Below are 50,845 nucleotides of genomic sequence, written 5' to 3'. Positions count from 1 at the left end.
GCGTCAGTTGTTTATAAGAGAAGGGTGTCGGTGACCTGGAGGGGGTCTGTGCTGTCGTCCATGCCGCACCCGGCGAGGAGGGTGAAGGTGAGGCAGGTGATGACCAGACGACGCAACGAGGTCCTCCTGTGGTGCTGCCCTGCGGTGTTGCCGCTTCCGCTGGCTGGTTGGTGCTTCCTCCAGCATCCCTGATCGGGGGATGGGGGTTGCAGGGTGCCCCCATGTGGGTGGTGACCCATCAGCTTGGCACGTCGTGGGTGTGGCGGGAAGTGCTACTGGGTTTCGGGGTAGGTGTGCCGGGGTGCGCTGATGTCGTCGAGGGCGGCGCGGATGGCTGGGGGGAGGGTGAGGTCTTCGGTGGTGAGGGCGGTCTTGAGTTGGGGTGTGGTGCGGGCGCCGAGGATGGGTGCGGTGATGCCGGGGCGGTCGCGGACCCAGGCGAGGGCGACGTGGGCGGGTGTGGTGTTGAGTCCTTCGGCTGCGGTGAGCAGTGCTTGGACGATGCGGGCTGCGCGTTCGGTGCGGTGGTGTTCGACGTAGCCGGCGAGGTGGGTGGTGGCGCCGCGGGAGTCGGGTGGGGTGGCGTTGCGGTACTTGCCGGTGAGGACGCCGCGGCCGAGGGGTGCCCAGGCGAGGATGCCGAGTCCGTGGTGTGCGGTGGCGGGGACGACTTCGCGTTCGATGCCGCGTTCGAGCAGGGAGTATTCGACTTGGGTGGAGATGAGGGGTGTGCGGGTGGGGTGGTGGTGCTGGTGTGCGGCGGCGGTGGCGGTTTGCCAGCCGGTGTAGTTGGCGATACCGGTGTAGCGGACGCGGCCCGTGGTGACGGCGGTGTCGAGGGCGGCGAGGGTTTCGTCGAGGGGGACGGCGGGGTCCCAGGCTTGGAGTTGCCAGAGGTCGATGTGGTCGGTGCCCAGGCGGCGGAGTGATTCGTCGAGGGCGTTGAGGAGTGCGCCGCGGGAGGCGCCGCCGCCGAAGGGGCCGGGTTTGCGGCGGGCGGCGGCTTTGGTCGCGAGGATGATCTCGTCGCGGGGGATGTGGTGGGTGAGCAGGTCGCCGAGGAGCTCTTCGGCGTGGCCGTCTTGGTAGACGTCGGCGGTGTCGATGAGGGTGCCGCCTGCTTCGTGGAAGGTGGTCAGCTGGTCTGCTGCGTCTTCGGCGGTGACGTCCAGGCCCCAGGTCATGGTGCCGAGGGCGAGCCGGGAGACGCGGAGGCCGCTGTGGCCGAGTTGTCGCTGTTCCACGGTGTTGCAGGGTATTCGGTGCGGGTGGTGTGGCTGGTGAGGTCGGCTCGGCGGGTCCGGGTGTGTGTGTTGTGGATCACATCGGGGTGGGTGTGTTGCGGGGTTGGCTGCGGTGGGTGACGGATTGGTTGGCTGACCTGCCCTGATGGGGTGAACAAGGGTGGGGGAGGTCGGTACGGGGTGATGCTGGAAGATCTGGGGACCGGGCCGGAAGTTTCGGATGCGGCCCGGGGTTCCCTTTTCGATCGTGTGGAGTGGGTTTCGTGTCGTGGTTGCAGGCCATGGTGCTGGCCGTGGTCCAGGGGCTCACCGAGTTCCTGCCGATTTCCTCGTCCGGGCATCTGTCGATCGTGTCGAAGTTGTTCTTCGGCGATGACGCAGGTGCTTCGTTCACCGCGGTGACGCAGATCGGCACCGAACTGGCGGTGGTCATCTACTTCATCGGTGACATCGTCCGGCTGGTCGCCGTGTGGTTCCGCGGGCTGTTCAGCGCCCAGGTGCGCGCCACTCAGGACTACAAGCTGGCCTGGTACGTGATCGTGGGCAGCTTGCCGATCGGTGTCCTGGGCTTCTTCTTCCAGGACTACATCCGCTCGACGCTCCGCAGCCTGTGGATCACCGCGGCGACGCTGGTGATCTTCGGCGTGCTGATGGGGTTGGCTGAGCGGTACGGCAAGCAGTTGCGCGTTCAGGCGCGGTTGCGGCTCAGCGATGGTGTGCTGATGGGTTTCGCTCAGGCGATGGCGTTGATCCCCGGTGTGTCGCGTTCCGGCGGGACGATCACCGCGGGTCTGGCGCTGGGCCTCACGCGGGCCACAGCGGTGCGGTTCTCGTTCCTGCTGGCGATTCCGGCGGTGTTCGCCGCGGGGTTGTCGGAGGTCTCGCACGTGTTCGAGCCCAGCCCGTACGGGTTGCAGCCGTCGGCTGCGCAGATGATCGTGGCCACGGTGGTGGCCGGGGTGATCGGGTACGCGGTGATCGCGTGGTTGCTGCGCTTCGTGGAGAAGCACAGCGTCTACCTGTTCGTCTGGTACCGGATCGCACTGGGTGCGGCGGTGTTCGCGCTGCTGGGCTTCGGTGTGATCCAGCCGTGAGGCGGTGACGTCGCACAACGGGTGTCGGGGCGGTCCGGTCGGACCGCCCCGACTTTTTTGCTCCGTGCGGGCCCTGGGGGTGGTGGGACGTGCGGTGAGGCCTACCCTCGGCGGACGTGGCGACTCTCATCCTGCTTCGGCATGCCCGTTCGGCGGCCAACGGTTCCGGTGTTCTGGCCGGGCGCACGCCCGGTGTCGGTCTTGACGAGACCGGTGGCTGTCAGGCCGCGGGCCTGCCCGCGCGGCTGGAGGGCGTGCCGTTGAGCCGGGTGGTGGTGTCTCCGCTGCAGCGCTGCCAGGAGACGGTGGCCGGGCTGGCGCGGCAGCGCGAGATCGAGCCGGTGGTCGAGGAGCGGCTGGCCGAGGTCGACTACGGCGACTGGACCGGCCGCAAGATCAAGGAGCTGACCGGGCAGGAGCTGTGGAAGGTGGTGCAGCAGCACCCGTCCGCGGCGGTGTTCCCCGGCGGCGAGGGGCTGGCGCAGGTGCAGTCGCGGGCGGTTGCGGCGGTGCGCGAGCACGACCGGCAGGTCGGTTCCCACGAGGTGTGGTTGCTGTGCAGCCACGGTGATGTGATCAAGTCGGTGCTGGCCGACGCTCTGGGGCTGCACCTGGACTCCTTCCAGCGGATCGTGGTCGACCCGTGCTCGGTGAGCGTGGTGCGCTACACCGAGACCCGCCCGTTCGTCCTCAAGATCAACGACACCGGTGGCGACGTTTCCGGGCTGCTGCCGCCGGAGGAGTCGTCGTCCTCGGACGCCGTGGTCGGCGGCAGCACCGGTGAGACCGCCTAGCTCTCGCGCGGAACTGGGAGCGCGGGTTCGGGCAGGACGAGGAACACCAGCCAGCTCACCAGCGGCATGAGGATCAGCGGGGTCGAGGCCGTCTGCAGAGAGCTGGTGTCGGCCAGCCGTCCCAGCAGGGGGCTGATCAGGCCGCCGACGGTCACGGTGAGGCCGAGGGTGACTCCGCTGGCGGTGCCGACGCGGGAGGGCAGGTAGTCCTGCCCGAGGGTGACCTGCAGGGAGAAGGGCACGTAGAGCCTGGCCGAGGTGAGGGTGAGCGCTGGGCCAGGCGACCGCCCAGCACCGATCCGACGGCACCGCCGAGGAACAGCAGGAACGCGATGGTTCCGGCGGCGGGCACACCGTGCGTGCGCTGCCGGGCGTGCAGGCCGATGAAGGTGCTCAGGCCGATGAAGACGATGGAGCGGGCGACGACGGCCAGCGACAGCTTCACGAACGAGCCGACGTCGTCGACGCCCCGAGCCGGTGAGGCGGTGGTGGAGGTGCGGTTCTCGCCGATCATGCGCAGCACCGGCACGCACAAGGCGGCTCCGGCCAGCGCGGGCAGCACCAGCAGCGGTGTCGCGCGCAGCGAACCGTGCCCGATCGCGACCAAGATCGGGGCGAGGGCGAAGCCGATGTTGCCGCGAGGGCGCTCGGCCTGACCTTCCACCCAGTGGCGCAGCCAGATCCGGTTGCACCACGCGCTGATGATGCTGGCCGAGGACGTCGCCGTGACCGCGCTCGCGCACCGCTGCGGCTGGTCGTCGGCCAGCACCTTCATCGACGTGTTCCGCCGCGCCTTCGGCCACACACCCGGCGCCTGCCCCGGCGTTCCAGGGGCGCTGTGGCGGCTAGCTTCCGTGCGCGGATCGCGGAAACCGCTGTTCAGTCGATGTTTTCGACCAGGTGGTGGAGGGCGCGTGCCGACAGTGTGCGCTGGTGGCCGATGCGGTCTGGTTCGCCCTTCGCGCCACCTCCAGGTGCCGTCGTCGTGGTCGCCACACGTACCGGTCACCGTTCTCAGGCCAATGCGGGCACCAGGTGCACCACCAGCGGGCTCTTCCACCACAGGCGGCGCAGAAACTCGGGGTACGCACCTCCTTGCGGATCCCGGGCACCTTGCGCGACCCCCGTGTGAACGGCGCCTCGAAGGTCGAGGCGAAAAGCGTTGGGGTGGACGGACAACGCGCACGCCGACGCGCAACGTGAAGCCGTCTGCTGTGGCGGGAGCTGTCGGTGCCGGGGTGCATCATCGGTGCATGGTGATCGAACTGCGCAGTCGGGGCGAGATCGACGCGCTGGCCGAAACCGGGGCGGTGGTGGCCGCGATGCTGGCCGCGGTGAACTCCCACGTCGCGGCGGGAGTGTCGCTGGGGCAGCTCGACGAGATCGCCCGCGACGTCGCTGCCGAGGCCGGTGCGCGGCCGGTCGGTGGGCGGGTGATCTCCACGTCGGTCAACGACGAGATCATCGGAGGCGCACCGGCCGGGCGCGTGCTGGCCGAAGGCGATCTGCTCAGCGTGGCCGCAACGCTGGACCTGCGCGGGTGGTACGCCCGCGCCGCCACGAGCAGCACCGTCGGCGCCGGGAGTGCGGTTGACCGGTCGCTGATCGATGCCACCGGCCAGGCGCTGGCCGACGGCATCGCAGCCGCACGCCCAGGCGCCCGGCTGGGTGAGGTGTGCAGGGCGATCGGGCTGGTGGGGCGCAGCGCCGGCTACGGCATCCCTCCCGTGGGCGGGCACGGCGTGGGCAGGCAGGCCCGCCAGGACCCGGCCGTGCCCAACGACGGTCACCCGGCCCGAGGTTTGCCGCTGCGCCCTGGGCTGGTGTTCAGCGTCGAACCGATCTTCACCGCAGGCGGCCACGACCACCTCGATACCGACGGAGGAGTGATGCGCACCGGTGACGACACCCGCGCAGCCCACAGCGGCCACACCATCGCCATCACCGAGAGGGGTGCCCGAGTGCTCACCACTTGGCTCCGGTGAGGTTGCGCGGGCCCGGGTGCTCGCAGCGCCTGCCCCAACAGGGCCGAGCCGTCGTCGCCGCCGTCGCCTCGGCCGCGCTGACCGAGAACGGCCACGTCGGCCGGGTCTACGAGCTCACCGGTCCCCGACTGCTGACCTTCTCCGCAGCCGCCGCCGAGATCGCCTACCGGGCGGTCACGGCGGCGGCGAGGTCTTAAGAGGATCTCCCCCTCAAGGCAAGTTGCTGCTGCGCCGTACCGACGACCCGGTCGCCGTCCTGCCCGAGGACACGGTGCTGAGCACCCACGAGAGGGCGAGACTCGGCGAAGGCTCGACCGCATCGCACACCCCCACTGCCCCTGGGCAGGCGGCGCACGACCCCGCACCTCAGGTCCGCATCCTCCTCGAAAACCAGGAGTCACCGTTGTCCACCACACTGCCCGAAGGTCTGCTGGCGCTGCTGCGCCGCCCCAGCCCGTGCTTCATCGCCACCGTGATGCCCGACGGCTCGCCCCAGCTGACCCAGACCTGGGTGCACACAGACGGCGAGCACATCCAGATCAACATCGTCGAGGGCATGCGCAAGGCCAAGAACATCGCGCGCGACCCGAGGGTCGCGGTCAACATCGCCGACCCCGACAACGTCGCCCGCTACTACGCCGTGCGCGGCCGCGTCATCGACTCCACCACCGAGGGCGCGGCCGACAACATCGACGAGATCTCCCAGAAGTACCTCGGAATCGACTACCCCGGCTTCGGAGGCACGCCCGCGACCCGCCGTTTGCTGACCATCGCCGTGGACTCCATCGCCCACGCACCGCAGGACTGACCTAGTCCACCACCAGCACCACCTTGCCGAGGTTGGCGCGGGACTCGATGACCTCGTGCGCCCGCGCCGCCTGGGCTAGCGGGATCTCGGCGTGCACGCGGGTGCGCAGCCAGCCCTCCCGGTGCCAGTCCCACAACTCGTCCCGCCAGCAGGCGTGCAACGACGGTGTGGCAGGCGATCCCATGCGGAACCCCGTCGCCGAGGCACCCCGCGTCATCAGCTCGCCCGAGCAGATCGCACCGGGCTGCGCGCCGAAGGTCACCAGGCGCCCACCGCGGCCCAGAGCGCGCACCGCCTTGTCCAGCACCTCACCGCCCACGCACTCCAGCACGACGTCGACCGGCTCACCCCAGCTGGGATCGTCGTAGCCCACCACCGCATCAGCGCCCAACGTGCGCACGAACCCGTGCTTGTCCTGCTTGTCGCCGACCGCGGCGACCACGCGAGCCCCGTGAGCGCGCGCCAGCTGGATCGCCATCGTGCCCACCGCGCCCGCGGCCGCGGTGATCAGCACCGACTCACCCCGGCCGATCAAACCAGCCGCGCACGCCCTGCGCGCCACCAGTCCGCTGCGCACCAGCGCCACCGCGGTCACCGCGTCGGCGTGCTCGGGCACCCGCGAGACCACGTGATCGGCCAGCAGCGCGTGTTCGGCGTAGGCGTGCTCGAAGCACAGGCCCGTGACCCGGTCGCCGAGCCGGAAACCACGCACCCCCGGGCCCAGCGCCTCCACCACGCCCGCGACCTCCCCGCCCAGCGGTATCGGCTCGGGCCCTTCGCGCACGCGGCGCACCGCGGGCCAGGTGACCCCGACCGCCTCGCAGCGCACCAGCAGCTGACCAGGCCCGGGCACCGGGGTGGGGACGTCTTCGACGAACAGGACCTCCGGTCCACCGTTGATGACGTACTGGACGCGTCGCATCACGCACACTCCTCGATTCGATGGGTTCACCAACGAAATCGAGAGTAGGGTGAAAGCGTTGGGGAGTCCAACGAATTCTCGGATAGGGTGACCGCGTGGTCGAACAGGACAACCCCCGCGCTCTGGCGCACATCCAGTCCCTGCCCAGCTGGCTGACCGGGCGCGTGGCCGCGCGAGGACGCGACCTGGTGGCCCGCGCACTCGCGGACGAAGGGCTGCGGCTGAGCCAGCATGCCGTGCTGGCCGCCGTCGCCGAACACGGCCCGCTCGCCCAGGCCGAACTGGTGCGACGCCTGGAGATCGACCCCAAGGACGTCGTCGGACTGCTCAACGAGCTGGGGGACAAGGGCCTCGTGCAACGCCGGCCCGACCCGCGCGACCGCCGCAAGAACGCCGTGTCGGCCACCACCGAGGGACTGGCGACACTCCGGCGCTGCGCGGCAATGGCAGATCAGGCCAACCGGGAACTGCTCACCCCGCTCAGCGCCGCCGAACGCGATCTGCTGATCACCCTGCTGCAGCGCCTCCACCACGCCGATCAGGCCCAGTAGCGGCGCACCTCGGCGGGAGCGAACGCGCCCTTGTCGGTGACCACCGTGGTCACCAGGTGCGGATCGGTCACGTCGAACGCCGGGTACAGGCCCCGCACCCGCGCGCTGGCGCTGCGGTGACCGAGGGTGTGCAGGACCTCGTCACCGTCGCGGAACTCGATCGGCACCTGCTCACCCGACTCGGTGTCGGGATCCGGGGCGTGGCACAACGCGTGGAAGGGCACCCCGTAGGCCTTCGCCGCCGTGGCCAAGTGCAACGTGCCCACCTTGTTGATCACCGAGCCGTCCATGGTGATCCGGTCGCTGGCGGTCACCAGCGCATCCACCCGGCCCTCCCGCATCAGCGACGCCGGCATCCCGTCGGTCACCAGCGTCGTGGGCACCCCCATCTCCGCCAGCGACTCCGCGGTCAACCGCGCACCCTGCAGGTACGGGCGGGTCTCGGTGCAGACGAACTCCGGGCGCTTGCCCCCGGCCACCAGCGCCTCCACCAGCCCCAGCAGGTAGAGATCACCCCAGCAGTGCGTCAGCACCCGCGCGCCCTCGCCCAGCAGCGCCGCGCCCGCCTGCCCCATCTCGCGGCATCGCCGCCGGTAGTCGGCATCGCCGGCCCGCGCGCCGTCCCACGCCGCCGCGGCGACGTCCTCGCGCCCGGCGATCTCCTCGAGCACGAACGCCGCGGCCTTGCGCGGCTGGTCGTTGGTCGGGCGCGTGGCGATCAACCGCCGCGCCGCCTCACCCACCCGGCGACGCGCCACCTGCGGGTCCTGGCCCTCGGCCTCCCGGGCGGCCAGCACCAAACCCCACAACACCGCGAAATACGGCCCGGAGGACTGGGTCACCATCTCCTCGATGGCCCGCGCGACCTCCTCCACCGTGCCCGCGCGCACCCACCGGCGCTCGAACGGGAACACCCGCCGGTCCAAGATGTGCACGCCGTCGTCATCGAGCCGGACGCTGTCGGCGAGAACCGGCACGGGCACAGCGGAAGAAGACATCAAATCCTCGCGGTCACAAGTCCGAAAAGGGGGGCTGACGAACGAAAGCCTAACCAGCCGCGCGCACCACCCGGCCACCGCCGACTGGTTCGTTGGGCTCACGACATCGCGCTGATCGCCGCACCCACAGGCTTGATCACCCGAGGCCCCGCGCCACTCCACCCCCCGCACCACCCGTCGCCGGGAGGAACCTTCGTGACCCGGCTGGCACGCCCGCGCCCGGTGACGCCGCCTGCCCGGTCGACCGACCGCGCAGGGCCACGTGGGGCGCCAGCGAGAGCAGGATCACGATCAGGGCGGCCAGGGGCCAGTTGTGGGTGCCGTGCGCGAGATGGCCAGGCCGCCCAGGCGTTCCACCTGCTCCGGGGGCCGAAGCGGCGTGTTCATCGCGGACCCAGCAAGTCCCGCCACCTGAAGGAACTCGGGGCGTGAGAAGCGGTGGTCCTGGCACGGGCGCAGGATGCAGGTCTGCGCCCGTGCCAGGACCACCGGCGAGGCGAAAGCAGGCTCTAGCCGCGCTTTTTCGGCGGATCCTTGCGCAGCAGGTCCGGTCCGATGATCCGGCGCACCGCCCGGCGCATCAAGCCGCGCTTCCGGGGCGGGGCGGTCGCGGAACGCTCGGTGACCGCCGGCTGCGGACCGGTCAACGCCGTCGGAGACGCGGTGGCCTGCGGGTTGAGGTGCTTGGCGAACTCCGGCTGCTCGTCACGGATCGCGGGGATGTAGGGCTGAGTGACCTCGACGTGCTCGGGGATCGGCGGCGGCGCCATCGGCGGGCCGGCCGGCGGGATCGAGGGCATCGAAGCCGGTTCATCGCTGTAGAACGCCTGGAACGCCGTGTCACCGGCGATCTCCTCCGGCGCGGCGAGGCCCGGGCTGGAGGAGAAGTGCTGCTGCGAGCCGGGATCGAGCGCCTCGGCGAAAGTCGTGCCTTCCGACATCGCCGTGCTCGGCCGCGGCGGCAGCGAGTTCTGCGGGCTGTCGTACATCGGGGGCTGCGGGGCGGGGGCCGGGAGAACCGCCCGCTGCGGTGCAGCGTTCGGGGTGGGCATCGGACCGGGTGCCGACGGGGCGGGATCGATCGCCTCGTCCACGGGCAGCTGGCCCATCATGCGTGTCGTCGGCGGTCCCGGATCCGGCTGCTGCTGTTGCGCTTCCGAGGGGACCACGGGCTGGAACCACGGTCGAGCAAGATCGTCTTGAATAGTCATCCGTATCGACTCTGCGTCAGCAAACGGCCAATGTCACCGGATCGGGGACTTCCGTTCCGGCGGAGCAGACCCTACCGGTCACGGACCGGTAAAGCACACCCCCGTGTTCCCCAGCCCACCGGGCCCGTCGATCATTCACCCGCAGCGGCACTCATCGCCGGCCATGACCGCCTGCCTGAGCTGGCCGAACTCCGCGGCGAGGGTTCCCGCGTTCCAATGCGCGTTCAGGCCACTGGGATTGGGCAACACCCACACCCCGGCGTCACCGATCGTCCGGTCCTGCTCACCGAAGGTGGCGCGCTTGGCGCCGAACGCCGCCCGATATGCCGTGATCCCCACGACCGCCACCCAGCGAGGCCGGTAGCGCCGCACCTTCGCGGTCAACGCCTGAGCCCCGGCCTGCAACTCCTCCTCGGAGAGCTCCGCGGCCTTCGCGCTGGCACGCGCCACCAGGTTGGTGATGCCCAGACCCAGCCCCAGCAGCTCCGACTGCTCTTGCGGAGCCAGCTCGCGCGGCGTGAAACCGCTGGCGTGCAGCACCGGCCAGAACCGGTTGCCCGGACGCGCGAAGTGACACCCCGTGGCACCCGACCACAGCCCCGGGTTGATCCCGCAGAACAGCACCTTGAGATCCGGCGCCAGCACATCGTCGATCGTGGCGCCGCTCGCGGCCTCCAGCTCCTGCGTACTCGGCCGGTCACCCGACAATTCGCACCTCCGCAACGCGACCCCGGTCCATCATCGGACCCTAACCACATCGCCCGGAGCCACCGAACCCAGCGCCCCCCGCCACGCCCGCTGGCGGGCGAATGCGATCATGGCCGCCCGCGCAGCTGCGCGGGCGGCCACGGTGTTGTCAGTCGGTGCCCGACTCCATCGCCGCGCGGTCCAGCGCCTGCGACTCGGACTCCTCAGCGCCCACCGAGGCGATCGCCTCCGCGCCACCGGCCTGCAACGATCCCACCAGCTCGGTCTGGGCCTTGCCGACCAGACCCAGCTGCGCGTAGCCCTCCAGCTTGGCCCGCGAGTCGGCGATGTCGAGGTTGCGCATGGTCAACTGGCCGATGCGGTCGGTCGGACCGAACGCGGCGTCCTCGGTGCGCTCCATCGACAGCTTGTCCGGGTGGTAGGAGAAGGACGGACCACGCGTGTCGAGGATCGAGTAGTCCTCGCCCCGGCGCAGCCGCAACGTCACCTCACCGGTGATCGCCGACCCCACCCAGCGCTGCAACGACTCCCGCAGCATCAGCGCCTGCGGATCGAACCAGCGGCCCTCGTACATCAACCGGCCCAGCTTGCGGCCCTCGTTGTGGTAGCTGGCCACCGTGTCCTCGTTGTGGATGGCGTTGACCAGCCGCTCGTAGGCGGTGAACAGCAGCGCCATGCCCGGCGCCTCGTAGATGCCGCGGCTCTTGGCCTCGATGATGCGGTTCTCGATCTGGTCGCTCATGCCCAGCCCGTGCCGGCCACCGATCGTGTTGGCCTCGTGCACCAGGTCGACCGGCGAGGAGAACTCCTTGCCGTTGATGGCCACCGGCCGGCCCTGCACGAAGGAGATCGTCACGTCCTCGGGCGCGATGACCACCGATTCGTCCCAGAACCGCACACCCATGATCGGATCCACGATCTCGATGCCGGTGTCCAGGTGCTCCAACGACTTGGCCTCGTGGGTGGCGCCCCAGATGTTGGCGTCGGTGGAGTAGGCCTTCTCCGCCGAGTCGCGGTAGGGCAGACCGTGCTCGACCAGCCACTCCGACATCTCCTGCCGGCCACCCAGCTGCTGCACGAAGTCCTCGTCCAGCCACGGCTTGTAGATGCGCAACCGCGGGTTGGCCATCAGCCCGTAGCGGTAGAACCGCTCGATGTCGTTGCCCTTGAACGTCGACCCGTCACCCCAGATCTGCACGTCGTCGGCGAGCATCGCGCGCACCAGCAGAGTCGCGGTCACCGCACGGCCCAGCGGGGTGGTGTTGAAGTAGGTGCGCCCACCGGAGCGGATGTGGAACGCCCCGCACGACAGCGCGGTGAGTCCCTCCTCGACCAGCGGCTCGCGGCAGTCGACCATGCGCGCGATCTCGGCGCCGTAGTCCTTGGCCCGGCCGGGGATCGAGGCGATGTCGGACTCGTCGTATTGCCCGATGTCGGCGGTGTAGGCGCACGGAACGGCACCCTTGTCGCGCATCCAGGCCACGGCGACGGAGGTGTCGAGACCCCCGGAGAAGGCGATGCCGACCCGCTGGCCGACCGGCAGAGACGTCAGAACCTTGGACATGCGGAAAGTTTATGCGACCGACTGTATGGTTATCCACCCGGGTCGCTCATCGGTGTGCGACCTCACCCACCGCAGGCCAGCGGCCCGCGCCCGAGGCCACGAAGTGCAACGGAAGGCCTCGTACCGCGTCGCCTCCCGCTAAGAACGGAGCATGAAACCCGCGATACGGGCCACGGACGATCTGCGACTCGCCCGACAGATGCACACCGAAAGCCGTCAAGCCCCTCCTGGACATCCACAGCGCCGGGACGAGCCGACCTGGCCGGTCGAACTGCTGAGCACCACCACCACCGGCGCGGTACGGCCACGACTTCGGGACGGACCTCCACCAGCACCCAGATCCTCACCGCCTGCGCCCACCCGCACGCGACCGCGGTGGTCATCGAAACCGTGCGCGGTCATGCCGCCGACACCGCGATGGACCTGTTCATGCTCACGTGCTTCGGCGGGCGGCGTGTTCGAGGGCGAGTCCGGCACGGTTCGCCAGGGCGGTGAGCTGGTCGAGGGTGCGGTCGCACCGGTGACGCCAGGGCGCATGGTCCTGGAGTTCCGGGCGACTCAGCACCACACCGGCGTGGTTGGTCCCGGCCTCGTTCAGCGCTGGCCGGTGGGGGCCGCGCACGACGACATCCCACCGGCCAGCCTGCCCGGGTTACAGGTGGACCTTGTCCACGCGGTCGTTCCAGTTCGAGCCCGGGCCCGGGTAGCTCTGCTTGCTCAGGTTGACGTACTGGCCGACGCCGACGAACAGGTGGCGGTCGGGCTGGAAGGAACGCACGTCGATGAGCTCGAAGCCGTAGATCGCGCGGTTGTTGTACGCACCGGTCGCCTGGTCCCGGAAGTCCCAATCTCCGAGGTCGGTCGTGCCGGGATCGTGGAACTGCAAGCGGCGTCCCTCGGCGCCGGCGTGCGCCCACAAGCACGCGTAGGTGTAGGGGCAGTCGTCGAGAGTGCCTCGCGTGCCCGGCTCCGTTCCGAGCTTCGCCTCGGGCGGCAGGTCGTAGCAGGTCACCGCTCCGGGGGCGTCCTGCGAGCACACGTCGGCGCCCTGCCTGCCCTGCGCCAGGTCGATCTGCCTGCCTTGATAGGTCGCCATGACGCCCTGCTGCGCCGGGCCGGTCGCGGCCGCCGTTCCCGCCGTCAGCATCCCCAGCATCGCCGCGATCGCCGTTCCGGCGGCGGCCACTCGTCGCACGCGCATGGTGCGGTCCTTTCTCTTCCCAGTTCCGGCCGGGCCCCGATGAACCCGCCGACCGGAGCCGATCGGCTCCCAGGTCAACGACCGTGCCAGGCACCCGGGCGAACAGTCCCGGATGCAACCGCGAATCACCCGAAATCCCTCCCGAACACCGACTTCGGTCGGCCATCGGTGCTACGCACGTCGTGGCGGTCATCCGCTCCTGGCTGACAACGCGCACCCAGCGACCACTCCCGCTCCTGCGTCCCGGTGACCCCCGCCGATTCAGCCGTCTGGCTGAGGCGATCTCGACATGGTCGGTACATCGACGCACGCCGACGCACCGAGGACGCACCTGAATTCACCTCTGGGCAGCCGGTCCGAGAAGGCACTGCCGATCAGCGCTCCGACGCTGCTGCCGACACCTCGGCCGCCGCGTCGTGCCACGACGGGCCGGTTTGCCGCTGTCGGAGAACTACTTCGGCGCCACGTAGCGCACCAGCAGCGTCTGCAGCAACACCCGTGCACCGGTGAGTGCGTCGAGATCGAGGCCGGCAACAGGGGGACCGGTAGAGCCGGGTGCGACCATCAACTCCATCGCGGTGCCGGGACCGTGACCTCGCGCCGCTGAAGTGCCCGAACTCACCGCGCCGCACCGAGCCACCGGACGGGGAATTGGGCACAATCAGTGGTGATTCGGATCCGGACGAGGCGCACCGTACCTGGACATGCAAAGACGGTGCAGGCGCGCAAGGAGCGCGCACCGTCATGGCATGGATCGTTCTCATCATCTCCGGCATGTTCGAAGCCGTCTGGGCGCTCGCGCTCGGCAGGTCCGAAGGCTTCACCCGACTCGCGCCGTCGCTGGTGTTCGTCGTGGCGCTCGCCATCAGCATGGGTGGGCTGGCGATCGCGATGCGGACGCTGCCCGTGGGCACCTCGTACGCGGTGTGGGTGGCCGTCGGCGCGGTGCTCACCGTCGGCTACTCGATGGCCACCGGCGACGAAACGATCTCACCGGTGAAGTTCGCGCTGCTGCTGGGCCTGATCACCTGCGTGGTCGGTCTCAAGCTCGCCCACTGACCTTCCTCATCGCGGTGTGCCATCCCAGCGCCACCGCTGTTTCCGCGCTATGCCGAGGAGACCGCACGGCGCGCAGGTTGGACGGGTACGAGCGCATCGCTCGCGCTCGCCAAGCATCCACGAACTTCTCGGAGGCGTCGGCGAACAAGCCGCCTGGTAAGCCGAGCTGCCGCACCGCCGTGAGCTTGTCGATCTCACGCAGCAGCGTCTCCAGCCCCACCTGCGATACCAGTGGCACCGGCCAAACCAAATGCCACTGGTATCTCCGGTGATCAAGACTCGCTTGCCCGTGAACCTGGCCATGGTTCCTCCTGCGTTACTGCGCGTGGATCTGGAGCGGCCTCAAAACGAGACGATCATCGGCTATGCGCCTGCTCCACCGACGAGCAAGACCTTACCGCCCAACGGCAAACGGCTGGCTGAGCTCGGGGTGAGCGACGAGCAGATCTATCTCGACCATGGGCTGACCGGAACCACCCGAGCCTGGCCGGGTTCGGATCAGGCGCTCGCGGCGGTGCGGCCTGGCGACACCCTCGTGGTCCCGAAGCTAGACCGGCTCGCTCGGTCAGTACCAAAGACCCGCGCCGTCGCGACTCCCTCGCCGAACACGGGATCGAGCTTCGCTCGACGGGCAGGTTTACGATCCGGCCGGCCCGATGGGCAAGATGTTCTCACCATCCTGGCCACCTTCGCCGAGTTCGAGGTCGACCTTCGCGGATGCGCACCCGCGAAGGTATGGCCGTGGCCCGGGCGAAGGGCACTGCGCGGCAAACAACCCAAGCTCTCACCGAAGCAGCAGGTCGAATTCCGGCGCATGCACACCACCGGGCCGGCGACTATTCGATCGCCGACCTCACCGAGCTGTTCTCCATCGGCCGGCCACGGTCTACAGCACCCTGCAACGGGTCCAGAGCTCGGCCAAGACTTGATGCTCCCGGCTACTTTGCCCCTCGGGTCAGCTTCGGGAGTCCAGGGCCTACTTGTTGGGACCGGCTAGGAAGTCCCGGGGGAGTCGGAGTCGGACCGGGAGGGCCTGGTCGTAGTCGGTGGTGGCCGTGGTGTCGTCGTCGATCTCGACGACGCCGCGCGCTCGGCACGCCCAGCAGGACGGGGGAGTGGTGGCGATGGAGATCTGGCTCCCCTGCCCGGCGAGCTCGGCCAGTCGTGCCAGCAGTGCCATGCACCCGCGCACAGACAGTGCCGCTTCGGCGTCGAGGACGTAGAGGCCGCCGGGACCGAAGCAAGTGAGCCCGGGGTCTTGGTCGAGGTGTTCGATCTCGCTGCGACGTTGCAGTAGGACTCGGCGCGCAGGAAGAACCCGGTGCGCCGGTTGTGCGGTTCCAGCGCAGGGTCAGGTGACGTCGAGCCTGAGCGCGGGTGGCGATGGAATGACTGGGTGCCGCCTTCGAGGGTGAATTCCGCGGCAGTCGCCATCGCTCGACGAAGCGTGCATTTGCTGGTCCCGTCCTCCCCTCCCAAGGAACGTCACTGAGAACCCAGGTCCACACCGCCGAAGCCAGGTGGGTGAGCACCGGCAGCGTGAAGGTCAGGCGGGCGTGGCGGATGAAGGCGCCGTTGGCCGACCCGCTTCCCAGCTCCGGCGCACGGCCTGACGTTAGCGCGCTCGCGGGCTCTCGCCAGGCAGTTCTCGCGCGGGTTTCGTCCACCCGCCAACCAATTACGTTACTAACGTTATGACACAAACGTAACGGATCGACGCCCAGGGAAACGGACAGAAGGGCGGCGCGCATAATCGCGCTTATGTGCGGTAAGATCGGCCTATGGAGATCGAGATGGGGCGCCGGCCGGATGAGGTGGGGACGCGGGCGCAAACGGAACTCCTCGCCTCGGCCACGCGCACGGGACACACGCTGGCCGCGCTGATCGCCTCTTGGCTGGGGTCGTTCGCCGAGTCCGCCGACACCCGGGGGGCCTACTCGCGGGATCTGCGCGAGTACCTCGACTGGTGCACCCGGCGCCAACTGGACCCGCTGGGTGTGCGGCTGCCCGAGGTGCAGATGTACGGCGCGGAACTGGCCGCCTCCACCAATCCGCGCACCGGGCGTCCGCCAGCGGCCTCCACGCGTGCCCGCAAGCTCGCCGCGGTTTCCAGCTTCTACACCTACCTCGTGCGAGCCGGTGCGATCGACGCCAACCCTGCTCGTGACGCCACCCGGCCCCGCTACGACCGCAGGCACTCGCCGACCGCCAGCGTCTCGGCGGAGCAGGCCAGTGCGATGCTGGTCGGCAGTCGCAACTACCGTCACCGCACCCTCGGGTCACAGGCTTCAGCGCTGGTGATGGCGTTGCTGATCGATCTGGGCGTGCGCGTGTCGGAGCTGTGCAACGCCGACCTGTCGGATCTCGGCCAGCGTGAGGGGATGCGGGTGCTCACGGTGCGGATGAAGGGAGGCAAGGTGCGCACCCGCCCGATCCCGCACGCGCTGCACGGGGTGCTGGACGCCTACCTGCAGCAGCGGCCCGACGCCGACACCGACGCGCTGGTGATCACCCGCGACGGACACCGGGTCAACCGGCACCAGATCTACCGCCTCGTGCAGGCCATGGCCGCCCAAGCCGGTGTCGCGATGCCGCAGCGCATCACCCCGCACTCGATGCGCCACACCTTCAACACCATCGCCCGCCAGCACGGGGCCGCGCTGGAAGACCGGCGCGACGCCCTCGGACATTCCTCGGCGGCGGTCACCCAGCTCTACGACCACGTGGCGCTGTCGCTGAGCAGGGACCCGGCGCACCTGGTCTCCCGCGCCACGGCAAGCCGGGAAGAACCTGAAACCGGGGCATCGGAACACCACTTGAATGAGTCACGGTGACGAAAAGAATCTTGGTAAGCGGCGGTGAGTTCCGGGCACGCGGGTAGTCCATAGTGCATGGCTACCAACACGCAAGCATCCACGACCGTGAACAACATCGGCGTCACCATGTTCACCGTCGCCGACCAGGACGCAGCACTGGAGTTCTACACCGGCAAGCTGGGTTTCGAGGTGCGTGGTGACACCCGCTTCGGCCCCAACGGCGAATACCGCTGGCTGGAAGTCGCCCCGCCCGGATCCACCGCTCGCTTGGCCCTCAACCCCCCGATGGGCGGCGGGCAACCGGGGGGCAGCGGAATCGGGGTCGAGACACCCGACGTGCACGCCGAGCACGAGCGGCTGCGGGCCATCGGAGGTGTCCAGATCGACTCCGAACCCGAGTCGAGCCCGGGTGTTCCGCTGCTCTTCATGGTCAGCGACCCCGATGGCAACCACATCGCCATCGTCGAAGTCTGAGCACTCACACGGGATCGGCCCGGGTGCGGAGCCGGGCTGCTTGGCGGGTGAGGTGGTCGCGCGGCGCGCAGACCAGCGGCGGTGACCACCTCACCCGCGCGTTCGTGCAGGGGGACGGTGTGGCGGGACGCAGTTGGCCAGCGCCGCGAGGCCCGGGTGTCTTCGTGGCCGCGTCGGGTCACAACGAAGTCGTCGAGGGCGTTGTCGAGCGCCGCTACGGCTCGGGTGGTGCTCTCGGTCAGCACCTCACGACGACGAGCGCGGTCAACGCTCACTGGCCACTGCCTCGTCAGCGCGTGCACAGGCGCGTCAAGCGGAGAACGCCTGAAGCGGAGGCGGTCTGGATGCTCGTGCCGATCGCGAAAGCCGCACCGAAGCCGAGGTGGGCGACGGCGACAGCCAGGACCAGCTGCTTCGTCGTGCTGAACCCCCCGCTCAACCCGGAGAAGTGGGCGGAACCCTGTGCCATCACCGTCTGCACCAGAGGACCCGGTCGTCGCTCGGGAAGCACCGCAACGACCCCGCCTGCAGCGGCCACACCGACGGCGCTGACCCGTTTCCAAGGGTATTCCGGCCGCCCTGCGCTGGGCGCTACTCCAGATCGAGGGCTTTGACGCGGTCGGGGGCGAAGATGCGGCGGACCATGGGTTCGAAGAACTCCAGCGGTGTGGTGGGGTAGTCGGGGTCGAATGAGTTCTGGTCGTAGTTGGCGCAGAAGTCCACGCAGTCCTGGTACCAGGGGTGATCGGCCCAGCGTTCGCGGGTGTGCGGGTCGGCGCCGACATGGTGGAACCAGTAGATGCCTTGGAACACTCCGTGGTGCTTGAGGACCCAGTAGTTGCGTTCGGAGACGTAGGGACGGACGACGGCGGCGACGACCTCGGAGTGGTTCGCCGGGGCGAGCATGTCGCCGACGTCGTGAACGAGTACGCACACGACGGTCTCCTCGTCCTCGCCGGCATGGTAGGCACGGGTGGCGGCCTGGAGGCTGTGTTCGAGGCGGGTGACCTGGTAGCCGGTGTGGTTGTCCATGGCTTTCAGCCAGCTCAAGATCCGGTCGGGGAACTGGGCGAGTTCGACGTCCTCGTACTGAGCGAGGAGCTGGTAGTCCTGCGCCGTCCCGTCGGCCATCGCCGTGAAGCTGACGGTCGGGGCCTGGCCACCGGTCTTTTCCTGGGATGTCATGGCGCCTCCTGGGTTTCTTCGGGCTTCTGGGCGGCCAGCGGCATGTGTTCGCCGCGTAGCACGCGGCGACGCGCGAGGAAGTCGTCGAACTCCATGTAGACGTCTTGGAGGTGGCGTGCGCCGCTGGCCGGGTCGTAGGGCAGCCGACCGTGGAGTACGCGGTGCGAGTGCACGGTGATCAGGTCGCCGTCTTCGGACTTGAAGGTGGCCCGGTGGCGGCCGGAGTCGATTATGGTGCCCAGGTGGCGGTAAGCGTCGTAGAACATCTCGACTTGGTCGAAGGGGATCGACAGAGGCTGGGCGAGCTGGTTGGAGAACCGGAAGACCTTGACGTTGCCGTCGGTGTCGAGCTGGATCATCGGGTTCTCGGCCCAGGTGTCCTCGTCCTGGCTGAACAGCTGGTAGGGCACCGGTACCCGACATAGCGTCTCGAAGTGGGCGGGCGCTTGCCTGCGTAGTTCAGCCAGTGCGGTCCAGCCGTCGACGAGGGTCGATTCCCCGCCGGTGGTCTGGTTGGTCAGAAAGTGCAGGAGCTGGATGGACGGGGGCCAGTTGTAACTGGGCAGGTCGGTGTGGGGCTTGAGTTCGCCGGGGGTGTGGGCGACGTTGTAGCCGGTGGGGTCATGGCGGACGTTATGGACGCGTTCGAAGGCGACCTCGCGGACGTGTCCGATGGTCTCGGCGAACCGCTCGACCTCGTGATCGACCGAGGGAACACCGGAAACGATCGCCGCGCCGTACTCGATCACGGCGTCGAGATAGGCCAGTTGGCCCTCAGGGGTGTTGACGACATCGGCGTGAGCGAACCGCGGCACGTCGATCCCGGTCTCGCCCCACAAGGTCACAGCGTGGCGGCGCGCGTCTCGAGGGGCCTCGGAGTAGTCATGCCGGCGCAGCCACTCCGGCAAGTAGCGACACTGCTGCCCGTCATTCCAGAGCACCTTTAGGCCCTCGTGCGGGTCGAACGCAGCCTTGGCCGGCGCGATCGTCGCGGGGATGGTGGGGGTGAACAGCTTGCGCTCGCTGGACAGGAAGACCCGGTCGGCAGCCGCCCAGCTGTTGTCGCGCAGCCACACGTAATGGAAGCGACATTCCCGGCCATCCAAAACAAGCGACAGACTGCGTTCCCCGAGAATCAGAGTGCCCTCCGGTTCGACGCTTGGAGCGGCGGGCTGAGCGCTGTCCGGGTGCGTGACCTCGATCATCGGCGGTCTCCTTTCGATCGGCCGGTTCACCACCAGCCTCGCCGCAACTCAGCTCTCAATCAAACAACGTGTACTGGCCCTGAGACGCCAAAAGCATGAGGCTCGACGAGGTTTGGAGGTAACCTCGCCCCAGTGCGTGCTCCCCTTCCTCCGCTTCCCTGTGTTCAGGCATTCGAGGCCGCTGCCCGGCTGGAAAACTTCGCCGCCGCTGCCGACGAACTGCACCTGTCTCCCGCAACGATCAGCCAGCGCATCCGGACGTTGGAGACCCACCTCGGTGTGCGCCTGTTCGAACGTCTTGCGCGCAGCGTTGAGCTCACCGAACTCGGCCGGGCCTACCTGCCCGCGGTCCGCGAGAGCTTGGCCGACCTCGCAGTAGCCACCAGCGGATTGTTCGGCGCCGTACGACGCGAACAGCTCACCGTGCGCACCCAGGTCTCCTACGCGACCACCTGGCTGGCCCCCCAGGTTCACGAGTTCCAGCAAACGCACCCCGAGATCGATCTACGCCTTGTCTGCGCCGTCTGGTCCGAGGCCCTGACCCCCGGCGAAGTCGACATCGACATCCACCAAGGACGCGGACCGTGGCCCGACGTCAACAGCGAGCTGCTTCACCACGACAACGCCGTGGTCATCCACGGCCCCGCACACACCGCCCGCTACGGTCCGATCACCTCAGTCACCGACCTCGCCGCCCGCCCCCGAGTCCAGGTTCTCGGATTCGACGATGTATGGCAGCGCATCCTGCCCGACGACGCCGCACTACCCGAGCGCGCCATCACCGTGGACACCAGCGTTGCCGCACTCGAGATCGCCGCCGCCGACGACGCCTGCGCTGCTATCCCCGAACGCTTCGCGCGCACCGCCGTCCGCGCCGGCCGCGTCAGCCTCGCCCTCGATCAGACCTGGCCCATGCGCCAAGCCCACTACCTTTTTCGACCCCTCGACGCCCCCCACCACACAGCACCCGCACGCGCGTTCCTGCGCTGGCTCAGCGACCTCGAACAGCGCAGCACCCCGCTGGGGAAAGCCGCCGAGTAGCACCCACGCCGTCTCTCCGCACGCCCCTGGGCCTGCGTCGTGGCGCGAACTAATGGCCATCTTTGGCGGTCGGGAATCGGTCGTTTGCCAACACCAGCGAGGTGCCGCATGTTTCCGCAGGTGGGCAGTGTCGAAAACTCGCGTCGGCAAACAACGTCGTCGGCAAACGGTGTGATCGACTATTGTCGACGCTCAGGGAGATCGGCTACATGCGCGTGTCCACCGGCGACCAAACCCCGACGCCCAGCGCCACGCGCTGATCCGCGCCGGCGTCGCCGAGGAGAACACCTACGTCGACCACACCTCCGGAGCGAAGTCCTCCCGCCCGCAATGGGACGTGGTGAACGAGGTGCTGCGCGCAGGGGACGTGCTCATGTGCACCCGCCTCGATCGGGTCGGGCGCTCGACCGCGCATCTCGTCTCTCTGCTGGACGAGTTCCGCAGGCGCGATGTCGCGTTCCGGTTCCTCGAGCAGGGCATCGACACCACCACCGCCGAAGGGCGAATGGTCTACCGGATGCTGGCCGCCGTCGCCGAATTCCAGCGCGACCTCATCGTGGCCAACACCAACGAGGGCCTCGCCGCCGCCCGCGCCCGCGGCCGCAAAGGCGGCCGGCGCCCCAAGCTCACCGCGCACCAGGCCGAGCTGGCCCAGCAGCTCTACGACGCACGCGAGAAGACCGTCCAGGAGATCGCCGACCTGTTCACCGTGCCTCGCAGCACGACTACGGCTACCTCAACCAAGAAGCCCGCGCTGTAGTCGCTGATCAGAGCTAAGCGTTGTTTCTTCGGCGCGTGCTACCGAGACGCCTGGTTACCGCGTGGCCAGGTTTCGCGAGGTGATCGGGTCGGACTGCTGCGGGTGGAATTGACCGGGTCTGTGGCCGATGCGCGCCCGGTCGGTGCGAATGCGTTGGTGCTCACCGACTCACGCCCGCTCGAGCTGGACGAGGCGGCGGCGCAGGAGGCGGCCGTGCTGGCCAGGTCCCAGCCGTCGTGATCACTGACCGCACGCGCGTGGACGATCAGCGGCGGAAGAGATCGAAGGCCTTCAGGGAGCGGTTCGGGACGGGGGCGCGTCGAGAACGAGGGCTTGTCGGCGTTGGTGCACGGTGAGGTAGCGCAGGCCCTCGGGTCCTGCTGTGAACTGGCGGCGGGACCGCCGCGGAAGCCACACGAGCGCGCCGGGCATCAGCTCGAGGGTGTCGAGTTCGGTGGCCAGCTGCCCGGATCCGGCCAGGACGTGGATGAGGACGTCGAGGTCAGGTCCGGTGTGCGCGTCGATGGTGCCTTCCGGCAGCAAGGCGATGATGTTGGAGTCCAGGTCTCGTTGCTCTTCCTGGAGCTTCCAGACGGCCCCGCTCTCCCCCTCACCTGCGGGCGCGGTGCGCTGATCGGTTCGGGCGAGGATTCGGGGCACCGCGGTGGTGCCTTGCGGGGTGGGCAAGCGGGCCTCCTGACGAGTGTTCGTGCTCGTGGTGGGTGTTGTGCGCAAAGCTAGCCCATCGCGAACCTGGTGAACGTGGTGGAGGGTGCGGGGCCCCGAGCCCGAGCGCCGCGATCACCGGCGGGTGAGGACGGTGGTGGTGTTTGCGGTGACGATGGCGGCGATGGACGCCCACTGCCAGACGTCGAGGTGCTGGCCGAGGATGAGCAGGCCGGCGGTGGCTGCCAGCACCGGGTTGAGGCTCATGAAGATCGCGAACAGCGGTGCGGGCACGCGGCGCAGCGCCAGGGCGTCGCACAGGAACGGCACCGCCGAGGACAGCACACCCGCGGTGACGGCGTAGCCCAGGGCGTGCCAGGTGGGCGGGTGGGTGACGAGCACGCCGATGCCGATCGGCACGAACAGCAGGCCGGAGAGCCCGCAGGCGGTGGCGGTGCCCTGCGCGCCGGGCAGGGTTCGGCCCAACGCGTGGTTGAGCAGGATGTAGCAGGCCCAGCACACCGCGGCCAGCAGCGCCAGCCCCATGCCGAGGTAGTCGGCGCTGGGCTGCGGGCGCATCAGCACCGCCACACCTGCCGCGGCCAGCAGCGCGCACGTCAGGTCGATGCGGCGGCGCGATCCGGCCAGGGCGACCGCTAGGGGTCCGAGGAATTCCAGGGTGACGGCCAGGCCGAGCCCGATGCGGTCGATGGCGCTGTAGAGGGCGAGGTTGATGACCGCGAACACCCCGGCCAAGGCGATCACCAGCCGCCACTGCGCTGAGGTGAACTCGCGCAGGCGCGGCCTGGTGGTGGCCAGCAGCACCACCGCGGCGATCCACTGGCGCACGGCGACGACCCCGGCGGGGGTGATGGTGTCGAAGGCCAGCGACCCGATCGCGGCGCCGGTCTGGTTGGACACCGCACTGCCCGACATCAACGCCACCCCCGCTCCGCGCGAGGAAGTCGCTGGGGCGGTCGGTGCGGGGGTGTGCGTGGTGGCCATGCCGCTCACCGTCCCGCCGGGGGTTCGTTGCGCAAAATGCATCCGCCACGCCACCGATACGCTGGATGCATGGATGTGGAGTTGCGGCAGCTGCGATGCCTGGTGGCCATCGTGGAGAACGGCACCTTCACCGACGCCGCCGGCGAACTCGGCCTGTCGCAGGCGCAGGTATCGCGAACCCTGGCCGGACTGGAAAACGCCCTCGGCGTGCGGTTGTTGCGACGCACCAGCCGCCAGGTCGCCCCCACCGCTGCGGGCACCCGGGTCCTGGCCCGCGCGCGGCGGGTGCTGGCCGAGGCCGAGGACCTGGTGCGCGAGGCCACCACCGGGGACGCGAGCCTGCGCGTGGGTCATGCGTGGTCGGCGATGGGTCGGCACACGGTGGCCTTCCAGCGGCGCTGGGCGGAGTCGTGGCCGGAGGTGCGGTTGCAGCTGGTGCGCACCAACTCGGCGACCGCGGGACTCGGCGAAGGCGCGTGCGACCTTGCGGTGGTGCGCTCGGAACCCGATCGGCGCCGGTTCTCCGGAGTGGTGGTGGGTCTGGAGCGCCGGTACTGCGCGATGGCCACCGATGACGCGTGGGCGCGGCGCCGGTTCGTGCGGTTGAGCGACATCGCCGAGCGCACCGTGCTCATCGACCGCCGCGCCGGTTCCACCACCCCGCAGCTGTGGCCGGAGGACCAGCGGCCCGGGTTCGACTACACCGCCGACGTCGATGACTGGCTCACCGCGGTTTCCAGCGGACGCGTCGTGGGCATCACCTCCGAGGCCACCCTCACCCAGTACCGGCGCAGCGGTGTGGTGTTCCGGCCGGTGCGCGACGCTCCACCGATCCCGGTGCGGGTCATCTGGTGGCGCGACGAGCGGCACGCCCACGCGGGCAAGGTCGTCGACCTGCTCACCGAGCTCTACCGGCGGTGAGCAGAGCCCGCCCGTGGGGGCCGGGTTGTCACAGGCCTCCGGCCACGCGCAGCACGGCGCCGCTGGTGTAGGTGGCCTGCTCGCCCAGCAGCCAGGCGATGGCCGGGGCGATCTCCTCGGGTTCACCGGCACGGCCTGCCGGGACGCGGGCCACGGCGGTCTCGACGCGCTCGGGCCGTCCGGCCCCGGCGTGGATGCCGGTGCGCACCAGCCCGGGAGCCACGGCGTTGACGCGGATCCCTTCGCTCGCCAGCTCCTTCGCCAATCCCGTGGTGAGCGCGTCCACCCCAGCTTCAGCGGCGGCGTAGTGCACGTACTCGTGCGGGGAGCCGAGGGTGGCGCCGCTGGAGGAGACGTTGACGATCGCCTCGCCCGCACCACCCCGCCGTGTCGACATCACCTGGGCCGCGCGGCGGGAGCACAGGATCGTGCCCAGCAGGTTGACCTCGAGCACGTGCCGGACGACCTCGGTGGGGGTGTCGGCGAGATCAGCGATGTGGGCGGTCAACCCGGCGTTGTTGACCAGCCGGCGTCACCTGACCCAGCTCGGCCGCCGCGGCGAACAGCCCGTCCACATCGGACTCGCTGGTGACATCGGCGCGCACCGCCACCGCCCGCACGCCTTCGGCGCGGGCCTGCTCGGCGACCGACTCGGCCTGCCCGGTCGCGCTGCGGCTGCCCAGGACGAGGTCGTGGCCGGCGCGGGCCAGCACCAGCGCGGTGGCCGCGCCGATACCGCGCGAACCACCGGTGACGATCGTGAGACGCGCTGATCATGGCACGAGCAGCATCAGCGCCGGGCCGTGCGTGTGAAGCACCACGAACACCATCGCCACCGCCGCGGTGAACAGCACCGCCTGCACGACCAGACCCACCCCGCGCAGCTTCCATCCCGCACCCGCGGCCACCAGCAGCACCCCGACGAGCCCCTGACCCCACCAGTACACCGACGAGGTGCTCTGCGCGATGACCAGCAGCCCGTACCCGGCCTCGCCGAGCAGCACCCCGCACAGCGCCGAAAGACCCAGCGCCGCGCGGGTTCCCGGCCGCCGCCGCAGCCACTGCGCTCCCACGCCCAGCAGCGGTCCGGCGATCAGCGCCGCGGCGGCCCAGAACACCATCAGCCCGGTGGAGGCGGGATAGCCGCGCAGCATGCCCTGCGCGATGGCCGTGACCGCTCCCGCGATCAGCCCGAACACCACCGCCAGCACGACGGCGCGCGCGGTGCCGCGACGACGGTGCATCCCGCCGCGTCGTGCTGCGGTCTGGTCCATGCCCAGCAGTTTCTCAGCCGAATCCGACCGTGGAAGACCGGTTCGGACCAACCCCGGGGCCGCAGGATGGCGGATTGTCCGCCCCGGCACCGGCGAGGAGGCTGGAGAGGTTTTGTCCAGCCGAGTGCAGGGGGACCGTGATGGAGGGGATCGGGATCGTGGGCGCGGGTGTGGCGGGCCTGCACCTGGGGATGCTGCTGCGCCGCCAAGGCGTGCCGGTGACGCTCTACAGCGAGCGCGCACCGCAGCAGCTGGGGTCGGGCCGGTTGCCCAACGCCGTGGCTCACCACCACGTCACCATCAGCCGTGAACGCGCCCTGAACGTGGAGCACTGGGACGCAGGCGAGTTCGGCTACGGCGTGCACCACCACTACCTCGGCGGCCCGTCACCGGCGCGGTTCATCGGCAGGTTCAGCGCCCCCTCGCGGGCGGTGGACCAGCGGATGTTGCTGCCGCGGCTGGTGCACGACTTCTGCGACGCGGGAGGCACTTTCGAACACCGCACCATCACCCCCGCCGAGGTCGAGGAGCTGGCGCGGCGCCACGACCTGGTCGTCATCGCCACCGGGCGCGGCGGGCTGTCCGAGCTGTTCCCGCGGCGCGCTGATCTCAGCCCGTTCGACCGGCCGCAACGCCGGTTGTGCGTCGGGCTTTACGACGGCATCGCCCCGGCCGAACCCCGAGGCGTGACGCTGAGCATCGCCCCGGGACACGGGGAACTGATCGAGATCCCGATGCTGTCGTTCACCGGGCAGGTCTCGGCGCTGCTGTTCGAAGCCGTGCCGGGCGGGGCGTTCGAGGCGATCGCCGCGTGCTCCTACGACGCCGATCCGGCGGCGTTCCACCGCCTGGTGCTGGAGATCCTGCGCGAACACCACCCGTCGGTGCACGAACGCGTCGACCCGGCGCGCTTCGGGCTGACCCGGCCGCTGGACCTGCTGCAGGGCGCGATCACCCCGGGCATCCGCGAGGACTTCGCGATGCTGCCCAGCGGCCGCCCGGTCATCGCCGCGGGCGACGCGCACGCCGTGGTCGACCCGGTGGTGGGCCAGGGAGCCAACTGCGCGTCCTACTCGGCGTGGGAGCTGGGCCGGCAGATCCTCGACGATCCCCACTTCGACGAGCGCTTCTGCCGCAAACTCGCCGCGCGCAGGCGAAACCTGGTGCGCGCCACCACCGACTGGACCAACCTCATGCTCTCCAGTCCGCCGCCGCAGCACCTGCAGGACCTGCTGGGCGCGATGGCCACCACCCCCGCGGTGGCCGATGAGTTCACCGAGAACTTCAACCACCCCGACCGCCAGTGGGACATCCTCGCCACACCCGAGCGCACCCGCGCCTACCTGGCCGGCCACGGCCTGGGCTGATGACCTGGGTGGGTCAGCTCCAGTGGGCCGGCCGTTGCAGCCCGGCGGGCAGGCGGGTGGTGTCGTCGCCGCGCGCGGCCGAGACCTGAGGTTGGGTGAGGAACAGAGCTCCGGTGAGGTTCGCGCCGCGCAGGTCGGTGTCGCGCAGGTCCGCGCCCAGCACGTCGGCCAAGCGCAGGTCGGCGTGGCGGGCGTCGGCGGCGATGAGCAGCGCGCCCCGCAGGTTGGCCGCCCGCAGGTCCGCGCCGCGCAGCGCGCGGCCCATCAGGTCGGCGCCGCGGTGCTCCGGGCCGGGATGGTCGCCGCGCGCCAGGCGGCTGGCCTGGCCGAGCAGTTCACCGACGGCGGCGCGCTGGGCGTTGAGATCGATCGCGGTGAGCTCCTCGGCGCTGAGATCGGTCAGGGCGGTGACCTCGTCGAGCCGTGCCCGCAATGGCTGGTGCAGGGGCTCGGTTTCGGTCCGGTCGAGGGCGTCGGTGAGGTACCACAGCAGTTCGTGCAGGCCGCGCGTGATCGCGAACGCGGCGAACATCGACCCGGCGATGCCGGGTTCCTGCCGCCATGACACGCCGCCGAAGGTGTGCTGGGTCAGGTGCTGGCCGGCGCCGAAGCAGTCGAACACCGTGCAGCCGGAGAAACCGCGCTCGCGCAAGCCGGAGTGGATCCCGCAGGAGAAGTCGGCCAGCAGGTTCCGGCACGGCTTTCCGGCGGGCTTGTCCACAGCGAACTCCGCCGAGGCCGAGAAGGGCAGCGCCACGCAGCACAACCCGACGCACCGGGCGCAATCGGCCCGCAGTTCCCGCTGTTGCACCATGGACGGGATTGTCCGCTCATCAGCGGTGATCACCTGCGGCGGGGGCGTTGGTACCGTCACTGCTCGTGAGCGAGCAGCCGGAGCAGGCAAGCGGGACCGCTGAGGGCATCTGCCGTTTCCCGGGGTGTGAGCGGGTGGTGGAACGTCCGAGCGGTCCAGGCCGTCCACCGGAGTACTGCGACCTGCCCGAACACACCCGCTGGCGGGCGTGGAAACAACGTCAGCGCCTGCAGGCGGTGGCCGAGCAGACCCCGGCGGCGGCACCGGAGGGTTCCAGCGAGTTCGACGGGGCGCGGTTGCGCGCCGAGGAGCTGCTGCGCCAGTACCGGCTGCTGTCCGAGCAGCTCGGACGCAACTTGCGGGCCGGTCTGGAGGAGCTGGCGACGCTGACCGACCCGTCGGCGGCCGAGGCCCAGATCCAGGCCGCACAGGCCGAGGCCGCGCACCGCATCGCCCAGGCCGAGCAGGCGCTGGCCACCGCTCAGCAGCAGCGTCGCGACGCCGAGCAGGCCCGCCGAGCCGCCGAAGAGGCGGCCGAGGACGCCATCAGCGCCGCCGAGACCGCGGGCGGTGAAGCCGAGCAGGCTCGTGCCGAGCGCGACCGGGCCGATGCCGAGGCCGAACGCGCGCGGGAGCAGGCCGCCGCCGATGCCGAAGCGGCGCGCAACGAGGCCGAGGTCGCCACCGCCGCGGCCCGCCGGGACGCCGACGAACTCATCGCCAAGGCCCGCAAGGACGCCGAAAACCGCATCGCCGCCGCCCACACCGATGTGGAAGCCGCGCGCACCGAGGCCGCCGCGCAGGTGCAGGCCGCTCAGCAGCAGGCGCGTCGGGAGATCGCCGAGGCCGATTCCCGCCGGTCCGAGGCCTCCGAGCGGGCCGCTCGCGCGGAGTCGGCCGCCGAGACCGCCCGAGATCAGGTGGCCGAGCTGCGCCAGGCCGCCGATGCCTCGCGCGCGGAGATCGAGCGTCAGCGCACCGAGCTTGCCGCGGTGCGCGAGCAGCATGCCGCGGAGCTTCAGCGCGCACGCGACGAGGCCGCCGAACGCCTCCACGCCGAGCGCGAGGCGCACGCTCAGCGGCTGGAGGCGGTGCAGGACGCCCGTGATCAAGCGCGGGCACGCGCTGAACGGGCCGAGACCCAGCTCGATGCCGCCACCGAGGAGCTCCGCGCGTTGCGCGCCGATTCCAACAGGCCGATCGAGGTTGAGCGCTAACCGTGGGGGCGGGTGAGCCGCCAGACGACCTCGACGCCGGATTTGCCGGGTGCGTGGGCGAAACGGGCCGGGTGGTGGGAGTCGACGCAGGTGAAGCCGAGGCGTTCGGGGACACCGCGGCTGGCGGTGTTGGCCGCGTCGTGCCAGATCTCCACGCGGTCGATTCCCGGGATCGCGAAGGCCTGCTCGGTCAACGCGCGCGCGGCGGTGGTGACCAGCCCGCGGCCGGTGTGCTCGGGGTGCAGCCAGTAGCCGATCTCCAGGCCGCCGTCACCGATGCGGCGTTCCAGCGAGATGGTGCCCGCGATGGTCTCGCCGGTGGTGATCAGGTAGGTGTAGCTGCGCCCGGTGTGCCAGCGGGCGGTGGCCTCGTCGATGAAGGCCGCGGCCGCAGCTGCGGGGTAGTCGTCGGCGGCCCAGGGCATCCAGGGGCGCAGGTGTTCTCGGGATTCGGTGACGGCCTGGTGCAGGGCGACGGCATCGGCCGAGGACGGTCGGCGCAGCCGTGCGCAGGGCAGGTCGAGGACTTCGTCGGGGCGGGTCATGCACGCTGATGCTGCTGGCTCGATGCCGCGGTTGGCAACAGGTCCTCCTGCGCCCGCGAAACGACGCTGGGGGCGTGCTCCCGGCGAACGGGATCACGCCCCCAGCTGCTACCGCTGTGCGGTTCGGGCTCAGATGAGGCCGAGCTTGCTCACGGTGTCGCGCTCCTCGGTGAGCTCGGCGACCGAGGCGTCGATGCGTTCGCGGGAGAACTCGTCGATCTCCAGGCCCTGGACGATCTCGAACTCGCCGTTGCGGGCGGTGACCGGGAAGGACGAGATCAGGCCCTCGGGCACGCCGTAGGAGCCGTCGGAGACGACACCGGCGGAGGTCCAGTCACCTTCGGGGGTGCCGTTGACCCAGGTGTGGACGTGGTCGATGGCGGCGTTGGCGGCCGAGGCGGCCGAGGAGGCGCCGCGGGCGTCGATGATGGCCGCACCGCGCTTGGCCACGGTGGGGATGAACTCGTCGGCCAGCCAGGACTGCTCGACCTGCTCGGCGGCGATCTTGCCGCCGACCTCGGCGTGGAAGAGGTCGGGGTACTGGGTGGCGGAGTGGTTGCCCCAGATCGTCAGCTTGCGGATGTCGGTGACCGACACGCCCAGCTTCTGCGCGAGCTGGGTCTGGGCCCGGTTGTGGTCCAGACGGGTCATGGCGGTGAAGCGCTCGGCCGGCACGTCCGGGGCGTGGGCCTGGGCGATCAGCGCGTTGGTGTTGGCCGGGTTGCCGACCACCAGCACGCGCACGTCGTCGGCGGCGCCTGCGTTGATGGCCTCGCCCTGGGGCTTGAAGATGCCGCCGTTGGCCTCGAGCAGGTCACCGCGCTCCATGCCCTTGGCGCGGGGGCGGGCACCGACCAGCAGCGCGACGTTGGTGCCGTCGAAGGCGGTGCGCGCGTCGTCGGTGATGTCGATGCTCTCCAGCAGCGGGAAGGCGCAGTCGTCGAGCTCCATCGCGGTGCCCTCGGCAGCCTTGACCGCCTGCGGGATCTCCAGCAGCCGGAGCTTGATCGGGGTTTCGGCGTCGATGAGCTGACCGGAGGCGATCCGGAACAGCAACGCGTAGCCGATCTGACCGGCCGCACCGGTGACGGTCACGGTGACGGGAGCTTTGGTCATGAGGTCTCGTTCTCCTGCTCGACGGGTGGTGTTTGCTCTGCCGGGGATGCTATCCCCAGCGCCGCAGGGCTGTGGGAGACCGGGCAGGGATCACAGCGCGGGCGTTGCGGGACCGATTCAGGCCGCGAGATCCGCACCACACGTGGGGTGGCCACGGGTGTGTGATTGGCCGTTTTCCACCCGCGGCGTGATGCCTAGCGTCGATGCGAGTGCGGTGTTGATGGGGGGTGCGGGGTGGTCGGTGGTGCGGCGGTGGCCGGGATCGCGGTGGTGGCGCTGGGCCTGGTGCTCACGCCGGGGCCGAACATGGCCTACCTGGTGTCGCGGACGCTGACGCAGGGGCGGCGCGCGGGCGCGGTGTCGTTGTGCGGTGTGGCGGCGGGTTTCGCGGCCTACGCCGCGGCGGCGGCCGCCGGTCTGTCCACGGTGTTCGTGCTGGTGCCCGCCCTGTACTCGCTGGTGCAGGTTGCCGGGGCGGGGTATCTGCTGTGGTTGGCGTGGAGGTCTCTGCGGCCGGGGGCGTCGGTGTTCGAGCCCGCGCCGGTGCCGCCGGTGTCGGCGGGCAGGTTGTTCGCGATGGGGCTGCTGACGAACTTGCTCAACCCGAAGATCGCCGTGCTGTACGTGTCGCTGCTGCCGCAGTTCGTGGATCCGGCGAGGGGTTCGGTGGCCGCGCAGTCGATGGTGCTGGCGGGAGTGCAGATCGCGGTGGCGGTGTCGGTCAACGCGGTGATCGTGCTCGGCGCGGGTGGGGTGGCGCGGCTGCTGGCCGGGCGTCCGCTGTGGGCGCGGGTGCAGCGGTGGGTGATGGGTGCGGTGCTGGCGGCTTTGGCGGTGCGGCTGCTGGGGGAGCGCTCCCGGGCACCCCTCTAGACCGACGGGTCAGGTCATGCGCTTGCCACCGCCGGCGTAGAGGGTTTGCCCGGTCAGCCAGCGGGCTTGGTGGGAGGCCAGGAACACCGCGATGTCGGCGATGTCGTCGGGGTGCCCGACCCTGCCCAGCGGGCTGAACTCGGCGAAGCGGGCGTTCATCTCGCGGCTGATCCAGCCGGTCTGCACCGGGCCGGGGGCGATGATGTTGACGGTGATGCCGGCGGGCCCGAACTCCGCGGCGGCCGAGCGCGACAGCGATTCGAGGGCGTTCTTGGTGGCCCAGTAGGAGATTTCGCCGGGTGCGCCGTCGGCGGCGTCGGTGGAGATGTTGATGATGCGTCCCCAGTCGGCGCGTCGTCGCTGGTGGCGGCGGTGGTGTTCGGCCATCAGCAGGGCTGGGGCGCGGGTGTTGACGGCGTGGTGGGCGTCGAGGCCGGCGGCGGTGATGGTGCGCGCGCGGCGGGCGCTGGCGAAGGTGTCGGGGTCGTGGTGGGCGGCGTTGTTGACCAGGACCTCCACTGGGCCCAGCTGTGCTTCGGCCTCGTCGTAGATGCGGGCCGGTGCGGTGGGATCGGCCAGGTCGGCGCTGATGGCGTGAGCGGTGTGGCCGTCGGCGCGCAGCGCGGGGGTGAGGTGGTCGCTGCTGCCGGGTGGGTTGACCAGCAGCAGCCGGACCTGCTGGCGGGCCAGTGCTCGGGCGATGGCCGCCCCGATGCCCAGGGCGTTGTCGGTGCCGGTGATGACGGCGACGCGGTCGCGCAGTCGCGGGTCGATCATGAGCTGATCATGGCCTGCCCCGCCACACCCGCGGGCGTCGGGGTGGTTCTAGGCTGTGGCGGCATGGCGGACGGTGAGGACGGGGTCGATCGGATCCAGGCGGCCTGGCAGCGGGAACGGCCCGGCATGCCGGTGGCCTCGATCGGGGTGATCACGCGCATCTGGCGGATCGCGAAGCTCCTGGACGATGAACGCCGCCGCACCGACGCGCGCGCCGGGATGGATGCGGCCACCCGCGATCTGCTGTCCACGCTGCGCCGCGCGGGTCCGCCCTACCGCCTCGCGGCCGGTGAGATCGCCCGCCAGTCGCTGGTCAGCGCGGGGGCGATCTCCCAGCGCGTGGCGCGAGCCGAGCAGCGCGGCCTGGTGCGCCGCGACCGGGGTGGTGACGACGGGCGCAGCGTGCTGGTGGAGTTGACCGACACCGGCCACCGGCTCATCGAGGACCACGTCGACGACTTGCTGCACCACGAGGAAACGTTGTTGGATTCGCTGGATGCAGGGCAGCGCGAGCAGCTGACCGAGCTGTTGCGGGTGTTGCTGGGCGATCTCACCGAGCGCTTCGGGGCCGAGGACCGTCCTTAGTGGACTTTGTGGGCGCCTCCATTGACGTGCAGGGTTTGGCCGGTGAGGTGCCCGGCGGCGGGTGAGGCGAGGAATGCGGCCAGGGCGGCGATGTCGTCGGGCCGTCCGGCGCGGCCGGTGTCGGTGTTGTCGATGAGCGTGCGGCGGCGGGTGTCTGTGAGGTGTCCGCGGAAGAACTCGGTGTCCTCGATCAGGCCGGGGGCGATGACGTTGGCGGTGATGCCGCGCGGGCCGAGTTCGGCGGCGAGGGTGCGGGTGTAGGCCTCGATGGCGGCTTTGGCGGCGCCGTAGGAGCCCGATCCCTGCGCGGCGGCGATCGAGCCGATGGTGATCACGCGTGCGCCGTCGGTGAGCCGGGGTGTCAGGGCGGTGGTGACCAGCACGGCGGTGAGCAGGTTGGAGCGCAGGTTGGCCTGCCAGGACTCGGCGACCGCGGCGAGTCCGTCGGCGGAGGGCCGGTCGAAATCGGTGTTGCCGCCGGCGTTGTTGACCAGCACGTCGATGGCATCGGGCAGCTGGGCGGTGGCGGCGGCGACTTGCTCGGGGTCGGCGGCGTCGAAGGGCAGTGCTGCGGCGCCGAGGCGGTTCGCGGCCTCGGCCAGCGGGCCGGGGCGGCGTCCGGTGATGGTCACCGAGCCTCCGGCGCGGGTGAAGCTCTCGGCGATGGCGTAGCCGATTCCGGTGGCGCCACCGGTGATGACGATCGCACGCACAACACAACTCCTTAAGACCTAAAACATTTGGTTCACGGTAGCGCCACCCCGAAGCCACCGGCAACGGGTTTTCACCCGCATGCCGCCGAAAAACCGCTTGCCCTGGGCGAATGCGCCGTGTAGAGGTCAGTGAATGCTGCACGAGAGCGGTACCGGCGAGGTCGTGGCGTCGACCGGCCAGACCACGACGTTGCGCTACGCACCGCTGGCCGGAGCCCCGCGCATGGCCCGGCTCATCACCGCCGAAGGCCCGGACGTGCTGGAACTGCTGCACAAGCGGCTCCCCGGCTGGAACGTGGTCACCGACCTCACCCACGGGCACCGGCTGCTGCGCGCGGGAGCCAGGCTACGCCGCCACGCCCACACCATGCACCGCGACCTGCGCCGCGACCCACCCCCGCAGGACTGGGCGCAACTCCGGCCACCACCACCGCTGCGGGTCATCGCATGCGAGCGCCCCGCCGAGGCGCTGCTGCCGGCCTGGCGGGAGGCCTACCCGCCAGGCCATCCCGATCACGTCACCGCCGACGACCGCACGCTGCGCACCGAGCTGCTGCAGCCGCTGCTGTCGGGCCGAGTGCTGGGCCCGCTGCTGGAGACCAGCGCCCTGGTCGCCGACGGTGCGGGCACCGTCGTGGCCGGCCTGATCGCCAACGACCGCGCCGGGACCGCGTGGATCAGCGACGTCTTCCGCCGCCGCGCACCGGCCTACACCGGCCTGGGCAGGCTGCTGCTGCGCCGCGCGCTGCCGGGCGTGGCGGGCGAGTTCACGCGCGTGGGGCTGGCGGTGACGGTCGGCAACCCGGCGCAGCGGCTCTACCGGGAGTTGGGCTTCGAGATCACCGAGACGACCATGACCTTCGCCGTGCCGTGAACCGCGACCGGCTACAGTGGTGGTGTGACCGGCAGTTCTCATCTCGCCTGGTGGCGCTCCAGCTAGGAGCGGCCACCCACTGCGGTACACCCACATCACCCGAGGGCCGTTCGACCGACGGCCCTCTTCTCGTGCGCCAGTGGCGCTCGTGCGGGTTTCGGCGGACGACGGCGCCGGGCCGACACGAGAGGACCACCCTGATGACCACGACCGTCGACACCTACCCCGCGGCGCGGCGCAGCGCCGAGCTGGACGCCGAGATCACCGCCGATGCCTCCCGGTTCCGGATCCTCACCGGTGACCGCCCGACCGGGCCGCTGCACCTGGGACACTACTTCGGAACGCTGCACAACCGGGTGCGGTTGCAGCGGCGGGGTGTGCGGCTGGGTCTGGTGATCGCCGACTACCAGGTGCTCACCGATCGCGACGTCGCCGACGACCTCGACCGCCGCGTGCTGGGGCTGATCGCCGACTACCTCGCGGCCGGTATCGACCCGGACGAAGCGATGATCTTCACCCACAGCTCGGTGGCCGCGCTCAACCAGTTGCTGCTGCCGTTCCTGAGCCTGGTGACGGTGCCGGAGCTGCAGCGCAATCCGACGGTCAAGGACGAGATCGCCCACTCGCGGCAGTCGGGTGTGTCGGGGCTGATGTTCACCTACCCGGCGCACCAGGCGGCCGACATCCTGTTCTGCAAGGCCAACCTGGTTCCGGTGGGGTCCGATCAGCTGCCGCACCTGGAGCTCACGCGCACCATCGCCCGCCGGTTCAACGACCGCTACGGGCGGGTGTTCCCGGAGCCGGAGGCGTTGCTGAGCTCGGCGCCGCTGCTGCTGGGCACCGACGGGGTGAAGATGAGCAAGAGCCGCGGCAACGCGATCATGCTGGGTGCCACGGCCTCGGAGACCGCGCGGTTGATCCGAGGCGCCAAGACCGACGCGCAGCGCCACATCACCTACGAGCCGCAGGCGAGGCCGGAGGTGGCGAGCCTGGTGCTGCTGGGGGCGTTGTGCAGCGGGCAGGATCCCGTCGAGCTGGCCGAGGGCGTGGGTTCGGGTGGTGCGGCGGCGTTGAAGTCGGTGGTGACCGAGGCGGTGAACTCCCACTTCGCGGCGTTGCGGGCTCGCCGCGCTGAGCTGGCCGCCGACCCGGGGCATCTGCGCGGAGTGCTGGCGCGGGGCAACGCCCGTGCCCACGAGCTCGCGGAGGCGACGCTGGCCGAGGTGCGGGAGGCGATGGGCACGGTCTACGGGGTGTCCAGGTAGGACAGTGCGAGCTCGGACAGGTGCAGTCCCCGGCCGGTGGTGTCGATGAGGCCGAGTTCGCGCAGCCGCCAGATGTCGGTCTTGGTGCGCGAGACGGGGCGTTGTTGCTCGGCGGCGAGGTCGGCGGGGGCCAGGCCGGGGCGTCGGCGCAGGATGTCGAGGACCTGGCGGGTCCAGGGGCCGCGGGGTGTGGCCAGGTCCAGGCGGGCGAGCCGGGCTTGCAGGTCGCGTCGGCGGTGTTCGTCGAGCCCACCGGGCTGCGGGCGCGGTGGGGTGGTGGGGCCGAGGTGTGTCAGCTGCAGCCGGTAGGTGCTGCCTCGGTGCCGGGACAGGGAGGCGCGCAGGCCCGCGGCGGTGGTGAAGCCGGCGCGGGCGGCGTCAGCGTCGGTGATCGCCTCGGGGTCGACCTGGGTGAGGCCGGTGATCTCGATGAGCCCGGAGCGGGTGGGCACGCGGGCGCCGGGACGGGCCTGCGGGCTGGGCCAGCGGAAGTAGGTCTCGGTGATCTGCCCCGCGGCCACGCCGCGCGCGATCCGGTCGCTCAACACCCTTCCCACGCTAATACCCCCCGGGCCGGCCCCGGAGGGGACGCGTGTTGATCACGAAACGAGTTCATCAACTTCCGCAGGTGTGCCGGGTGGGGCGACAATGGGCGAATGCTGCAGGTTTGCCTGAACGGCGCCCGGTCTCCGCGTGAGCACTTCCACCTGCCGGTGCGGCCGGAGGAGCTGGCCAAGGCCGCCGCTGATGCGGTGGCCGCCGGGGCCACCGACGTGCACCTGCACCCCAAGTCCGCTGATGGCACCGACAGCCTCGACCCGCACGCGGTGGCAGCAGCGTTGCGCGCCGTGCGCGCGGCGGCGCCGGGGGTGGCGGTGGGCGTGACGACAGGGGCGTGGACGGCACCGGACACCGCTTCGCGGGTGCGGGCGATCAAGGCGTGGACGTTGCTGCCCGATCACGCCTCGGTCAACTGGCACGAGCCGGGCGCCGACGAGGTGGCGGGAGCGCTGCTGAACCTCGGGGTCGGGGTGGAGGCCGGGATCTACTCGGGCACCGATGCCGATCACCACTTCCGGCTCTCGCCGCACCGGAGCCGGGTGCTGCGGGTGCTGGCCGAGGTCACCGACCGCAGTGCCGGGGGTGCGGCGACCACCGCTGAGGCGCTGCTGGCACGTCTGCACCCCGCGTCGGCTCCGATCCTGCTGCACGGTGAGGCCGCCGGGGCGTGGCCGGTGCTGCGGCTGGCAGCGCGCCGAGGTTTCGCCGCGCGCATCGGCCTGGAGGACACGCTGATGCTTCCCGACGGGCAGATCGCCACCGACAACGCCGAGCTGGTGGCCGCCGCGCGGGCCGTCGTCGAGGCCGAGTCGCGTTGACCTCGCCAGCAATATTCGGTCGCGGTGTACTCGCCGGGGCAACTGCGTTCGAGGTGCTGGCCGAGCCGCACCGCCGCGAGGTCTTGACCTGCCTCCCAGAGGGGCAAGGCGCGGTCGGCTGAGCTGGGGCGAGCAGCTGCTGCCGAGCCAGCCCACGGTGTCCGAGCACTTCGAGGTGCTGCGCGAGGCCGGATTGGTGGAGGTCCGCCAGGGCTCCCAGCGCCGCTGGTACCGGCCGCGCCCGGGGCCGCTCGCCGAGATCGACTCCTGGCTGCGGCCCTGCCGGCGAGGGCGGACGCCCACCACGAAACCCGATCTGACGATGATCAACGGCCACCCGGTGCTGGCTGCAGCGCGCCTCGGACCACCCGCCTGGCGCGGTGTGGAAGGCGGTGACCGACCCCGGCGAGCTCTCGGCGTGGTTCCCGTTGCGCGGGGGAGTTCACCGGCGCCAGCCCGGGCACGCCGATGCGCTTCGACCGCGCGGAGGCACCCGAGACCGGTGAGGTCCTGGAGGCCGACGAACCGACGACATCCGCTGCTCGTGGTGCGCCGAGCGAACCGAAGCGCTGCGCGCCCGCGACGCAGCCACGCTCGCCCGAACAGGCCCGTCCGTGCCCTGGTGATCGGCCACATAGGATGGTCGTCGTCCGACATCGCGCCGCAGCGCCATCAGGGGAGCGAAGCATGATCTTCATTACCGCCAAGTTCCGGGTCAAGCCGGAGCACGCCGACCAGTGGCCGCAGATCTCCGCGGGGTTCACCAACGCCACCCGCAACGAGCCGGGCTGCCTGTGGTTCGACTGGTCGCGCAGCATCGAGGACCCCAACGAGTACGTGCTCGTGGAGGCCTTCCGCGACGGCGAGGCCGGTGCCGCGCACGTGCAGAGCGAGCACTTCAAGCACGCCCAGCAGACGCTGCCGCAGCACCTGGCCGAGACCCCGCGCGTCATCAACACCTCCCTGGACCAGGACGACTGGTCCCTGCTGGGGGAGATGTCCGTGGACTGACCCGGCAACGGGTCATGTCGAAGAGCAGGCCCCGGGAGCCCCGGGGCCTGCTCTCACCCGCGGCGATCAGCTCGAAGGTTGGCGCCTAGCGGGATTGGTGATCGGCTGCGGTGATCGCTGGGCCGGACTCCGACGTCTCGGCGGCGGGGGCCGGTCGCCGGGGTGCGGCCAGGCGTGTTCATGGTCCACACCGTGCCAGCGGCCCCCGCCGACGGTGGGGCGATTCGGGGAGAAGGCTCAGCCCGATTGACCGCGCATAATGGTTTTATGCGCAATCAGAAGTCGGCCGTTGGGGACAGCCAGGAGTGGGAGCATCTTCACGTGAGGTTGATCTCGCGCACAGACCGTACGGTGCCGGTCACGGTCCATAGGGCCGCGTCGATGTTGACCCCGAGGCGGCATTCGACGTCGTCGTACCGATCGACCTGTCGTTGGTGTTCACAGGTTGGGGTCCGTTCCCCGGGGTGCGTGGCGCCCGCAACCAGACTGGTTGCTAAGACCACGTCGGAGCGTCGCGGAACCCCGAGCTGACCGACGGCTCGACGGCCACCGAGACGCTGACCGAGTACGACCCCGGCCGCAGCTTCGCCTACGAGCTCACCGATTTCACCAACGTTCTCGGACGACTGGTCTCCGGGGTTCGTGGCGAGTGGACGTTCAGCCCCGACGGCTCGGGCACGCTCATCCGGTGGACTTACGATTTCAAGCCCCGCGCGGCGTGCCACGGACCGATCCGGGTGGGACTCGGCCCGTTGTGGCGGCGATACATGCTCGCCGCGCTCACCGGGACCGTCGAAGTCATCGAGCACGCGGGGCGCATGATCAGCTGCTCGAACGCCACCAATCGAAACCCATTGACCGGGTGGTGATCGGCGTACTGAATCCAGCAGCGGGTTACCGAGATAATCCGGCATCCCGGGTAGATCACGACCAGGCCGGATGACGCCTTGAACGAGGCTCCGGCGACGGATTATCTCGGATAGAACAGTTGGGCACCTGGATGGGCACGGTGACGACGCTCCGCTCGAAGTCCGCGACGTCACCGTCGGCGACGCGAACCTGGCCTTCGCCGAGCGCTGGGGCAGCGGCGCCAGTTTCACAACCTGCGCACCAGCTGAGAGCCAGGGTCAGGATCAAGCACCTTGGCTCCTTTCCTGTTGCCGCTATCGGTACGCAGCCGCTTTACATGCCGCCGAGCAGTCAACATGCCCGGCACGATGGCGCGGGTCGTGTCCGGCGAGCACCAATCAGTGGCACCGAGCTCCGCCCGCCGTACCGGGAAGCAAGGCCCGCTCACATCGAGCAACTCAGCAGGCACGTTGTGCCGTCCGTAAGCGCCGCACGCTAGGGCGAACGCGCACGCAGCGTGAGGCCCGGTCATGCCTCTCCCACCCTCGACTGAGGGCCGGCCGCCGAAATCGGTGAGGTCGAAATGCTGCTCACGCGGAAATACGCGCGGCCGTCATCTACCCACGGTCGAGGCCGGTGCTGCCCGTCATGCACGGCGGGCTTCCGCGGGCCGACGCGCTTGGCATCGAGCATGGTTCATCCTGCCCCGGTCAGCAGCAGATGATCGATGCGTCGTACCTGCATTGACGGTATCCAGGACTTGAGAACGTGGAAGACGTACACCTTCGCCAGGCCCCCAGGACAGCCACCGGTCGAGCGCGGGCGGCGACATGAGGGCACTGGCGTGGCGATTCCGCCTCTGACGTAGTCACTCCTGCTGGTCGTACCCAGAGCTGGCAACGGGTGTTCCAGCCGAAGACACGCGTCGGTCGGTGTGCGGTGGTGGGAAGAGGTCGAGGTAGCGCAGCGCCCGTTGCCACGGGTCGAGGGCGAATTGATGGCGAGCCCGATGGTGATAGCGCTCGCAGAGCAGGTCCAAATCTGGCTCGATCCGATGCGGCTGGTATCGAGTGTGGGGTTCGGCGGCGTGAGTGGTGGCCAGGAGTTCGGTATGCGGTGTCCACCCGTCGTGGTCAAACGCCCACGTGCCGTCGATGACGTAGACGTGGTGGGGGTTTTTGCTGACGTCGGACCACAGGCCAACCGGGAAGAACCCGGTTTCCGGGTAGGTCTCGAGGAACGCGAACGCCAGTATGTGGCAGGCGCCGGCTGCGAAGAACGCCTTGTCGGGTCGCTGCCACGACAACAGCTGATCTGCGCGCTCTTCCGGAGTGCGTTCGTACAGGGAACACGGCAGGTATGTCACGGGCACTCCAGTGTGGGAGGGCTTAGGCGACTGGGTACTCGACCTCTCCCCAACCGACCCCGGCTGGGTTCGCAGTCACGGCGTGAGGGGGTGCGGTCGCGGCATCGGGTGTTGGCCGCGATGCGCACACAGGCGTGTGAAGGGGCGGTTCTCGGGTGGTCGGCCGCCGCATGGGTATCGGCTTGTGGATTCGGGTCCGCGTCCGGTTGAGGCGCATGCGCGGTGGGGGGTCGGTTGCATCAGTTGGAGCCGGATCCGGTGACGGGGCCGTGGGTGCGGTGGGTCTTTGCGCAGCGTGTGGCGGGGCGGAGCATTGCTGGGATCGCGCGGGAGCTCAAAGATCATGGGTGGCGTGTCCGTCGAGTGTGGATCCGGTCGGAATAGGCATCGTTCGGGGGCGGGCGTGGAGGACGCCGACGGTGGCGGGAATTCTTGAGAATTTCGGTATACGGGCAGGCAGGTGTGGAACGGCACCGGCACGGCCCAGGATGCTGCCACTCAACGGGGCAGCTGTCCTTACCAGGATGCTAACCGACGCACCGTTCAGGTCGGTCGTGGAAATCCCTGGCGGCATCGTCAACGACCTGCTGAATGCCCGATCGAAGTCGTTTCGTACCCGGTCGGCATCCAGGATTCGAGGTATGTCCCGCTGCCTCCACGCGCGCGCATCCCTGGGGAGCGTGTCCTCGGGGTGTCCTCCGGGGACGTGTGTAGGTGAAATTTGCCTCGCCCATTCACGACAGCGGCGGTGATCTGCGCAGTGATCACCGGAATCGTCACGACGAAGATCGCCTCGACTGCTCACACGATCACCCGGGCCACGACCTAGGCGATCACATCGCGGACCATCTCGCGGGTCAGTTCCACCAGGCCGCCCGCGCCCTCGGTGGCCACCGCCATCGCCGCTTAGATCGCGGCCAGGCCGCCGAGTGCCTCCACGTTGTTGGCCATCCGGGCGGTGGTGCGCGTCCGCGGCGTCACCGTGCCAGTCAGATAGGTCGTCTTCGGGGCTCGACTCGAGTTCGGTGGCCATGGCACCTAGCTCGTTCGCCATGTTCCAGTTCGCGGCGTGGGCATTGACCACGTCGGGCTTGCCGGTCAGCTCGTCTAGCACCTGCCGCAGCGGCTCGAAGTACTCCATGGCCCAACCCCGCCCGTTGACCAGCCGCGCGCTGACCGGGCCCAGCACTCTCGCCGCGACCTCGACCCCCAGCCCGCTGCAGCGAGCCGGCCCGGTCGGTGCTGGGCGAGATCATCGCGCGCGAGATCCGTGGTGGTCCTGTGGAACGAGCACACGACCACCTCGCCGCTGCAGGTCTTCGACACCTGGGCGAAACAGGTCCAAGCCGCGTTCATCCGCCTCGCCGAAGCTGTTCGGCATCGCTACAACACCTCCCCTGAGCCCTGGTCCCCGTAGCCGCATGACGGGGGTGTTCCGTCACCTCCGCCCGCAGCCAGGTCGTCTCCGACATCGAACCCACCGAAGCGGGGGCGGTGAAGCTGACGGTGACCCACACCGGCTTCACCACCGACTCCACCCTGCGCCCCATGACCAGCCACGGATGGCCCGAGCTGCTCTCCAGCCTCAAAACCCTGCTGGAAACCAGCGACCCGCTCTGAACCAGGCCTCACACCGCCACGCTCAACCACAACGAACCGGAAGCCAACCCGAGGAAGACCACGGCGGGACCGATCGTGCGCACCGTCCGGGCCCGCACGTGCACCACCACGGCCCCCACGAAGAACAACACCAGCCCGCCCGCGGCCAGCACCCCGATGACCGGAACACCCAGCAACCCCGCGACGAGCCCCACCGCACCCGCCGCCTTCACCACCCCGAGCACCGGCAGCCACCCCACCGGCACCCCGTTGGCCTCGGCATTGCCCACCACGTACCGGTGCCCGGAAGAATCCACCGCCGCGCTCAACGCGCTGAGCACCGCGGTCACCACCACCACGACAGACGCGACCACCATCGGTCCCCTCCTTCCCACGTTCGCCTTCCCCCATGACGTGTGCGAGAAGACGAACGTGACCGCCCGGCTAGAGCACCACGACCCACGGACCCGCGCGCCCACCACGGCGAAACCCACCTGCCGACCTCCACCCCTGAACGGCCCGTGAACCCCACGCGAACCACCGTCAACCAGCCGATCAGACCCTTGCCCTGCTCCCCACGGCCAGACCAAGGTGATCACCGCACATCGCCGACCAGCGCAACGGGGAAGACCACCATGCCGTTGAACTCCTACGGCGTGCTCAGCGCACGCATCATCGACGTCCGCCGCGAAACCGGCGGCACCCCGCACCACCAGATCCACCTCGTGGACGACGACAAGCGCCACTACCGCGCCGCGGTCAACGTCGAATCCAGCCAGCAGCCCTCAGACCTGCTCTACTTCGCCGCCGACAACTTCCAGCACCCGCTGACCGCCGCACTCCCACCCGCAGGCTCAGGCTGGAACAAGCTCGCCTCCCAGCCCGGCGGCGCCGCACTGGACTACCTGCGCGCCAACGTCGTCACCCGCGAGCAGATGCGGCCCGTCCCGCCCGACGCCGAAGGCCCCAACAACGACCTCGCCGACTTCCTCGACCACTACGTCCACCGCGCCCAGCAAGACCCCACCGCCACCGCCTACATCTACGGCGAACCCTGGGGACCCGAAGACACCCCCGACAAGATCTTCGGCTCCCAGCCCGGCAACGGCGTCCACAACATCCACATGAACCAGGGCAACGGCGAGCAGTACCAACAGGACGACGGCGTCTGGCAGGACGGCGGACTCCTCCTGCACCTCGCAAGCGAAAACCGCTGGGTCGCGGTCTTCCTCGCCTTCCAAACCCAAGCCTGGCACACCGACGACGACACCGGCCACGCCCTGCCCGCCCCCGAAGACACCTCGATCCGCGTCGTAGCGGCCATGGTCAACCCCATCGGAGGCGGCAGGGAGAACGAAACCATCACCCTGCTCAACACCTCCGACCACACCATCTCCCTGGCCGGCTGGACCCTCGCCGACGCCCAGAAGAACACCATGCCGCTGCCGGTGCCCGCCATCGCAGCCGGACAAACCCTGCAGATCCCGGCCACCAACGGCTTCCAACTCGGCAACGACGGCGGCCAGATCACCGTCCTCGACCCCCACGGCCTCAAAGTCCACGGCGTCACCTACACCGCCGAACACACCTCCACCGAAGGCCGCACAGTCCAGTTCTGAGCACCAGCAGGTGGCCGGTCAAGCCCTGGCGACCACCTGCAACGCCCGAGACAAATCCGCCACCTGCTCATCCGCGAGCACCACCGTCACCTCCTGACCACTGACCAGCGTGAACGTCAACGCGCCCGCATCGACCTCCACGCACCCGGCGACACGCTCCCGCAACGACGGATCCGCCGACCTCCTCGCAGCACCCTCGAACAACGGCAGGTTCGCGGCCATCTCCACCACGCACCACGCCGCCGACCACAACGCCTCACGATCCCGGAAATCCGCCCGGCTGCAGGTCAACTCCCGACCCAACCCCGCCGAACCCACCCGTGCCTTCACCCGACCCACACCCGCAACGGTCTCCCAGATCACCAACACCGTCACGTTGTTGGCCAACCGCCTGCGATAGGTCTCCCGCCCCTGCGAACGAGCCAACTCCCAACCATCCACCATCTCGGGCCACGCGTCGTCCACCACGCCCACTCCTCTGCCGAACCGGTGCACTCACCGATCCGACGCACCACACCCCCCACCCCGTTCCACTCACCTCACCCGATGACCCGCACCCCAGTAGAACGGCCACACCGTCTCACCCACCTGCGCACCGACCAGCCCAACCCCGCCAACGCCCGCGCCAACTGCTCCGGCCGATAGGCCACCTTCACCAACCGGTGCACCCCACCACCAGCCCACCGCCGAATCACCGACGACTCCGCGCCCTCCACCAACTCCTCCGGAGCGCGCAACGCATCATCGACGAACAACACCCGCCCACCAGGCGCCAAACAACCCGCCACCATCGCCCAGAACTCCGCGAACCGCTCCCGCGGCACGTGCGACAACCAGAACCCGAAGAACACCACGTCGAAAACACCCTCCGGACGCCACCCGAACACATCGGCCCGCACCCACCGCACCCGCTCATCCACCCGGGCAGCGGCCCTGGCCAACATCTCCGCAGACGCATCCACCGCCGTCACCTCATCGGCGTGCCGCGCCAGCAGCGGAGTCCACACACCCGGCCCGCACGCCAGCTCCAACACACGCCCTGCCGGCGCGAACTCCTCGACGACCGCACCGAGCGCAGACGCGCCCGGCATCGCCCCGTAATCGCCGTACTCACCGGCGACCGCCCGGTAGTAAGCGACCTGCTCAGCCAACAACGCATCCAGATCGTCGTCACCCGCCATGCCAGGAGCCTAGAACCGCCACCGGCGCGGCGAGCTCAACTCACCCCGAACGCCTCCACGGCATAGGTCGAACGCCACCCGTGGTCGGCCACACGACGCACCCCGAACCCGCCTCACCGAGCAGCTACTGCCACCGCGCGATCGACAGCTCGTGATCGGCGTGGGGAAGTGGTGGAGAACCCGCCCAGCACCACCGGCAGGCGGAAGCCCGAACCCACCAGAGCCCGATCCGCCCCAGTGCTCCCGCAACCGCTGCTCCCAGGCACCTCGACCGCCTACCGAGTTCGAAAACCACGGCTCACCGGCCCGCGTGCTCGAGCCGTAATTCCAGCGCCAACGCCACCACGCCCACAGCGGCACCCCAGCCGGCGTTGACCAGCAAGACCATCACCACTCCGATCCCACCGGGCGTGGCGAGCGGGCCCACCAGCTCGCCACGCAGGATGGGTGAGAGCACCGCGCTCAGCACTACCGCCAGCACCCCGTAGACCAGCCCGGCGCAGGTCAAAGTCGCCACCGGACGGGCGCTGCGCCGCCACACCACCGCCGCGAGCCAGACCGTCGAGATCACCACCGTCACCAGCACCGGCCCCACCGGTTTGCCGAGCACGTCCATGGCGCCGGTGATGTTCAGGATCGGCCGCACCAGTGCGAACACCCCGAGCACCACGATCAGCGGCCACGACAGCCGCGAAACTCCGGTAGTCATACCGCGAAGTTAGCGACCCGGAGGCCGTCGCGACTCGGGGGAGCACCGGACCCGCCCCTGAGGCATCACCTAGCCGGGGCAGGGCCGGTCCACGCCTCGCCACAGGAATTGAAACATGTTCTACTGAGTTGCATGGCGATCCAGCATGACCCGAACGACGAATGCGACGTGCTCGTCATCGGATCCGGCGGAGGCGCCCTCACCGGCGCCTACACCGCCGCCCGAGAAGGACTCTCGGTCATCGTGGCCGAAGCATCCACCCACTTCGGAGGCACCACCGCCTACTCCGGCGGCGGCATGTGGTTCCCCTGCAACGCCGCACTCCAACGCGCAGGCGACCACGACACCCTCGACGACGCCCGCACCTACTTCCACGCCGTCGTCGGCGACCGCACACCCACCGAACTCCAAGACGCCTTCGTCAACACCGGCGCACCACTCGTCGACTACCTCGAAGCCGACAGCGACTTCAAGTTCACGCCCTTCCCGTGGCCCGACTACTTCGGCTCCGCACCCCGAGCCAGCGCCACCGGCCGCCACATCATGGCCAAACCCGTCAAAGCCGAAAAACTCGGAGACCTCCGCGACACCCTCCGCCCACCACTGGGCACCGAACGCGCCCACGAACCCCTCCCGGACGGGCTCTTCGGCGGCCAAGCACTGCTCGCACGACTGCTCATCGCCCTGTCCAAACAGACTCACACCGACCTGCGCCGCAACGCCGTCTGCGACGAACTCCTCCGCACCCGCGGCACAGTCACCGGCGCAGTGGTCACCCAGGACGGCCAACGGCGCCACATCCACGCCCGCCACGGCGTCCTCATCGCCGCAGGCGGATTCGAGCACAACGAGCAGATGCGCACCGACCACGCCGTCCCCGGCACCGCACGCGACGCCATGGGCCCACCCAGCAACCAGGGCCTGGCCACGCTCGCCGGCATCGCCGCCGAAGCCGACACCGACCTCATGTCCGAAGCCTGGTGGTCACCCGGCATCACCCACCCCGACGGCTCATCGACGTTCTCCCTCTGGTTCACCGCAGGCATCTTCGTCGACGACCACGGCGAACGCTTCGTCAACGAATCCGCCGCCTACGACCGCATCGGCCGACGCATCCTCGCCCGCCTCGCCGACGGCCACATGAGCCTCCCGTACTGGCTGATCTACGACGACAGAGCAGGGGAGAGGCCACCAGTCCAGTCCACCAGCGTGCCGCTGGGCGACACCCAGGACTACGTCGACGCCGGACTGTGGCACACCGCCAACACCCTCGACGAACTCGCCACCAAGATCGGCGTCCCCGCCGACGACCTGGAACGCACCGTCATTCGCTTCAACAGCTACGCCGAAGCCGGAACCGACGAGGACTTCGCACGCGGCGACGAACCCTTCGACCGCGCCTTCACCGACGGCGCATCACCCCTGGTCCCCATCGAGAAGGGCCCCTTCCACGCCGCAGCCTTCGGAGTCTCCGACCTCGGCACCAAGGGCGGCCTGCGCACCGACGCACGGGCCCGCGTGCTCGACACCGAAGGCCGGATCATCCCAGGGCTGTACGCAGCCGGGAACTCGATGGCCGCGGTGTCCGGAACCACCTACCCCGCCGGCGGGAACCCGATCGGAGCCTGCATGGTCTTCAGCCACCTCGCCGCCCTCGACATGGCGGAACGCAGGGGAGAGGACTGACACTTGCGACCACGGAAGGTGATCGGTCGCGCATTCTGTCGCATACCGTTCACCGTTTCGCAGCGGCCGTACATCGAATGCTAGTTGTTGGAGCCCTGTTGATCACTGTGGGTAGCTAGATTGTCGATCGCGTCATCCTTTGAGATCGCTCCGCCGCACTCGGCGGGCAGAAGGGACCGATCGATGCCGGAGATCATCACGAACGAGCACACCCACAAGGCCAGGGTCAGCTGGTGGGACAGTCGCGCGGAGACCTTGTGCGGCAAGACCATCGAACTGGGCCACTACAGGACGCCGTGGTTCTACGGCGGTACTGACTGCGTCGATTGCAAGAAGGCGAAGGCCGCAGGCAAGAGGCTCTGACCGTCAGCACGCCGGTTGGTGCGCCGATCAACCCTGGACGGCGCACCAACCACCCGGGGAAGGGCAGGCACCGGCCTCCGAACACTCCACTTAACATAATGTGCATTATCGGCGTTGCGGCAACGTGCGGGAAGATGTCGAGAGGGGCTGCTGGACGGCGGTTTTCAGGCTGCTCGAGGCCACGGCGTGCAGGTGCATGGTGACGAGCCAGACGCCTCAGGCAACCGCGGCGAGCTGCGCCGGAGGTTCGGTGGGTGTTGCCCGCAGAGCCCCGAGGGCATGACACGCGGATGGGGATGCAAGAACTGCGCGACGGGACCGGCGGCGCTCGGGTGGTGCCGCTCGAGCGGCTGGGCGGGGCCGACGACAAGCCTTCCCCTTGCTCATCCGGCGGATCCCTTGTCAACCATTATTTCCGTCACTGTGACGCAAGAAGGTTGGGCTGGATGGACCCCGAAACGGTGGGCCATGTAGTGCACTTGCTCGTTGTCGATCACCGGAACGAGCCGGCGAGTCAAAGTCGCCGACGAAGCTTCGAGCTGGTTCGACTCGATCAGCACAGCTGCCGAGCGCTCTCAAATCCCGGCGGTGCACGACCGCGGATGGCTCCCACCGGGTGCTTCGATCCCCCGAGGAAGTCCTCGTCACCCACCGGGCCCATCACTCCGATTGGTGGATAACGTAGATTATCCACCAAATATCGTGATCAACCCATGAATTGTGGTGCGCACACCTCACTTCCAGTTGAAGCGCAACCGGACCGCCCTGGTAGGCAGCACCTCCTAACGCTGGTCAGCCCGGGTGCGCCCACTCGCCCGGGCTGCTCCCCTCGCTCATCTCCCTCGCCCCTGCCCCGCCTTCGAACGACATGTCGAACGCGTGCTCCCCTCGCTGGAGGTTCAGGGGCGCCATCGTGGCGCGTAGCCCGGCCGGTCCGCGTAGGGCAAGCCGAGCAGGGCCAGGGTGAGGCATCCGCGTTCGTCCTCCGACGGGTAGCTCGTGCCGAGGGTGTCGCAGGGGCCTCCTCCGGTGCCGCACAAGTCGTGCTGAGCGAGCAGTCGGGATTTGAGCTCGCATTCGCGGAACCCGCGCAGCGGGTCGATGAGGCAGCGGTGAGTGGCGTTTCCGGCTTCTTCAACGCCTCTGGCCTGGCTGTGCAGTTCGAGGTCGATGTCGATCTGGCGGCGCAGGAATCGGACGAAGCGGTCCATCGTGTGAGCTCTCCCCTGGTGCCCCGGGCCGGGTCGGGCCTGGTGATCTCGGTCCATAGCGGGGACGTGCGGGGAGCCAGGTGATGACGTGGTGCGGCGCGATTGTCGGTTGGTTACTTCTTTGCGAACTCGTGGCGGCTTGTCGCCAGTAATTCCCGTGCAGGTGATCGGCTGCGTAGCGTGGCGAACCCCGAGGGCAGGCGCCCTGTTTCGTGATCGCTGACCGATTTCGGGAGTGAAGAGATGGCACTACAACAGGTACGAGTGGCTCGACGTGCGGTGCTGGCCGGAGGGCTCGCGGTGTCCGCAGTGGGTTTCGCAGGGTTGCCCGCCGGCGCGGCGGTGCGGAGCTCGGCGGCTCCGTCGATCTCCTCGACGTCGGACTGGAACGCGCGGGACGCTTCCGGTTCGATCGAGGTGCTGGACTCCAAGCCGACCAAGATCATCGTGCACCACACGGCGACGCCCAACAGCGACGACACGTCGCAGTCGCACGCCTTCGAGTTATCGAGGCAGATCCAGGACTTCCACATGGACAGCAACGGCTGGTCCGACACCGGTCAGAACTTCACCAACTCGCGCGGCGGGCACTTGATGGAGGGCCGGCACAAGAGCCTCGCCGCGCTGGAGGGCGGTTCCCAGCACGTCAAGGGCGCCCACGCCGGTGAGCAGAACTCAGTGGCGCTGGGCATCGAGAACGAGGGCACCTACACCGAGGCGTCGGTTCCGGGTTCGCTGTGGGACTCGCTGGTGTCCCTGTGCTCGTACATGGTGTCGCAGTACGGGATCGAGCCGGGTGCGATCTACGGGCACCGGGATTACATGGCCACGGCGTGCCCGGGTGATGTGCTCCACGCGCGGCTTCCGGAGCTGCGGGAGTCGGTGGGTGCGGCGCTGGGCCTGCCGGTGAGGCAGCCGGTGAGCTGGCCGTTGCTGCGTCCGGGTGCGCAGGGTCCGGACGTGATCGCGTTGCAGGTGCTGCTGGGTGCGCGGGGAATGTCGGTGCCGGTGGACGGTGTGTTCGGTGAGGCGACGCAGCGGGCGGCGTCGCGGGTGGCGGTGGAGCGGGGGGCGAGCGTTCCGTCGTGCTCCGCTTCGCGGGTGGTCGAGCCCGGGTTGTTCGGTGGCTCGGCGTGGGAGGGCGTGACGCCGGTGCTGGGAGCGGGTGACGGTGGTGAGGCGGTGCGCGCTGCGCAGGTGTTGTTGACCTCGCGGGGTCGCTACGTGCCGGCGGATGGTGTGTTCGGTGATCGGATGGTGTCGGTCGTGCGGGAGTTCCAGGCGGCGTCGGGGCTCGCGGTCACCGGTGTCGTCGATCGGGCGAGCTGGCAGCGGTTGCTGAGCTGACCCTGCCCCCTGTTGCGGTGCGGTGCCGTGGGAGTGCACGAACTCCCAGGGCACCGTTTCCGTCGGGAGGAGGTTGTGCGTGGTGGGCATCGACGCCGGCATCAGTTCGCTGGTCACGTTGTCGACCGGGGAGGAGATCACCAGCCTGGAGCACTCCGCTCGGGTACGCGCCCGCCTGCTCAGCGTGCGCTTGCCTCGGGGGAAGGAGGAGAGCCCCACCAACGGGGCCGATGCCCGGGGCAGGGTCGTCCGGATCCGAGCGAGGATCGCTGACCGCAGGGGTGACCAGCTGCACGAGGTCGTTGCTCACTCGTCCTCGAGAACCACAGGGTCGTCCTCGAAGACCTGTCGGTTGGGCAACATGTCAGGTAGCGCAGCCTTGCCCGCGCGATCAGCGAGCGTCGTTGGCCGAGGTGCGGTCGATGCTGGTGCGGGTGCCTGGTGCGGGCGGAACCTCTCGGTGATCGCGCCGACCCCCCGAGACGTTCGGGCTGCGGCAAGCTCGTCGGCGGCATGCCGCCCGCGCGGGTGGGGATTCCCCGCCTTCAGGTGCGGGAGGGAGTCAAGCTCGGGTGATGCGGAGGGTGCGGATTTCGAAGGGGCGGAGTTTGAGGGGTGCGTCGGGTGGTTGGGGTGCGTGGGTGGGTCGTTCGAGCAGGTCGGTTCGGGTGATGGTGGTTGCGGGGAAGCTGGTGGTCAGGTGGGTGCGGGCTTGGGCGCCGCGGGCTTCGTAGAGGCGGACGATGACGTCGCCGCTGCGGTCGTCGGCGAGTTTGAGGGCTTCGACGATGACGTTGGGGTTGTCGAGGGTGATCAGGGGTGTGACGGGGTGGGTGCCGAGGTGGGGCACCCACCCCGTCACACCCCTGATCACCCTCGACAACCCCAACGTC

57 protein-coding genes, 2 pseudogenes and 1 riboswitch are annotated in these 50,845 nt (G+C 69.7%); of the genes and pseudogenes, 30 read left to right on the top strand and 29 right to left on the bottom strand.

Going from position 1 to position 50,845, the window contains the following annotated elements; all coding sequences use genetic code 11:
• Positions 1-272 precede the first annotated feature (272 nt).
• The gene (locus E1161_RS22880; RefSeq protein WP_132626628.1) at positions 273-1,244 is read right to left on the bottom strand and encodes an aldo/keto reductase; all 972 of its coding nucleotides are present in this window, start codon (positions 1,242-1,244) and stop codon (positions 273-275) included.
• Positions 1,245-1,525: 281 nt separating this feature from the next.
• Between E1161_RS22880 and E1161_RS22875 the strand changes: the two genes are divergently transcribed.
• Both E1161_RS22875 and E1161_RS22870 read left to right on the top strand, forming a co-directional pair.
• Positions 1,526-2,338 (top strand): undecaprenyl-diphosphate phosphatase, encoded by an 813-nt coding sequence (locus E1161_RS22875; RefSeq protein WP_408012016.1) that lies wholly within the window; start codon positions 1,526-1,528, stop codon positions 2,336-2,338.
• A gap of 116 nt (positions 2,339-2,454) precedes the next feature.
• The gene (locus tag E1161_RS22870; protein ID WP_132626624.1) at positions 2,455-3,132 is read left to right on the top strand and encodes a histidine phosphatase family protein; all 678 of its coding nucleotides are present in this window, start codon (positions 2,455-2,457) and stop codon (positions 3,130-3,132) included.
• On the opposite strand, the gene E1161_RS27760 is transcribed toward E1161_RS22870, so the two are convergent.
• A complete protein-coding gene (locus E1161_RS27760) occupies positions 3,129-3,287 on the bottom strand; it encodes a hypothetical protein (protein ID WP_207920358.1) in 159 nt (52 codons plus the stop codon). The two genes, E1161_RS22870 and E1161_RS27760, sit on opposite strands and share 4 nt — an antisense overlap.
• A 546-nt stretch (positions 3,288-3,833) precedes the next feature.
• Here E1161_RS27760 and E1161_RS28740 point away from each other — a divergent pair.
• The 4 genes and pseudogenes from E1161_RS28740 to E1161_RS22850 all read left to right on the top strand — a co-directional run.
• A pseudogene (locus E1161_RS28740) lies at positions 3,834-3,887 on the top strand (hypothetical protein); the annotation flags it as partial.
• A gap of 498 nt (positions 3,888-4,385) precedes the next feature.
• Positions 4,386-5,117 (top strand): M24 family metallopeptidase, encoded by a 732-nt coding sequence (locus E1161_RS28195; protein WP_235875235.1) that lies wholly within the window; start codon positions 4,386-4,388, stop codon positions 5,115-5,117.
• Complete coding sequence (locus E1161_RS27750; protein ID WP_207920356.1) at positions 5,114-5,314, top strand: hypothetical protein; 201 nt, start codon at positions 5,114-5,116, stop codon at positions 5,312-5,314. The genes E1161_RS28195 and E1161_RS27750 overlap by 4 nt, the downstream gene beginning before the upstream one ends.
• Before the next feature lie 206 nt (positions 5,315-5,520).
• Entirely contained in the window at positions 5,521-5,925 is a 405-nt protein-coding gene (locus tag E1161_RS22850) for a TIGR03618 family F420-dependent PPOX class oxidoreductase (protein ID WP_132626620.1), read from the top strand.
• A 1-nt stretch (position 5,926) separates the two neighbouring features.
• Here E1161_RS22850 and E1161_RS22845 read toward each other — a convergent pair whose 3' ends face one another.
• Positions 5,927-6,847, bottom strand: a complete 921-nt coding sequence (locus tag E1161_RS22845; protein ID WP_132626636.1) for a quinone oxidoreductase family protein — start codon at positions 6,845-6,847, stop codon at positions 5,927-5,929.
• 95 nt (positions 6,848-6,942) lie between these two features.
• Between E1161_RS22845 and E1161_RS22840 the strand changes: the two genes are divergently transcribed.
• A complete protein-coding gene (locus tag E1161_RS22840; protein WP_207920355.1) occupies positions 6,943-7,398 on the top strand; it encodes a MarR family winged helix-turn-helix transcriptional regulator in 456 nt (151 codons plus the stop codon).
• Here the strand turns inward: E1161_RS22840 and E1161_RS22835 are convergent.
• The 5 genes from E1161_RS22835 to E1161_RS22815 all read right to left on the bottom strand — a co-directional run bounded on the left by E1161_RS22835 (position 7,386) and on the right by E1161_RS22815 (position 13,080).
• Complete coding sequence (locus E1161_RS22835; protein ID WP_132626618.1) at positions 7,386-8,396, bottom strand: translation initiation factor eIF-2B alpha/beta/delta subunit family protein; 1,011 nt, start codon at positions 8,394-8,396, stop codon at positions 7,386-7,388. The genes E1161_RS22840 and E1161_RS22835 overlap by 13 nt on opposite strands.
• A 509-nt stretch (positions 8,397-8,905) precedes the next feature.
• A complete protein-coding gene (locus tag E1161_RS28190) occupies positions 8,906-9,607 on the bottom strand; it encodes a hypothetical protein (protein ID WP_235875234.1) in 702 nt (233 codons plus the stop codon).
• Between the two features lie 135 nt (positions 9,608-9,742).
• The gene (gene mug / locus E1161_RS22825; protein WP_132626616.1) at positions 9,743-10,315 is read right to left on the bottom strand and encodes a G/U mismatch-specific DNA glycosylase; all 573 of its coding nucleotides are present in this window, start codon (positions 10,313-10,315) and stop codon (positions 9,743-9,745) included.
• A gap of 148 nt (positions 10,316-10,463) precedes the next feature.
• Positions 10,464-11,879: an argininosuccinate synthase gene (gene argG, locus E1161_RS22820; protein WP_132626614.1), complete on the bottom strand. Its 1,416-nt coding sequence runs from the start codon at positions 11,877-11,879 to the stop codon at positions 10,464-10,466.
• A 652-nt stretch (positions 11,880-12,531) separates the two neighbouring features.
• The gene (locus E1161_RS22815) at positions 12,532-13,080 is read right to left on the bottom strand and encodes a peptidase inhibitor family I36 protein (RefSeq protein ID WP_132626612.1); all 549 of its coding nucleotides are present in this window, start codon (positions 13,078-13,080) and stop codon (positions 12,532-12,534) included.
• Positions 13,081-13,734: 654 nt separating this feature from the next.
• A riboswitch (guanidine-III (ykkC-III) riboswitch) is annotated at positions 13,735-13,802 on the top strand.
• 22 nt (positions 13,803-13,824) lie between these two features.
• Here E1161_RS22815 and E1161_RS22810 point away from each other — a divergent pair.
• Together E1161_RS22810 and E1161_RS22800 are read left to right on the top strand one after the other, a co-directional pair.
• Entirely contained in the window at positions 13,825-14,139 is a 315-nt protein-coding gene (locus E1161_RS22810; protein ID WP_132626610.1) for a DMT family transporter, read from the top strand.
• 250 nt (positions 14,140-14,389) lie between these two features.
• Positions 14,390-15,136: a recombinase family protein gene (locus tag E1161_RS22800; protein WP_132626606.1), complete on the top strand. Its 747-nt coding sequence runs from the start codon at positions 14,390-14,392 to the stop codon at positions 15,134-15,136.
• Here E1161_RS22800 and E1161_RS28185 read toward each other — a convergent pair.
• Positions 15,116-15,319, bottom strand: coding sequence for a hypothetical protein (locus E1161_RS28185; RefSeq protein ID WP_235875233.1), 204 nt, complete (start codon positions 15,317-15,319; stop codon positions 15,116-15,118). The two genes, E1161_RS22800 and E1161_RS28185, sit on opposite strands and share 21 nt — an antisense overlap.
• A 601-nt stretch (positions 15,320-15,920) precedes the next feature.
• Here E1161_RS28185 and E1161_RS22790 point away from each other — a divergent pair.
• The gene (locus tag E1161_RS22790) at positions 15,921-16,973 is read left to right on the top strand and encodes a tyrosine-type recombinase/integrase (RefSeq protein ID WP_132626604.1); all 1,053 of its coding nucleotides are present in this window, start codon (positions 15,921-15,923) and stop codon (positions 16,971-16,973) included.
• A 57-nt stretch (positions 16,974-17,030) separates the two neighbouring features.
• Positions 17,031-17,429 carry a VOC family protein gene (locus E1161_RS22785; RefSeq protein ID WP_132626602.1) on the top strand — a complete coding sequence of 133 codons (399 nt, stop codon included), beginning with the start codon at positions 17,031-17,033 and terminating at the stop codon, positions 17,427-17,429.
• A gap of 591 nt (positions 17,430-18,020) precedes the next feature.
• On the opposite strand, the gene E1161_RS22780 is transcribed toward E1161_RS22785, so the two are convergent.
• Together E1161_RS22780 and E1161_RS22775 are read right to left on the bottom strand one after the other, a co-directional pair.
• Entirely contained in the window at positions 18,021-18,614 is a 594-nt protein-coding gene (locus E1161_RS22780; protein WP_132626600.1) for an HD domain-containing protein, read from the bottom strand.
• Positions 18,611-19,819, bottom strand: coding sequence for a TauD/TfdA family dioxygenase (locus E1161_RS22775; RefSeq protein WP_132626598.1), 1,209 nt, complete (start codon positions 19,817-19,819; stop codon positions 18,611-18,613). The genes E1161_RS22780 and E1161_RS22775 overlap by 4 nt, the downstream gene beginning before the upstream one ends.
• Before the next feature lie 132 nt (positions 19,820-19,951).
• On the opposite strand from E1161_RS22775, the gene E1161_RS22770 reads away from it, so the two are divergent.
• Both E1161_RS22770 and E1161_RS22765 read left to right on the top strand, forming a co-directional pair.
• Positions 19,952-20,860, top strand: coding sequence for a LysR substrate-binding domain-containing protein (locus tag E1161_RS22770; RefSeq protein ID WP_132626596.1), 909 nt, complete (start codon positions 19,952-19,954; stop codon positions 20,858-20,860).
• Positions 20,861-21,041: 181 nt separating this feature from the next.
• A complete protein-coding gene (locus E1161_RS22765; RefSeq protein ID WP_328591307.1) occupies positions 21,042-21,620 on the top strand; it encodes a recombinase family protein in 579 nt (192 codons plus the stop codon).
• Between the two features lie 291 nt (positions 21,621-21,911).
• On the opposite strand, the gene E1161_RS22760 is transcribed toward E1161_RS22765, so the two are convergent.
• Complete coding sequence (locus E1161_RS22760; protein ID WP_207920354.1) at positions 21,912-22,307, bottom strand: hypothetical protein; 396 nt, start codon at positions 22,305-22,307, stop codon at positions 21,912-21,914.
• Between the two features lie 114 nt (positions 22,308-22,421).
• Positions 22,422-23,291, bottom strand: coding sequence for an EamA family transporter (locus tag E1161_RS22755; RefSeq protein ID WP_132626594.1), 870 nt, complete (start codon positions 23,289-23,291; stop codon positions 22,422-22,424).
• Between the two features lie 69 nt (positions 23,292-23,360).
• Here E1161_RS22755 and E1161_RS22750 point away from each other — a divergent pair, with 69 nt between their 5' ends.
• Positions 23,361-24,212, top strand: a complete 852-nt coding sequence (locus E1161_RS22750) for a LysR family transcriptional regulator (RefSeq protein ID WP_132626592.1) — start codon at positions 23,361-23,363, stop codon at positions 24,210-24,212.
• A gap of 28 nt (positions 24,213-24,240) precedes the next feature.
• On the opposite strand, the gene E1161_RS22745 is transcribed toward E1161_RS22750, so the two are convergent.
• The 3 genes from E1161_RS22745 to E1161_RS22740 are packed head-to-tail and all read right to left on the bottom strand — an operon-like array spanning position 24,241 to position 25,486.
• The gene (locus E1161_RS22745; RefSeq protein WP_328591305.1) at positions 24,241-24,720 is read right to left on the bottom strand and encodes an SDR family oxidoreductase; all 480 of its coding nucleotides are present in this window, start codon (positions 24,718-24,720) and stop codon (positions 24,241-24,243) included.
• Entirely contained in the window at positions 24,701-24,925 is a 225-nt protein-coding gene (locus E1161_RS28565; protein ID WP_328591304.1) for a KR domain-containing protein, read from the bottom strand. The genes E1161_RS22745 and E1161_RS28565 overlap by 20 nt, the downstream gene beginning before the upstream one ends.
• A 60-nt stretch (positions 24,926-24,985) precedes the next feature.
• Complete coding sequence (locus tag E1161_RS22740; protein ID WP_132626590.1) at positions 24,986-25,486, bottom strand: DUF6518 family protein; 501 nt, start codon at positions 25,484-25,486, stop codon at positions 24,986-24,988.
• A 140-nt stretch (positions 25,487-25,626) separates the two neighbouring features.
• On the opposite strand from E1161_RS22740, the gene E1161_RS22735 reads away from it, so the two are divergent.
• Entirely contained in the window at positions 25,627-26,853 is a 1,227-nt protein-coding gene (locus E1161_RS22735) for a styrene monooxygenase/indole monooxygenase family protein (RefSeq protein WP_132626588.1), read from the top strand.
• A 13-nt stretch (positions 26,854-26,866) separates the two neighbouring features.
• Here the strand turns inward: E1161_RS22735 and E1161_RS22730 are convergent, their stop codons facing one another.
• On the bottom strand, positions 26,867-27,667 hold the full coding sequence (locus E1161_RS22730) for a pentapeptide repeat-containing protein (protein WP_132626586.1): 801 nt from the start codon (positions 27,665-27,667) through the stop codon (positions 26,867-26,869).
• A 134-nt stretch (positions 27,668-27,801) separates the two neighbouring features.
• Here E1161_RS22730 and E1161_RS22725 point away from each other — a divergent pair, with 134 nt between their 5' ends.
• Positions 27,802-28,884, top strand: a complete 1,083-nt coding sequence (locus E1161_RS22725) for a coiled-coil domain-containing protein (protein WP_207920353.1) — start codon at positions 27,802-27,804, stop codon at positions 28,882-28,884.
• Here the strand turns inward: E1161_RS22725 and E1161_RS22720 are convergent.
• Positions 28,881-29,429, bottom strand: a complete 549-nt coding sequence (locus tag E1161_RS22720; RefSeq protein WP_132626584.1) for a GNAT family N-acetyltransferase — start codon at positions 29,427-29,429, stop codon at positions 28,881-28,883. The two genes, E1161_RS22725 and E1161_RS22720, sit on opposite strands and share 4 nt — an antisense overlap.
• Before the next feature lie 129 nt (positions 29,430-29,558).
• Complete coding sequence (locus tag E1161_RS22715; RefSeq protein ID WP_132626582.1) at positions 29,559-30,545, bottom strand: malate dehydrogenase; 987 nt, start codon at positions 30,543-30,545, stop codon at positions 29,559-29,561.
• A gap of 252 nt (positions 30,546-30,797) precedes the next feature.
• On the opposite strand from E1161_RS22715, the gene E1161_RS22710 reads away from it, so the two are divergent.
• A complete protein-coding gene (locus E1161_RS22710; protein WP_235875232.1) occupies positions 30,798-31,418 on the top strand; it encodes a LysE family translocator in 621 nt (206 codons plus the stop codon).
• A 9-nt stretch (positions 31,419-31,427) separates the two neighbouring features.
• Here the strand turns inward: E1161_RS22710 and E1161_RS22705 are convergent, their stop codons facing one another.
• Positions 31,428-32,195: an SDR family NAD(P)-dependent oxidoreductase gene (locus E1161_RS22705; RefSeq protein WP_132626578.1), complete on the bottom strand. Its 768-nt coding sequence runs from the start codon at positions 32,193-32,195 to the stop codon at positions 31,428-31,430.
• Between the two features lie 63 nt (positions 32,196-32,258).
• Between E1161_RS22705 and E1161_RS22700 the strand changes: the two genes are divergently transcribed.
• The gene (locus E1161_RS22700; protein WP_132626576.1) at positions 32,259-32,780 is read left to right on the top strand and encodes a MarR family winged helix-turn-helix transcriptional regulator; all 522 of its coding nucleotides are present in this window, start codon (positions 32,259-32,261) and stop codon (positions 32,778-32,780) included.
• Here the strand turns inward: E1161_RS22700 and E1161_RS22695 are convergent.
• Positions 32,777-33,493, bottom strand: coding sequence for an SDR family NAD(P)-dependent oxidoreductase (locus E1161_RS22695; RefSeq protein ID WP_132626574.1), 717 nt, complete (start codon positions 33,491-33,493; stop codon positions 32,777-32,779). The two genes, E1161_RS22700 and E1161_RS22695, sit on opposite strands and share 4 nt — an antisense overlap.
• Positions 33,494-33,626: 133 nt before the next feature.
• Between E1161_RS22695 and E1161_RS22690 the strand changes: the two genes are divergently transcribed.
• Together E1161_RS22690 and trpS are read left to right on the top strand one after the other, a co-directional pair.
• Entirely contained in the window at positions 33,627-34,367 is a 741-nt protein-coding gene (locus tag E1161_RS22690; protein WP_132626572.1) for a GNAT family N-acetyltransferase, read from the top strand.
• 200 nt (positions 34,368-34,567) lie between these two features.
• Positions 34,568-35,632, top strand: a complete 1,065-nt coding sequence (gene trpS / locus E1161_RS22685; protein WP_132626570.1) for a tryptophan--tRNA ligase — start codon at positions 34,568-34,570, stop codon at positions 35,630-35,632.
• Here trpS and E1161_RS22680 read toward each other — a convergent pair.
• The gene (locus E1161_RS22680) at positions 35,614-36,180 is read right to left on the bottom strand and encodes an ASCH domain-containing protein (RefSeq protein WP_132626568.1); all 567 of its coding nucleotides are present in this window, start codon (positions 36,178-36,180) and stop codon (positions 35,614-35,616) included. The two genes, trpS and E1161_RS22680, sit on opposite strands and share 19 nt — an antisense overlap.
• 108 nt (positions 36,181-36,288) lie before the next feature.
• On the opposite strand from E1161_RS22680, the gene E1161_RS22675 reads away from it, so the two are divergent.
• The 4 genes from E1161_RS22675 (at position 36,289) to E1161_RS28730 (ending at position 38,891) form a co-directional block, all read left to right on the top strand.
• Positions 36,289-37,011, top strand: a complete 723-nt coding sequence (locus E1161_RS22675; protein WP_132626566.1) for a 3-keto-5-aminohexanoate cleavage protein — start codon at positions 36,289-36,291, stop codon at positions 37,009-37,011.
• A 157-nt stretch (positions 37,012-37,168) separates the two neighbouring features.
• Positions 37,169-37,702 carry an ArsR/SmtB family transcription factor gene (locus E1161_RS28735; protein ID WP_408012015.1) on the top strand — a complete coding sequence of 178 codons (534 nt, stop codon included), beginning with the start codon at positions 37,169-37,171 and terminating at the stop codon, positions 37,700-37,702.
• Entirely contained in the window at positions 37,699-38,022 is a 324-nt protein-coding gene (locus tag E1161_RS22665) for a putative quinol monooxygenase (RefSeq protein ID WP_132626564.1), read from the top strand. The genes E1161_RS28735 and E1161_RS22665 overlap by 4 nt, the downstream gene beginning before the upstream one ends.
• Positions 38,023-38,549: 527 nt before the next feature.
• Complete coding sequence (locus E1161_RS28730; RefSeq protein ID WP_207920360.1) at positions 38,550-38,891, top strand: SRPBCC family protein; 342 nt, start codon at positions 38,550-38,552, stop codon at positions 38,889-38,891.
• Positions 38,892-39,739: 848 nt separating this feature from the next.
• Here the strand turns inward: E1161_RS28730 and E1161_RS22655 are convergent.
• Positions 39,740-40,177, bottom strand: coding sequence for a hypothetical protein (locus tag E1161_RS22655; RefSeq protein WP_132626562.1), 438 nt, complete (start codon positions 40,175-40,177; stop codon positions 39,740-39,742).
• 1,330 nt (positions 40,178-41,507) lie between these two features.
• Here E1161_RS22655 and E1161_RS27340 point away from each other — a divergent pair.
• The gene (locus E1161_RS27340; RefSeq protein WP_165939909.1) at positions 41,508-41,654 is read left to right on the top strand and encodes a hypothetical protein; all 147 of its coding nucleotides are present in this window, start codon (positions 41,508-41,510) and stop codon (positions 41,652-41,654) included.
• 44 nt (positions 41,655-41,698) lie between these two features.
• Positions 41,699-41,857, top strand: a pseudogene (locus E1161_RS22645) (SRPBCC domain-containing protein); the annotation flags it as partial.
• A gap of 8 nt (positions 41,858-41,865) precedes the next feature.
• On the opposite strand, the gene E1161_RS22640 reads toward E1161_RS22645, so the two are convergent.
• A complete protein-coding gene (locus E1161_RS22640) occupies positions 41,866-42,213 on the bottom strand; it encodes a DoxX family protein (RefSeq protein ID WP_132626558.1) in 348 nt (115 codons plus the stop codon).
• Between the two features lie 258 nt (positions 42,214-42,471).
• Here E1161_RS22640 and E1161_RS22635 point away from each other — a divergent pair, with 258 nt between their 5' ends.
• Positions 42,472-43,455, top strand: coding sequence for a DUF2278 family protein (locus E1161_RS22635; RefSeq protein ID WP_132626556.1), 984 nt, complete (start codon positions 42,472-42,474; stop codon positions 43,453-43,455).
• An 18-nt stretch (positions 43,456-43,473) separates the two neighbouring features.
• Here the strand turns inward: E1161_RS22635 and E1161_RS22630 are convergent, their stop codons facing one another.
• From E1161_RS22630 to E1161_RS22620, 3 genes are all read right to left on the bottom strand, one after another.
• Positions 43,474-43,929, bottom strand: a complete 456-nt coding sequence (locus E1161_RS22630; RefSeq protein WP_132626554.1) for a hypothetical protein — start codon at positions 43,927-43,929, stop codon at positions 43,474-43,476.
• A gap of 65 nt (positions 43,930-43,994) precedes the next feature.
• Positions 43,995-44,636: a class I SAM-dependent methyltransferase gene (locus tag E1161_RS22625; RefSeq protein ID WP_235875230.1), complete on the bottom strand. Its 642-nt coding sequence runs from the start codon at positions 44,634-44,636 to the stop codon at positions 43,995-43,997.
• Positions 44,637-44,934: 298 nt separating this feature from the next.
• Entirely contained in the window at positions 44,935-45,345 is a 411-nt protein-coding gene (locus E1161_RS22620) for a hypothetical protein (RefSeq protein WP_132626552.1), read from the bottom strand.
• Between the two features lie 132 nt (positions 45,346-45,477).
• On the opposite strand from E1161_RS22620, the gene E1161_RS22615 reads away from it, so the two are divergent.
• A complete protein-coding gene (locus E1161_RS22615) occupies positions 45,478-47,031 on the top strand; it encodes an FAD-binding protein (RefSeq protein WP_132626550.1) in 1,554 nt (517 codons plus the stop codon).
• Positions 47,032-47,214: 183 nt separating this feature from the next.
• Positions 47,215-47,394, top strand: coding sequence for a hypothetical protein (locus E1161_RS22610; protein WP_132626548.1), 180 nt, complete (start codon positions 47,215-47,217; stop codon positions 47,392-47,394).
• Between the two features lie 899 nt (positions 47,395-48,293).
• Here the strand turns inward: E1161_RS22610 and E1161_RS22605 are convergent.
• Positions 48,294-48,605 carry a DUF6221 family protein gene (locus E1161_RS22605; RefSeq protein ID WP_132626546.1) on the bottom strand — a complete coding sequence of 104 codons (312 nt, stop codon included), beginning with the start codon at positions 48,603-48,605 and terminating at the stop codon, positions 48,294-48,296.
• 243 nt (positions 48,606-48,848) lie between these two features.
• Here E1161_RS22605 and E1161_RS22600 point away from each other — a divergent pair, with 243 nt between their 5' ends.
• Positions 48,849-49,952, top strand: a complete 1,104-nt coding sequence (locus E1161_RS22600; protein ID WP_132626544.1) for a peptidoglycan recognition protein family protein — start codon at positions 48,849-48,851, stop codon at positions 49,950-49,952.
• A 562-nt stretch (positions 49,953-50,514) separates the two neighbouring features.
• On the opposite strand, the gene E1161_RS22595 is transcribed toward E1161_RS22600, so the two are convergent.
• Positions 50,515-50,845, bottom strand: a 331-nt coding sequence (locus E1161_RS22595; protein ID WP_132626542.1) for a glycosyl hydrolase-related protein, incomplete at its 5' end; no start/stop codon positions are given.

This window comes from Saccharopolyspora aridisoli (assembly GCF_004348445.1).
In the GTDB taxonomy this organism is placed as follows: Bacteria; Actinomycetota; Actinomycetes; order Mycobacteriales; family Pseudonocardiaceae; genus Saccharopolyspora; species Saccharopolyspora aridisoli.
Note: the sequence above shows the minus strand (reverse complement) of the source record. Positions and strands in the feature narration are given on the sequence as shown.

Bases quoted from the DNA above. Each gene is read 5' to 3' on its own strand.
- E1161_RS22735 (WP_132626588.1), top strand. From the start codon at position 25,627: ATGGAGGGGATCGGGATCGTGGGCGCGGGTGTGGCGGGCCTGCACCTG.
- E1161_RS22815 (WP_132626612.1), bottom strand. From the start codon at position 13,080: ATGCGCGTGCGACGAGTGGCCGCCGCCGGAACGGCGATCGCGGCGATG.
- E1161_RS22615 (WP_132626550.1), top strand. From the start codon at position 45,478: ATGGCGATCCAGCATGACCCGAACGACGAATGCGACGTGCTCGTCATC.
- E1161_RS22610 (WP_132626548.1), top strand. From the start codon at position 47,215: ATGCCGGAGATCATCACGAACGAGCACACCCACAAGGCCAGGGTCAGC.
- E1161_RS22700 (WP_132626576.1), top strand. From the start codon at position 32,259: ATGGCGGACGGTGAGGACGGGGTCGATCGGATCCAGGCGGCCTGGCAG.
- E1161_RS22730 (WP_132626586.1), bottom strand. From the start codon at position 27,667: ATGGTGCAACAGCGGGAACTGCGGGCCGATTGCGCCCGGTGCGTCGGG.
- E1161_RS22785 (WP_132626602.1), top strand. From the start codon at position 17,031: ATGGCTACCAACACGCAAGCATCCACGACCGTGAACAACATCGGCGTC.
- E1161_RS22625 (WP_235875230.1), bottom strand. From the start codon at position 44,636: ATGGCGGGTGACGACGATCTGGATGCGTTGTTGGCTGAGCAGGTCGCT.
- E1161_RS22600 (WP_132626544.1), top strand. From the start codon at position 48,849: ATGGCACTACAACAGGTACGAGTGGCTCGACGTGCGGTGCTGGCCGGA.
- E1161_RS22605 (WP_132626546.1), bottom strand. From the start codon at position 48,605: ATGGACCGCTTCGTCCGATTCCTGCGCCGCCAGATCGACATCGACCTC.
- E1161_RS22675 (WP_132626566.1), top strand. From the start codon at position 36,289: ATGCTGCAGGTTTGCCTGAACGGCGCCCGGTCTCCGCGTGAGCACTTC.
- E1161_RS22845 (WP_132626636.1), bottom strand. From the start codon at position 6,847: ATGCGACGCGTCCAGTACGTCATCAACGGTGGACCGGAGGTCCTGTTC.
- E1161_RS22720 (WP_132626584.1), bottom strand. From the start codon at position 29,429: ATGACCCGCCCCGACGAAGTCCTCGACCTGCCCTGCGCACGGCTGCGC.
- E1161_RS28185 (WP_235875233.1), bottom strand. From the start codon at position 15,319: ATGGCACTGCTGGCACGACTGGCCGAGCTCGCCGGGCAGGGGAGCCAG.
- E1161_RS28195 (WP_235875235.1), top strand. From the start codon at position 4,386: ATGGTGATCGAACTGCGCAGTCGGGGCGAGATCGACGCGCTGGCCGAA.
- E1161_RS22775 (WP_132626598.1), bottom strand. From the start codon at position 19,819: ATGATCGAGGTCACGCACCCGGACAGCGCTCAGCCCGCCGCTCCAAGC.
- E1161_RS22800 (WP_132626606.1), top strand. From the start codon at position 14,390: ATGCCACTGGTATCTCCGGTGATCAAGACTCGCTTGCCCGTGAACCTG.
- E1161_RS22665 (WP_132626564.1), top strand. From the start codon at position 37,699: ATGATCTTCATTACCGCCAAGTTCCGGGTCAAGCCGGAGCACGCCGAC.
- E1161_RS22640 (WP_132626558.1), bottom strand. From the start codon at position 42,213: ATGGTGGTCGCGTCTGTCGTGGTGGTGGTGACCGCGGTGCTCAGCGCG.
- E1161_RS22810 (WP_132626610.1), top strand. From the start codon at position 13,825: ATGGCATGGATCGTTCTCATCATCTCCGGCATGTTCGAAGCCGTCTGG.
- E1161_RS22790 (WP_132626604.1), top strand. From the start codon at position 15,921: ATGGAGATCGAGATGGGGCGCCGGCCGGATGAGGTGGGGACGCGGGCG.
- E1161_RS22875 (WP_408012016.1), top strand. From the start codon at position 1,526: ATGGTGCTGGCCGTGGTCCAGGGGCTCACCGAGTTCCTGCCGATTTCC.
- E1161_RS28190 (WP_235875234.1), bottom strand. From the start codon at position 9,607: ATGACTATTCAAGACGATCTTGCTCGACCGTGGTTCCAGCCCGTGGTC.
- E1161_RS22715 (WP_132626582.1), bottom strand. From the start codon at position 30,545: ATGACCAAAGCTCCCGTCACCGTGACCGTCACCGGTGCGGCCGGTCAG.
- trpS (WP_132626570.1), top strand. From the start codon at position 34,568: ATGACCACGACCGTCGACACCTACCCCGCGGCGCGGCGCAGCGCCGAG.
- E1161_RS22740 (WP_132626590.1), bottom strand. From the start codon at position 25,486: ATGGACCAGACCGCAGCACGACGCGGCGGGATGCACCGTCGTCGCGGC.
- E1161_RS22620 (WP_132626552.1), bottom strand. From the start codon at position 45,345: ATGACTACCGGAGTTTCGCGGCTGTCGTGGCCGCTGATCGTGGTGCTC.
- E1161_RS22635 (WP_132626556.1), top strand. From the start codon at position 42,472: ATGCCGTTGAACTCCTACGGCGTGCTCAGCGCACGCATCATCGACGTC.
- argG (WP_132626614.1), bottom strand. From the start codon at position 11,879: ATGTCCAAGGTTCTGACGTCTCTGCCGGTCGGCCAGCGGGTCGGCATC.
- E1161_RS22780 (WP_132626600.1), bottom strand. From the start codon at position 18,614: ATGACATCCCAGGAAAAGACCGGTGGCCAGGCCCCGACCGTCAGCTTC.
- E1161_RS22755 (WP_132626594.1), bottom strand. From the start codon at position 23,291: ATGGCCACCACGCACACCCCCGCACCGACCGCCCCAGCGACTTCCTCG.
- E1161_RS22750 (WP_132626592.1), top strand. From the start codon at position 23,361: ATGGATGTGGAGTTGCGGCAGCTGCGATGCCTGGTGGCCATCGTGGAG.
- E1161_RS22835 (WP_132626618.1), bottom strand. From the start codon at position 8,396: ATGTCTTCTTCCGCTGTGCCCGTGCCGGTTCTCGCCGACAGCGTCCGG.
- E1161_RS22690 (WP_132626572.1), top strand. From the start codon at position 33,627: ATGCTGCACGAGAGCGGTACCGGCGAGGTCGTGGCGTCGACCGGCCAG.
- E1161_RS22705 (WP_132626578.1), bottom strand. From the start codon at position 32,195: ATGATCGACCCGCGACTGCGCGACCGCGTCGCCGTCATCACCGGCACC.